Origin of the sequence: Hymenobacter armeniacus (assembly GCF_014699055.1) — a bacterium.
GTDB classification, from domain to species: domain Bacteria; phylum Bacteroidota; class Bacteroidia; order Cytophagales; family Hymenobacteraceae; genus Hymenobacter; species Hymenobacter armeniacus.
In genome coordinates this window covers 1-57,671 of the sequence record NZ_JACXAC010000003.1, presented here as the reverse complement: position 1 = coordinate 57,671, position 57,671 = coordinate 1, and the positions used below count along the sequence as shown (strand labels likewise).

Below are 57,671 nucleotides of genomic sequence, written 5' to 3'. Positions count from 1 at the left end.
TCTTTCCAATTGGGACCCGAGCGAAAGGCAGTACCAGGGCCGTTCAGCCCGGCCCCAGGAACGGGCTGAACGGCGCCAAGCAGCTTGGCAGCCGTGGGTGAGCCGCCTGCAGAAGAAATACGACCCTGATGGAAAAGCTCCGCTTGATGGGGCGCTGGTCATCGCCCGCAAACAGTACAAGCATGCCGACGGAAGCAGCGGTGCCGACGACCCCATTAACAAGCAAGTCGGCCGCATTGAACTCATCAACGGCCTGAATGTACTCGTCCAGTACCTGCTCCCCAGCACCGAAGCAGGCCGCACGGCTACGGAGGACGAAGTAGCCGACTTCCGCCTCCGCACCATCAACGCCTGGGGTGACTTAGCTTGGAAGCCCATGGGCCGTATGCACGGTCTGAAAGACCTTCTTGCAAAAAGCCTGCCTCACGTAGCCGCTGGCGACTTCTGCCCTGTGGTGTTGGGCATGGGCATTATCCGGGTTAACCAGAAACAGCAGAAAGGCAATAACACCAGCTTTATCCCTTATTTGGTCGAAATCGACACGCAGACCGGCGAGTGTTTAGCCGCGACGCTGTTGCAGAAACGGGAGCACTCCCAAACCGAAGAGGTTATCTGGTTGCCACTTTCGCAGGCCGTGCGCCGCATTGCCAGTCATGGTTCCAGCTACCTAGGGAATACAGCTAACTTTTTTGCCCTCATGGAGGGACGCAAAAATCAATCGGGGCAATTTTTCTTCAATCAGCTTCGCGCGCGGGCAGCCCACCATTCCACCCGCGATGTGGTCATCTTAGCTGACATGAGCACACTCGGCGGCGTCTGGCCCTGGCTGGCAGACAAAGCGATAGACGGCAGCAACGCTGCAGCAATTAGCCTGCCGGGCGGAGGAAATGGCTTGTTAAAGGGCCTGCCCCATGTTTCCCTGCTGCGCATCCGACCCGCTCATGCTCCCAAAGTCGTGCTTGCTGCGGACGGACTCTTGGCCACAGGAGGTGAAGAAACGCGTGCGGTGGGAACCTGGGCCGATGCTAAGCTCTATCATCTTAGCGAGGCCACCCCTTTCCTCCCGACCTACTTGTCCTTCGGCTCCAAGCTTATGTCGGAGCCCCGGGCCCAGAGTTGCTACCGCCCTGTTACCAGCTTAAAGGGCAAAGACAGCAAGGTGTTTAATCGGGGTGTTTTCACGGGTACTTGGGCCACGCCCGTGGCGGTGGAAATTACCGTGGTGCCCAATCCTGACCAACCCACACCGCGCTATACCTCGGATGAATTAGCTTGCTTCGTTGAGGATTTACGGGCTTCCTACGACCATTTTGGTGGCTGGACCACGCTGCCCGGGCCGCTTCACTTTGCTTCGGTGCTCAAGCAATATGTACCCGACTATGAACTGGCCGAGTTTGAGGCGGAGGATGAAGGTGGGGAAGAAGTAGATGAAGAAGAGTCAGAGTAGCTTTTGTAGGTGATGGGTGCCGTAATGTGATTGATGCGGCCACACTACGGCACCCGACTTGCGAGCGAACAGCATCTTAATTCAAGTTAAATGGTGTAAAAGTGGCTGGCATGTCATTTCGTAAGGCCAAGTGAGAGCCGTCAAGCCGGGGCACTCGCTAGTTGACATGCTGCCCTTCTCAAGCCCATCAGAGTCCACCAAAGCCGATTTTCAGTTGCGGAGCATACACTCAGAAAAGTCCTGAGAGATGGTTCTTAGACAATTTCGTCGGCTTTAGATTGTGATTTTGGCTCCCGAGTGTCTCCGATGAGCAGTAGCCTTCAGGTTTAAAGCTGCACAATACGTTGGCTTTACTAAGGTCAATCGGCTACGAATAAAGTAAGCAGCGAGGGAACCAACGCAATGATTGCGATGTCGAATTACGGTGTTTGCATTTTCAGGTACTAAACCTTCACTTTTTTGACACGCCAATCTGTAGCATATGCCAGAAATTTTTACTTCTATAGCTAACTTAGCCAGCTTTTTAGATACCAACTGTCACACATGGAATGCTATCCATGACCGTGATCTTACTGCCGAACTAAAAGAGGCTACGGCTCCCAGTGAAATAGCCCCAGCGGTCCAATATGAGCGGATTGCACTGGGTATCTGGTTCAAGGAGTGCACCGCCGAACGGGAGTTTTCAGCCACCACGACCGAAGGCCAAACAGTGGGCTCGCCCCTGCCCAACGACCTTGGCAGCGATGCGTTAAGCTATTATCAGCAACGCTTCGATCAAACCACCAATCCCTTCCTGAAGGCTCGCTACGGCCTTATTCTCTGGAATGCTCCCAAGCCTATTAAAAGCGGCCGCTACGCTATAGCAGCCTTGGATAGCCTGCTCGCTGCTCTCAATCAAGCGGACTGTATCAGTGGGCGCCGGGACTGTCTGGATATCTTGCGGCAAGCTTGCGCCATTTCCACCCGCTTTCGTCACCGCGAGGCTGATACGGCGGCGGCAGCCCTCGACCGCTTTACCGGCGCTGTGCCTTACGAGCAAGAGGGTCGCGCTCATATCTTCACGCTCATCACCGAGCAGGCTCAGCTGTTTCGGGCCCATGACCCCGCGGGCACTATTTTACCCACTGTTGTCAGCCTGTTTGAGGAACGCTTCGCCGCTGCCGACTATCACACCTGCGAGCACCTTTGTAAGCTGGCAGCGCCTTTCGCCCAAGGCAGCCAGCTGCCCCCCCGTGAGTGGCATCAGCGTTTGGGACAGACCTACGAGGCCTTGGCCGCCCAACGTCTCTCCGATGACTCCAGCCTCATGCCCATCGAGTTCCTGACCCGTGCGGCCAATGCCTACCAGCTATCCGGTGACCAGGCAGCTGAAACCCGCTCCCTGGAGCAGGCTCAAGCCCTTAAGGACAAGCTCCGCCTAGGCGTTGTAACCAGCGAGTTTACCCCGGAACAGTCCCAAATGCTGGCCGACGATATTAAACGTCACACCGAAGCCGTTTTAGCCGTTGACGCCGATGAGGTTTGTCGGTACCTAGCCTTTTCGCCGCGCGCCATCCCGGATTTCGCAGATATGAAGCAGAAAGCCGCCCAAGAGCGGCAGCCATCTTTCCTGGATTTAGTCCCCACCGTTTACATCGACGAAAACCGGAATACGTCGCACGAACCCAGCGGCGCCGATGAGGAGGAGCGCAACCTTCGCTATGCCAAACAAATGTATAGCCTCGGGCTGCAGCTCCAGCTCCAGTATACCGGCCGTCTGTTCGTTGAAGGCTACCGGCAAGGCAAATTCACTTTTGAGACCGTCCGTAGTTACTTGGAGCAGCACAGTTGGTTTGCTCAACCGCTCCCCGAAAGTGACTTTAGTGGCAACACCGTTGAGTACGCTTGGGCTCCATTGATATTACCTGGCTTAGAAAATTTCTTCCAGCAGCTTGGTAAAGTAGCTAACGGCAGCGGCCAGCCAGATTTTGTGCTGTGCCTCGATTCGTTGACTCCGAAAATGGAAGGGCTACTCCGGGAGTTGTTACAACGCTCAGGCGCCAGCACCATCACGGCTCGGCAGCGGGACCTACGCGAAGTCGCTTTTGATGGTCTGCTCGACCTAGCCCAGGAGAAAGACTTGCTTGACGAGAACGAGTGCTATTTTATTCGGTACGTCTGCTTGTCCGAGGGTAAAAATGTTCGCAACAACGTTGCGCATGCTTATTACCACCACCTGCACCAGTACTCCATCGAAAAAGCTGTTTTGATGGTACTGGTTTTGTTACGCCTGTCCCATTTCCATTTCGGACCAGTTGCAGCAGAGGCTACACCGGATAGCGCAGGTGATGCAGCCAGCAGTGAACCAGGGTTGTAGCAAAGCAAAACCTTTGTTCAAAATGGTCCACGGTTACAGCACATGATGATGGTGCGGGGCTTAACTCAATACCCTGAACCGGGGGACCCTGTAGGGAACCCGCCGCCCTTCTCAGGCCTATTAGAGCCGACCAAAGCCGATTTTTAGTTGTGGAGCATACCCCCAGAAAGGGCCAAGGAGACGGTTTTAGACGACTTGAATCGGTTTAAGATTATGATTTAGAGGCCCCTACGGACTACACAAAAGGCCCTCCTGCTAGCAGGAGGGCCTTTTTCTTTGTTGTTTGTGACATATGTACTTAATCTGCGCCTCTGGCCGGTCGGCGTTGCGTACCTCCAGCTGTTCTTCCACATTGGCCGTGTCGTCGTCCGACCACGTGATGTACTGACGACTAGGCGTTTGCCGCGTGGCCGAGGCCACCTTACTGATGGTCGGCTCCACTCTCTAGGTACCGAAACTGGGCGCGGCTGACCCACTAAGCATGTTGCCATCGGTGTAGTATTCCGCATCGCACCAGTGCCGGCTGAACTCATTTGTAGGCGTCAACGCCTTTTTTCAACACGCTCCGCAGGCTGCGCTTGATGGATAAGGCATCGAGCTAGGCCACGCTCGGGTTTGGGCGCTGCAACGAAGCCTCGTGCTAACAATTGCAGCCCACCAGGACTTGACTGAGTGCATTACCTCGCAATTGACAGTCAAAAGCCTTTGAAGCGTTATCATTTCGGCACCATTACACGCGGCACATGCAGCGCATTCCTTCATGGGGTGGCAATTCGGTTTTAAATCCGCCGCCGTGGTTATGCCGTTTGTTGGGCGACGCCCCGCTGGTTGTGGTTGGCATAGCAGGAGAACTATGCGGCCCGCTGCTATTCGGCATTTCTAGACTTCCTCATTCTGTAGCTTGCCAAAATTTTCCTCGAATACTTCTCATAAATGCGACGAATACTACCCCTTTTTGCCTTTCTACCCCTATTATCCGTTTCTGCAGCTGCCCAGAAACTTACCGGGCAGGTTCTAGATAATACCTTTTCCCAACCGATACCGAGTGCCACCGTGCAGGTGAAACGCACGCAAGTGGGTACGCTCACCAATGCTGCGGGAACATTCACGCTGACCAATCTCCAGCCCGCTGACACCCTTGTTATTTCGAGCCTGGGCTTCCAATCGCAGAAAATCCCGTACACGGGCCAAGCCAACCTAACGGTTAAACTGGTGGCGGGCCTTGCCCTCAACGAGGTCGTGGTGACGGCCCTGGGGCTGGAGCGCAACGCCCAGAGCCTGGGCTACGCGGTGCAGAAGGTGGAGGGCCGGCAGGTGAGCGAGGTGAAGGCGGCCAACTTCCTCGACAACCTGGCGGGCAAGGTGGCGGGCGTCATGGTCACGGCCGGCTCGACCGGGGTGGGGGCCTCGTCGCGCATCACCATCCGGGGCGAATCGTCCTTTACCAACAACAACCCCTTGTTCGTGGTCGACGGCATTGTGATTAACAACGCCACGGTGGTCAACCGCGTCAACGACGATGCCAACGGGTTTCAGGAAATCGATTTCGGCAACGGGGCCGGGGAAATCAACCCCGACGACGTGGCGTCGGTGTCGGTGCTGAAAGGCCCCAGCGCGGCCGCCCTGTACGGCACTCGGGCCTCCAACGGGGTCGTCCTGATTACCACCAAAGACGGCTCGGCGGCGGGCAAGGGCATTGGCGTGAGCTTCAACAGCACCTTCTACGCCGAGCAGCCGTTTCAGCTGCCCCGCTTCCAGAACACCTACGGGCAGGGCAACAGCGGGGCATTCAAGTACGGCGACGGCCTGGGCGGGGGCGTCAACGACAACATTTCGTACAGCTACGGCCCGAAGCTGGACGCGGGCCTGCTCATTCCGCAGTACGACAGCCCCGTGACACTGCCCAACGGCCAGGTGGTGCGCGGCGCCGATACGAAGCTTTACAGCGGCCTGCCCATCACCCCGACGCCGTTTGTGTCGCACCCCAACAACCTGCGCGATTTTTACCAGACCGGGCACACGGCCATCAACAACCTGGCCGTTTCGGGCGACTACGCCAAAGGCAGCTACCGGCTTTCCTACACGGACCTCAACAGCCAGTCGATTATTCCGGGGGTGGACCTCAAGCGCAAAACCCTGGCCGCCCGGCTGCAGTTTGACCCGACCCGGCGGCTGAAAATCAGCTCCTCGATTAACTACATCAACAGCGGCAGCGCCAACCGCCCCGCCACCAAGTACGGTTCGGAGAATACCAACTACGCCCTGAGTGCCTGGCTGGGCCGCCAAACCGATGTCGACCCCATGAAGCAGTACTGGCAGCCGGGGCTGGAGGGCATCCAGCAATTTTCCTACAACTACACCTTCTTCGACAACCCGTATTTTACGCTCTACGAAAATCGCAATTCCTTTACCCGCGACCGGCTCATCGGCAACCTGGCCCTCACGGGCGAGCTGGCCAACAACCTGACGCTGCTGGTGCGCAGCGGCATGGACTACTCCAACGAGAACCGCCAGTTTCGGCGGGCCTTCAGCAGCAACCGCTTCAAGAGCGGCGCCTACGCCGAAAACGCCGTGTTGTTCCGGGAAATCAACACCGACTTCCTGCTGAATTATGCCCGCAGCTTAGGGGCGTTTTCGCTCGACGTGTCGGCCGGGGGCAACCGCATGGACCAGCTGGCCTCGTTCGACCAATACCAGGCCCTGACGCTGGCGCAGCCGGGCGTGTTCAAGCTCAACAACGCCGCCTCGCCGGTGGAGGTGTACCAGCAGAGCGGCCGCAAGCGCATCAACAGCCTGTATGCCCTGGCCAAGCTGGGGTTTAAGGACGTGTTGTTTGTTGATATTACCGGGCGCAACGATTGGTCGAGCGCCCTGGCGACCCCCACCTCGACGGCCAACACTTCCTTCTTCTACCCGTCGGTATCGGCCAGCTGGGTGCTGTCGAACCAGTTCCGGCTGCCCGCTCTCGTGTCGTTTGCCAAAGTCCGGGCCAGCGCCGCCAACGTCGGCAACGACACCAGTCCGTATCAGACGGCGGGGGTATTCACCTCCCGCAACCCGGTGTTTTCGCAGCCGGCGTTCAGCGACCAGAGCACCATTGCCAACACCAACCTGAAACCGGAATCGATTACCTCGCTGGAAGTGGGGGCCGATGTCCGTTTCCTCAACGACCGGCTGGGGTTCGACCTGACGTATTATGATTCCCGCACCCGCAACCAGATTTTGTCGCTGCCCATTGCCATCCCGACGGGCTACAGCGAACGGGTCATCAACGGCGGGGAGGTACGCTCGCGGGGCATCGAGGCGGTGGTGAGCGCCACGCCCGTGCAGACGAGCCGCTTCCGGTGGAATACAACCCTGAATTTCAGCCAGAACCGGACCACCGTGGTGTCCTTGCCCGCAGAAGCCGGCACCCTGACGCTGGGCTACAACCGCATCTACGACAACGTGAACCAGACCGTGTGGTACCAGGTGCGGCAGGGCGACCGCATGGGCGACATGTGGGGCACGGGCTACCTGCGCAACGCGCAGGGCGACTTCATCGTGGGCAGCAACGGGCAGTACATTGCCGACAATACCCTGAAGAAGCTGGGCAACTACAACCCCGACTTCATGGTGGGGCTGTCGAACCAGTTCAGCGTCGGCAATTTTAACCTCGGCTTTCTGCTCGACTGGCGGCAGGGCGGCATTCTGGTGTCGCGCACGCTGGCCCTGGCCGGCGTGGCGGGCCAGCTGATGGAAACGGCCGACCGGCCCGACGCGGGCATCGTGGCCAAAGGCGTGGTGAATGTCAGCACCCCCGAAAACCCGAACTACCAGCCTAATACGAAGGCCATTCCGGCCGAAACCTACTACCGGATGTATTACGACCGCAACCACGAAGAGAATAACACCTACGATGCCTCGTATGTGAAGCTGCGGGAAGTGACCATCGGCTACTCGGTGCCCGAAACGGCTTGGCTGGCCAAAAAGCTGCGCACGCAGCGGCTGACCGTGGCCCTGGTCGGACGCAACCTGCTGGCCGTTTCGCACATCCCGCACTTCGACCCCGAGCAGACCTCGTTCCAGCAAAACCAGCTGCAGACCGGCGTTGAGGACATGACCTACCCGACCACCCGCAACCTGGGCTTGAAACTAAGCGCGAATTTCTAAGCCCTGCCACCAGACCATGAAACGGAAATTATACAGCCTCCTGCTGCTGACCGCGCTGGCGGGCCTTCTGCCCGGCTGCACGGACAACTTCAAGGAAATCAACACGAACCCCAACGCGCCGGTCGACGTGCAACCGTCGCTGCTGTTTCGCAAAGTCATCTTCGACTACGGCGAGCAGATGTCCTACGAAGCCTTCGTGGCGGGCAACCTGCTGGGGCAGTACTTCACGGCCATCGACTTCAACCTGTTCGACCGGCACAGCCTGAGCGAGCCGCAGTACGGCGGCAACCCCTGGCCGTTTCTGTACAGCAACCTGCGCGACAACGAGATTCTGCTGCAAAAAGCGCGCGCCAATGCAGCGTTTGGGGTGTACGAAGGACCGGCCCTGATACTGAAGGCCTACATGGCCGCCGCGCTGACGGACCTGTACGGCGACGTGCCCTACAGCGAAGCCCTGCAGGGCAAAGCGGGGGTGATTACGCCGGCCTACGACACGCAGGAATCCATCTACACGGCGCCCGGCGGCATCCTCGACAACCTGGACAAGGGCATTGCCTCCATCAACAATTACAACGGGCCGACGGCGCTCGAAGGGGACATCCTCTACGGGGGCAACCGCAGCAAATGGGTGCTATTTGCCAACTCGCTGAAAATAAAAGCGCTGATGCGCATATCGGGCAAGGTCAACGTGCAGGCGGCCCTGCAAAAAATCGTGACCGATGGCAATTACATCCGCACAAATGCCGACAATGCCGCCTTCCGGTTCTCGCTGGCGCAGCCCAACAACTTCCGCATGTCGACGGCCCGCATCGGCGATTTCAACCTGTTCATCATGTCCAAAACCAGCGAGGAGCTGCTGACGGGGCTGGGCGACCCGCGGATAGCGACGTATTTCCGGCCCGCCGCGGCCACCCCGGGCACCTACAAAGGCCTGTTGAACGGACCGGATGCCTCCCGGCTCATTATTTCGGTGGCCGATTACTCGTTGACGGGCAGCATCTTCCGGGAAAGCTCCGACCGGTTATCGGCCAACTACATGACCGCGGCCGAAACCAGTTTCTGGCTGGCCGAAGCCGCCCAGCGGGGGCTGATATCCACCTCGGCCAGGACCTTGTACGAGCAGGGCATCACCCAGTCGTTTGCCTACTGGGGCACGGCGCTGCCCGCCACCTACCTCACCAGCAGCCGGGTGGCATACGGGCAGAACGGCCAGAACCCCATCGAGCAGATACTGACGCAGAAATGGCTGGGCAACATCAACAACGCCTACGAAGGCTGGACCGAGTACCGCCGCACGGGTTTCCCGGCCCTGAAAACGGTTGCGGCCAGCCTCAACAACGGGCTCCTTCCCAAGCGAATGCCCTACCCCGCCACGGAAAGTGCGCTAAACGCGGTGCAGTACAAAAAAGCGGCCGATAACACCCAGAACAACAGCATCAACGTCCCCGTCTGGTGGGCCCGATGATTCCCCGCGTATGAGCACCACCCTGTTGCAGTGGGCGTTGGTCCTGGCCTCCAGCGTCACGCTGTTTTTCGTGTCGCCGCTGTCCCGCACCGCGCCCGAATTTTTCCGAGGAGCCCGCAAAGAGCGCACCCCCAACGCGGTTTTCCTGACGAGTAGCCTGGTCATTTCCTGGCTGTTTGCCAAGTCGATTACCAATGCCGCCAACCTGGGCCAGAGCTTCGGGCTGGTGGGGGGCGTGGCCTACGCGGGGTACTACCTGTCGTTTCTGGTGGCCGGTTTCGTCATCGTCTCCATGCGCAACCGAGGGGGCTACCGCAGCATCCACCATTTTCTGGAGTCGAAATACGGCGCGGGGGCAGTGGTCGTCTTTACCTGCCTGATTATCATTCGGCTGTACAACGAAATCTGGTCCAACACCATCGTCATCGGCTCGTATTTTGGTGCCCAGGGCACGACGGCCTACTACGTTGCCATTGTGGTGTTCACTTTGCTGACGTTGGCCTACACGCTCAAGGGCGGCATGAGCAGCTCCATTATGACCGACGTGATTCAGCTCTCGCTCTTCGTGGTGCTGCTCACGGTGATTCTGGGGTTCATCCTGCCGCAGTACGGGGGCAGCCTGCAGCCCTTTCTGCGCAGCGGGGAATGGACCCTGGGGCAGGGCGTCGACTTGCTGCTGGTGGCGTTGGTGCAGTGTTTCAGCTACCCCTTTCACGACCCCGTGCTCACCGACCGGGGCTTTATTTCCGACACGCGCACCACGCTGCGGTCTTACCTCTGGGCGGCCGTTATCGGGTCTAGCTGCATCATCTTTTTTAGCTTCGTGGGCATCTTCGCCAAGCTCAACGCTCTGACCGGCGAAGCCCCAGTGGCCGTGGCGCGGTACTTCGGGGTGCCAATGCTGCTGCTGCTGAACCTCATCATGGTCACCTCCGCCTCGTCGACCCTCGATTCGGCCATGGCCTCGTTCTCCAAACTCATCAGCATCGACCTGAGCAAAGCGGCCGTGCCCAGCGTATCGAGGGGCCGCTGGGCCATGGTGGTGCTGACGGTGCTGGGCACCATTCCGGTGTTTTTCAACCCCGCCATTCTCTCGGCCACCACCATCAGCGGCACGCTGGTGCTGGGGCTGGCCCCCGTGTTTTTGTTCTGGCACGTGCCCGTGCCGCGCCTGGCCTTTCACCTGGTGGTGGTGGGCGGGCTGGTGCTGGGCGGTTTGCTGACGCTTTTTCCCCTGCCCGAGGCCCTGCAACTGGGCAACGGCAAATACGGGGCGCTGCTGAGCACGAACCTGATTACGTCGGGGTTCTGCTTCGGCGCATACGGGCTCTGTGTTCTTCTTCGAAAAAAAACCTCCCATGCATAGCCCACTCACCCAGGACCTCGGCCCACGCAGCGGCCGGCTGCTCGTTTTCGGCGGGCCCTACTCAAACCTGCAGGCGCTGGCGGCGCTCAAAGCCATTGCCGACCAGCTGCAGATTCCGGCGGGCAACATCATCTGCACCGGCGACATCGTGGGCTACTGCGCCCAGCCCGAAGCCGCGGTGCAGCTGGTGAAAGAATGGGGCGTGCACGCCATTCAGGGCAATGTGGAGCAGAACATCATCCGGGGCGAAGACGACTGCGGCTGCAACTTCGCCGAGGGCAGCCGGTGCGACCTGTTGTCCCGCGCCTGGTTTCCCTACGCGGTGCGGAGCCTGTCGGCGGGCTCGGTGGCCTGGCTGAGCACCCTGCCGCTGCAGCTGGCTTTCCGGTACGCGGGCAAGGCGGTGGCCGTGCTGCACGGGGCGGCCACCGGCATTGCCGATTTTGTGTTTGCCTCGACTCCCTGGCTGGTGAAGGAAGCTAGCTTTGCCGCCACCGGGGCCGAGGTAATCCTGGCCGGTCACGCCGGCCTGCCCTTTGCCGATGAACGGGCCGGGCACCACTGGCTCAACGCGGGCGTGATTGGGATGCCCGCCAACGACGGCACCCCGCGGGTATGGTACCTGCTGCTCGATGACACCGATGGCCGCTTCAGCTACACCTTTCATGCCTTTACCTACGACAACGGCCAGGCGCACCAGTTGATGCGGACCAATGGGCTTCCCGATTCCTATGCTGACACGCTCCTGACGGGCATCTGGGACAACTGCGACATTTTACCAGCGTCTGAGAAGGCGTTGCAGGGCCGGGCCATCACGTTGCATTGTTAAACCAACGAGCAGGGTAGCTTCCCGCTTCTACCGTTTGTATGCCGGGCAGCGCAACGGGCGGCCGAAACAAAAACGGTTGGGCACCGGCAAAGCGGCTCGAACCGTCTACGCGTTTGCAGGGGGTCGCTCATGCAACGCCATCATTGCGCCGTTTGGCTAAACGTCTTGCTGTTCAAGCCTCATCAATCTCAAACCGCCGCAGGAGCACAGCTGGGCATCAAGCACTGGGCGCGGCTTACTCGCTGCCGGGCTTTATTCGGGCGCTGATGACGGTAAACGCTGCGTAGCCGGGTCCGCGCGCCGTGCAGACCACCGCCTCCGCGGGCTGCGGCCGGCGAATGCGCACGTACAGCACCCGTTTTTACGCACCCACTGGGCCGTGTCGAGCCGGTAGGCCAGGTAATTCGGCGCGGGGCGCTCCTGGCGCAGGCCGAGTACAGCGTGGGGCTGGTGCCAACGGGCAGCAGGGGCAGCACCCGGCCGTCTTACAACGGAACCGGCCACCTCTTCCTCTCCTACTGGTTCGGCCCGCAGGGGTAGCGCCGCACGCGGCAACCTGAAGGCGTACGCAGCCAAACTGCTTGGCAACGTTTAGGAAAACGGTAGTGCCGCTAACGAGCGCCATTCACGGAATGGCGCATTGGACAAACAGATAGGGTATCGGGCAACTAGGCGGTCACAGTCTTTGCAGGGCGGTGGCATAAAGCATCTACTTTTGGCCATCTGTTTCGCACCCTTTCCTTTACGCATGCTTCTTTCTCGCTGCTGCGGCTACCTGCTGGCCGGCCTTTTTTCGCTGCCTACCTGGGCCCAAACGGCGGCGCCCGCGGCGGCCCCCCTCGACGTGGCCGCCGTGGATGCGGCGGTGGCTCGCGCCTTGAAAGCCTTTGACGTGCCAGGCATGGCCGTGGCCGTGGTCAAAGACGGGCAAATCGTGCTGAGCAAGGGTTATGGCGTGCGTTCGCTAAAAACGAAGGCGACGGTGGACGCCAACACCCTGTTCGGCATTGGCGCCACCACCAAGGCCTTCACGGCGGCCGCGCTGGGCTTGCTCGTGGACGAAGGCAAACTGCGGTGGGACGACAAGGTGACGAAGTTCCTCCCCGAGTTCCAACTGTACGACCCCTACGCGACGGCCGAATTCACGGTGCGCGACCTGCTCTGCCACCGCAGCGGCATGGGTCTGGGCACGGGCGACCTGATGCTGTTTCCCGACTCCGCCGACTTCACCGTTCACGACGTCCTTCACGCCCTGCGCTACTTCAAGCCCGCCGCTTCCTTTCGCAGCCGGTTCGATTACGACAACAACCTCTACCTGGTGGCGGGCGAAGTGGTGGCGCGCATCGCCAGGCAGCCCTGGGCCGACTCCCTTTTTTGCGGCCGCACAAGGGCTTAGTACTGCTATCGCGTCGCCGCTACGCAATGGTCAGGGACGGCGGGGTTCCGCCGCGGGCTCGCGCCGGTGGCATCAGGCAATACTCGGACACCTTTCCGGCGGCTGAAGCAGGCTGTGCTTGACTGGCCCTGGCCCTTTATAACAAAGCTGCCGGCTGGTCACCGCTGCGGCCCAATCCGCCTGCCTGGCGCTAGGCAGCGAAATGTTGCGCCACGACGCGCTCCATCTGCTGCTGCGTCAAGGGCTTGTCGAGGTAATCAGCAATGGGCAGCTCCTGCGCCCGCTGCCGGTCCCGGGGGCTGACGGAGCTGGTTACTACCACCACCACTACCGCCCGCCGCAGCGCGGCAGGCAGGTGCTCGTACGCCTCCAGAAACTGGATACCGGTCATCACGGGCATGTTGACGTCCAGTAACACCAGTATCGACTGGTCGGCCCGGGGCGACTGGCCAAGCTGCTGCAGTTCGCGCAGGGCTTCCTGCCCGTTGAGGGCCACGCGGATGTCGTTCGTCACGTCGAGGCGCTGCAGCAGCTTCTTATGAAGAAAGTTGGTAGTGGGGTCATCATCCACCAGCAGCACAAGGGGAATTGAAGGCATGGCTGGCGTATACGAGGCGGAGGGCTTTGCGGTCGACCCTACCGCCGAAAGTACACGTGAAACGTGGTGCCCTGCCCCAGCTGACTGCTCACCTCGATGCGGCCGCCGGCGTTTTCCAGCATGCGCTTGACCATGTGCAGGCCGATGCCCGTGCCCTCGACGTGGGTGTGCAGGCGCTGAAACAGGCCAAATAGCCGCTCCTGCCCCTGCGCCAGGTCCAGCCCCAGGCCGTTGTCCTGCACCTCCAGCACCACGTAGCCGTCGGCGAGCCCGCTGCGCAGCTGCACCACGGGCACGCGGTCGGGGTGGTGGTACTTGAAGGCGTTGCTGAGCAGGTTGTACACCACCGAGCGCAGGTTCTTCTCGGCGAACGTTACCGTCAGGTCCTTGGGAATATTTACCGTCAGCTGGCCCCGGGTCTGCGCCAGCAGCGGGATGATGTCGAGGCGCACCGCCTCCACCACCGGGGCCAGGGGCACGGCGGCGCTGGCCGGGTTGTGCTCCTTTTGCAGGCGGCTCAGGTCGGTGAGGTGGACGATGGTGCGCTGAAAGCGCTCAATCGCCTCTTGCATCATCGTCAGCATCAGCGACACGTCGCCCGGGCGGTTGGCGGCCGGCAGTTCGTGCTCCAGGGCCAGCAGCAGGCCCTCAATGTTGGTAATTGGCGCCTTCAGGTCGTGGCTGGCGGTGTAGATGAAATTGTCCAGGTCCACGTTGGTGCGCGTGAGCTGGGTGTTGCTCGCATACAACTCGTCGTTGCTGGCAAGCAGCTCCCGGTTGATGGTGGCCAGCTCTTCGTTGAGGAGCTGCACCTGGTGGCGGCTCTGCTCGGCCTGCTGACGGGCCAGCAGCTGCTCGGTTACTTCCACCACCAGATTGAAAATGCCCGTGATGCGGTGGTGTTCGTCGCGCCGGGCCTGGTACACCAGGGTGAAATACCGATTTTCCAGCTCGCCACTGCCGTTCGCGCGGGCCACGGGAATGCATTGCTCCTGCGCCTGGTACGTGTTGCCCGTGGCGTATACCTGCCGCAGCAGGGTTTCTACTTCGGTGCCCCGCAGCTCCGGGATGGCATCCAGCACCGAGCGGCCCAGCAGTTCGCGGCCGGGCAATATCCGCTGGTAGGCCGGGTTGGCAAAGCTGTAAACCATTTCCGGACCGTCGAGGATGCACACCCCGACCGGGGCCTGCTCGAAGAGGGTGGTTAGCTCGCGGCGCTGGGTTTCGCGCTCCCGCCGGGCCAATACCTGCTCGGTGACTTCCACGGCAAAGGCCAGGATGCCGTGGACCTGGCCCTGGTCGTCGCGCAGGGGCTGGTACACAAAATTGAGGTAGTGCTCAGTGGGCGGGCCCGTGGGCTGCTGGAGGAAGAGCACGGTTTCGTCGCCGGCGTAGGGCTCCCCGGTTTGGTACACCTGGTCAAGCAGGGCCACGAAGCCCTGCTCCGCGGCTTCGGGCAGGGCCTCCGCAACCGACTGGCCCAGCGTTACCCGGTTGCCCACCAGCTGCTGGTAGTGTTCGTTGATGAACGAATAGCGGTGGTCGGGCCCGTGGAGCGTGGCCACGGACGCGGGCACCTGCCCCAGGATGCGGTCCAGCAGCGCCTGCTGCTCGCTGAGCTGGCGGGTGCGCTCCTGCACGCGCACTTCCAGCTCCTGGTTGAGCTGCTCTACCTGCCGGCGGGCCAGCACCTGCTGGGTCACGTCCACCGCCACGTCGATAACGCCGAGAACCTGCCCCTGCGCGTCGAAAAGCGGCTGGTAGATGAAGTTGTAGTAGCTGGTTTGCAGTTGGCCGTCGCGCAGCAGTTGGGCCGGGGTTTCCGTGCCAGAGACCGGCTCGCGGGTGTGTAACACCTGCCGCAGCAGGTCGTCAAAGCCTTGGCCGCGCAGCTCGGGCACGCCTTCGAGCAGGGGCCGGCCCACCACCTGGGTGGGCGTGTATCCCCAGATAGCCGCCATCTCGGTGGTCACGGCCGCTACCCGCATTTGCTCGCCCTGAAACAAGGCAATGGCCACCGGGGCCTGGGTGAGCAAGGCTTGCAGCAGCGCCCGCTCGCGCTCGGTGGCGGCCTGCGCCGCCGCCAGTTCCTGGGTGCGCTGCCGCTCCCGGGCCTGGCTGGCAAGCAGCGCCTGCTCGGCCTGGCTGCGCACTTCGTCCTGCGTGTCGGTAAAAACGGCCAGGAGCCCTTCTCCCTGGCGCTGGGCCGTGACGCGGAAGTAGCTGTCGAAGCCGTCCGCATCGTAATAAAACTGGAACTGCTGGGGCTCCTGGGCAAGCCAGCTCCGGCGGTGAAAATCCCAGGCGCCGTTGTCGTCGGTCGTCGGAAACTGCTGCCGGTAGGTGGTGCCCGGCTGGGCGGGCAGCCGGGTCATGCGCTGGGCGGCCGGGTTGAGGTAAGCCAGCGCCAAGTCCGTCAGCGTGCCCGCGGCATCCACCACGGGGGTGTAGTAGATAACCCCCATCGGCAGCAGATTCAGCAGCGTGGCTAACAGGGTGGGGTCAGCGGGGAGTCCTGCGGGCAAGCGGCTGGAAGAGTCTGGCATAAATGGGGTGGTGTCAGGGCGTGCGGAAACCAGCACGCATCCTCGTCGCGGATACTGAAAATAGTGGGTTTCTGTTGGGGCCGCTCTTGAATCGGGCAGGCGTGCGTTTTGGTACAGTCTGCAGCATTGTTAGGTAAGGCAGGTGTAGCGAGCCGTGTTTGGCTGGTTGTTGGCTGGAAAAGTAAACACGAATCTACGCCCCGCCGAGAGCCCCTGCACCCGACAGTCGTCCTAGCGTGCGTGAAGCATCCGCTGCCATATTTCCGTCTCTTCCCTAGTCATTCTCAGCACACCATGCCCTTCGCCTCATGTCAGGCCTTGCCCTACAAAACTGCTCCCTTTTTCCATCGGGGCGTATAGCACCCCCAAGGCTGGCATAGCCCCGTTTGAGCCCCACGGACTACACAAAAGGCGCCTCCCAAGGGCGCCTTTTTCCATTTCATCCTGCGCCAAGCGCCCAAGCGTTTCGGCGGGCAGCCTGATTAAAATCAGCCGCGGCGCTGATTGTTTTCATAGCCCGAGCCAATCGCTCGGCGGAATTTAGGAACGTGGTGCCGGTCGCGGGTGAGCTGCCGGCACCTACTCCGCCTGAGGCAGCCGCGGTGGCAGGAATTCCTGCTAGCTTGTTTGCCAGGGCGGTTTCGCTCTTTGCCGATGCCCGCCAGGTCAAGGCGTTAACTTTTCGGCCGACGGTCCATTAACATCAATTAAAAACAAACTTAGCTATCTTAATAAGCTCAACAGCAAACCAGAAACTAGTCATTATACATATAATATTTTATATATTTGCTTTGGGTCAGTAGCCTTCCGCGGTGTGCCCGCCATACAAGGAGCTATTGATTAGCAGTAACTTGCTACGTTCCCGAGCATAGCTTCCGGCGCATCCCTGTTGTGCGCTTCACTTCTCAGCACGCATCAGCATGTTCGAAAGCACCACCGACTCTCTTGCCTTGGAAGTCCGCACCGATGCCCGGCCTCCCGACCTGGCGCTTCCGGCGGCGCTCCTCGACCACAACCCGCACCCGGTGCTGTGCTTCGACGCGGGCGGCCGGCTGCGCTACGCCAACCCCGCCGCCCGCCGCATCCGGCAGGCGTTTCGAGGCAGCAGCCCCACGGCCTTGTGGCAGGCACTGAGCGACGCCGCGGAGTGGCTGCGCACCCAGCCCGCCAACCAGCCGGCCGTGCTAGAGGCCAACGGCCAGTGCTGGCAGGTGAGCAGCGCCAGCGCCGCAGACCAGGAGCTAACGTTTTTTTACCTGGTCGACGTGACCGCGTGGCGGGCCACCGAGCAGCAGCTGCGCCACCAGCAGGATTTCCGGCAGCTCATGCTCGACACCAGCTCCACCCTGTTTACCGTGTACGACACGGCCGACCGGCCCGTCTTCTACAACCGGGCCGTGCGCGAGCTGATGCAACACCTGCAGGTGTACAGCGGGCCGGCGCACCACGACCCGGCCACCCCCGCCTACGCCGAACGCCGACGCCGCACCGAAATCAACGAGCAGGTGCGCCAAACCAACGGCGAAGTGCGGGAAGAAATGACGCTGACCCTCGACTCGGGGGAGCGGCGCTGGTACCAGACCGTGCGCTGCCCCCTGCACAACCCCGACGGCACGGTGTTCGTGCTGGGCGTGACCACCGACATCACCGACCTCAAGCGCCACGAGCAGGTGCTGGCCCTGCGCGAAAAGCAGTACCACGACCTGCTGCGCCACACCCAAACCCTGATTTGCACCCACGACCTGACCGGGCGCCTGCTTACGGTGAACCCGGCCCTGGCCGCGCTCCTGCAGCGGCCCGAAGCCGAGCTGGTGGGCCAGCCCCTTGGCCGGTTTCTGCAGCCGGAGCAGCAGGGCGCGCTGAGCCGGTACCTGGCCCGGGTCGGTTCGGCGGGCAGCGCCACTGGCGTGCTGCGAGTGGGCACGGCGCCCGAAAAGGTGCGCTACCTGTTGTTTCACAACACCTTGGTGCAGGAACCCGACCAACCGGCCTACGTCATCGGCCATTCGCACGACATCACGGCGCGCATTGAGGCCGAGCGGGAAGCCCGGCGCAGCCGCCAGCAGGCGGCGGCCAGCGCCCGGGCCCGCGAAGTGTTCCTGGCCAGCATCAGCCACGAAGTGCGCACGCCCATTCACGGCATGTTGGGGCTGGCGGCGCAGCTGGGCAAAACCGCCCTGACCGAGCGGCAGCGGTATTTGCTGAGCAGCATTTGCCAGGCCGGCGCGCACCTCACCGGCCTGCTCAACGACGTGCTCGACCTCAGCCGCCTCAACAGCGGGGCCATTGAGCTCGAAGCCGTGCCGTTTGTGCTGGGCGACTCGGTGGACGCCGTGCTGCGGCCGCTGGCGGCGCAGGCCCGGGAGAAGGGGCTGCGGTTTCAGGGGGCCACGGCGGGGCGGCCGTTTCCGCGGCGCTGGGTGCTGGGCGACCCGCTCCGCCTCAACCAGATTCTGCTCAACCTGGTGAGCAACGCCGTGAAATTCACGGACCGGGGCAGCATTCGCGTTAGCTGCCGGGTGCTGGCCGAAAGCTCCACCGCCCTGCGGGTGCGGTTTCGGGTGGCCGACACCGGCATTGGCATTGCGCCGGAAATGCTGGCGAGCGTGTTCGACGACTTCACCCAGGCCCACGCGGCCACCGGCCGGCACTACGGCGGCGCCGGACTGGGCCTGAGCATCAGCCGGCGCCTGGCCCGGCAAATGGGCGGCACGCTCGGCGTGACCAGCCAGCCGGGCCGGGGCAGCTGCTTCACGCTGGAGCTGGCCCTGCCCAAAGCCCCGGCCGGCGCCCGCCCGGCACCTGCCGCCGAGCAGCCCTCCCTTCCGGCCCGCCTGGCGGGCCTGCGCGTGCTGCTGGCCGACGACAACGAGATGAACCGCGAAGTCACGCGCCTGACGCTGGCCGACTGGGGCATTCGGCCCACCGAGGCCGCCAGCGGGGCCGAAGCGCTGCGCCTGCTGGCGGCGCAGGACTTCGACGTGGCCCTGCTCGACATTCAGATGCCGGACCTCAGCGGGCTGGAGGTGGTGCGCCGCCTGCGCGCCCTGCCCCACCCGGCGCGGGCCCACACCCCGGTCATTGCGTTCACGGCGGCCACGCTGCCGCGCCCCGACGACTACTACCGGCGCCAGGGCATCATCGGCCGGCTGGCCAAGCCCTTCAGCGAAGCCGAATTGTGCCAGCAGCTCCTGGCCGTGCCCCGGCCGGCGCGCCCCTACAGCCTGGCCGGCCTGCAGAGCTTTGCCAAAGGCGACCACGCGCTGGTGGACAAAGTCGTTGCCTCGTTTTTGAACAACGCCCCCGCCGCCCTGGCCAAGCTGAGCGCGGCCGCCGCCGAGGGCGACTGGCGCACGGCGGCCCAGCAGGTACACTACCTGCACTTCAATTTGAAGACGCTGGACGTGGGCGGGCTGGAAAGCTGCACCACCACCCTGCTTGCGCCCATTCACGGGCGGGGCCGCGGCCCGGCGGCGGTGGACCCGGCGGTGTTTCGGGCGGCGGCGCAGGAATTTGTGGCCACCGTGGAAGACGTGGTGCAGGCCCTGCGCCGCGACGCGGACGCCCACGTTACAGGCTCCGAATAGAGCGAAACAGCACCTCCTGGTAGGATTTGGCCAGCGGAACTTCGTAGGGCCCCACCACCAGCATGTTGTCCTCAATGCTGTCGATGAGGCGGGTGTTGACGATGTAGGACCGATGCACGCGCTGGAAGTGCGCAAACGGCAGCCGCTCGGCCAGCTGCTTGAGCGTGGCGTGCACGATGTATTTGTGGTTGGCCATGACCAGCACCGAATACATCGACATGGCCTCGATGTAGAGCACTTCGTCGAAGTTGAGCTTGACCAAGCGGTTGTTGACTTTCACAAACAGCTCCGACCAGTCCTCGAGGGCGTCTTTGCGGGCGGCCACGGGCAAGGCGGCGGCGGCTTCGTGGGCCAGGGCGGCCCGGCGGCGGCGCACGGCCACGTCCACGGCCCGCCGAAACCGGGCGAAATCGACCGGCTTCACCAAGTAGTCGGTCACGTGCAGCTCGAAGGCTTCGATGGCGAAGTCGGCGTGCGTGCTCACGAGGATGATTTCCGGGTGGGGCTCGGGCAGGAGCTGCACGAGGGCAAGGCCGGTCAGCTCCGGCATTTCGATGTCGAGGAACAGGATGTCGACCGGCGGGTGGGTTTGCAGGTAGCTCAGGGCCTGCACGCCGTCGGGCAGGCTGGCCACCAGCTCCAGCGTGTGGGTGAGCCCTACCATGTGGGCCAGCATCAGGCGGCTGGCTTCGTTGTCGTCCACGATAAGGCAACGGAGAAGTGCGGAGTCAGCCATGGGCGCGTACGAAGGATGGGGCAATGGTGGCAGCGCAAATTGTGAAACACTCGGATGCTACCACAATATACCAAATATAGTATATTACCAGAGGAATTGCAACCCCGGAATCGTGCGCCCGCGGCGGCATTTTGCTCAAAAGCGCGCCGTGCCGCGGGCACCGCCGGCCACCGGGAAGGGCCGGAGGCTTTTCGTTTTGGCAATAAGGCCCTTACCGTTGCGGCGCGCAAGTGAGCATCCTCAATTCGGAAATTGATGCTCCTCATTTCGATGGCTGGGGCCGGCAACGAGTTTTGTCAGGCCACTCCAACCGGCGGCGGCCCGGTGCGCCGCAAGTACCCACCGCTGCGCCAGAACCGTCACCCGGCCCGATTTGGGGAACCCACCTGCTCCGACCGCCACTGCTTCCCTTCCCATGCCGTCTCTCCCCTCCTCCTGCTTGCGGTGGCTGCTGCCGGCCCTGACGCTGCTGAGCGGCTGCGTGGCCCAGCGGCAGCTGCCCTACCTGCAAAGCCCGGGCTACTCCGCGTCCTCGGCCGTGGCCGTGGCCAATGCCCGCCCCAGCTACCGCATTCAGCCCAACGACGTGCTGTCGGTGCGGGTGCAGAGCCCGCAGCCCGAATTCAACGAACTGTTCAACGTGGCCGATGCGCGCGCCATGATGAACAGCGACCCCGGCGCCATGTTTCTGAGCGGCTACTCGGTGAGCGAGGACGGGCAGATTGCGCTGCCCACGGTGGGCGCCCTCAAAGTGGCCGGGCTGGATGTTATGGCCGCGCAGGCCCTGGTGCAGCAGCGCGTGAGCGGCTTCGTGCGGGGGGCCAACGTGGTGGTGAAGCTGCTGAGCTTCAAGGTGACGGTGCTGGGCGAGGTGCGCAACCCCGGCCGCTACTTCGTGTACAACGGCCAGGCCAGCGTGCTCGAAGGCCTGGGCCTGGCCGGCGACCTCACCGAGTACGGCAACCGCCAGAACGTGAAGCTCATCCGCCAAACGCCCACGGGCTCGCAGGTGGTGCTGCTCAACCTCACCGACCCCGCCCTGCTGGGCTCGCCCTACTACTACCTGCTGCCCAACGACGCCCTCTACGTGGAGCCGCTGCGGGCGCGCGCCGCCCGCGCCAACGCCAACAACCTCGGCTTGGCCTTTGCCGGCATTTCGGCCGTGGTGCTGCTGCTCAGCTTTCTGAAATCCAACTAACCGCGGGGCAGGCGGGCGGCTGCGGGCCGCCGCCGGGCCCGGCTCGCCGTATGAAAACACCTCCCGAACCGGCCGCCGACGAACTGGACCTGAGCCAGCTGTTTTTTAAGCTGCGGCGGCGCTGGCCGCTGTTTGCGGGCGCCCTGCTGCTGGCCGGGGCGCTGGCCTACGTGTACCTGCAAGTGACGCCGCCGGTGTACGGCCTGCGCGCCACCATGCTGCTCGGCGACCAGGCCACGGGCTCGAAGCGGGCCCAGGAGCTGCTGCAGATTCTGGAAGTGCACGACAAGGCCCTCAAGATGGAAGACGAAATCGGCCTCATCACTTCGGGGGCCACCGTGCGGCAGGCCGTGCGCCGGCTGCCCTTTGCCGTGGCCTACTTCCGCGAGCCCGCCTCCTGGCTGAACCGCCTGCGGCCCGTGCTGCGCCGCGAGCAGCCCGCCGCCGCCATGCCCTTTGAGGTGCTGCCCGACCTGACGGCCCCCCAGCTCGCCGACGTGCGCGTGTACGTGGCGCCCGCCGGGGCCGGGCGCTACCGCCTGCAGGCCACCGCCGCCCGCGCCCGGCTCGCCGACCTGCCCACCGGCAGCGCGGTGCGCGACACCTGGAACGTGCGCCTCGACACCACCCTGGCCGCCGGCGACACCCTGCGCCACCCGCTGCTGCGCCTGGTGCTGCGGCCCGTGCCGGGCGTGCCCTTCGAGGCCGGCACAGGGCGCTACGGCTTTGTGCTGAACGACGTGAACGGGGCCGCCGGCCGCTACGCCGAAGGCCTGGCCGTGCGCCCCATCGACCACGACTCGCGCATTGTGGAGATACGCCTCAAAAACAGCGTGCCGGCCCAGGCACAGGCCTTTCTGGATACGCTGATGGCCGTGTACATCGCCGCCGACCTGCGCGCCAAAAACCAGACCGGCCGCAAAAGCCTGGCGTTTTTGGATGAGGAGATTGCCAAGCTGGCCCGCACCCGCCAGCAGGCCGCGGGGGCGCTGTCGGCGTTCCGGGCCACGCGGGGCGTGGTGGACGTGCAGGCGCAGTCGTCGTCGGAGATTGGCCGGCTGGCCGAGCTGGAAACGGCCCGCGCCCGCGCCGCCACCACCCGCCGCTACTGCCAGAGCCTGCTCGAATACCTGCAGGCCAACCGAGGCGGCGGCCAGATGGCCTCGCCCAGCAGCGCCGGCATCGACGACGGCGTGCTCAACAGCCTCATTTTGCAGCTCAACGAGCTCAACAGCCGCCGCGCCGCCCTGAGCGTGAACGGCAGCGACGCCAACCCCCTGCTGGTGGTGACGGACGAGCGCATCCGCAGCACCAAGGAGGCCCTGATGCAGACCCTCACCAACATGAGCCGCACCGCCGCCATCGGCCTGCGCGACCTCGACGCCCAGCTGGCCCGAGTGCGCGGCCAAATCAGCCGCATGCCCGAAAACGAGCGCCAGCTGGCTTCGCTGAAGGGCGAGAGCGACTTCAACGAAAAGAACTACAACTTCCTGGTGGAGAAGCGCAACGAGGCCGCCCTGGCCCTGGCCACCAACACCACCGACAAGCGCGTGGTGGACCGCGCCCAACGCACCAGCGCCGGCCCCGATTCGCCCAATCCCAAGCTGGTGGGGCTCATTGCGCTGCTGGCCGGGCTGCTGCTGCCCGCCGGCCTGGTGCTGCTGCTCGACAAAGCCAACCAGACCGTGCAGGGCCAGAACGACCTGGCCCGCATGACCAACATTCCGGTGCTGGGCGTGGTGGCCCACGGCACCCCGGCCGACACCAAAGACCTGGCCCACCGCAACAAAGGCCCCATTGCCGAGTCGTTTCGCTCTATTCGGGTGAACCTGCAGTACCTCACGGCCGGGCCCGACAAAAAGGTGCTGGGCGTGACCTCGACGGTGCCCGGCGAGGGCAAAACCTTTTGCGCCGTGAACCTGGCCACCGAGCTGGCCCACTCCGGCCGCCGCGTGGTGCTGGTGGAAACCGACCTGCGCCGCCCCACCGTGGCCGCCTATTTCCCGCTGGCGCCCAGCTCCCTGCACGGCCTCACCAGCTACCTGGCCGACGACTGCTCCCTCGACGAGTGCCGCCGCCCCAGCGGCGTGCCCGGCCTCGACCTGATACCCTGCGGCCCGGTGCCGGCCCGGCCCACGCAGCTGCTCGAAAGCCCGCGCATGGCCACGCTGCTGCAACGCCTGCGCGCCGAGTACGACTACGTGGTACTCGACACGCCGCCCGTGGGCTTTGTGGCCGAATACTTCGTGCTGGTGCAGCACCTCGACGCCACCGTGTACGTGGTGCGCCACAACTACACCGACCGCGACCTGGTGGGCCGCATCAACGAGCTGTACCAGGACGAGAAAATCCGGCAGGTATACCTGCTCATTAACGACGTGCGCTTTGCCGGCAGCTACGAGCACCGCCACCAGCGCAATGCTTACGCCTACTACAAATAAGGCCTCGCCCCCCTCATGGCTTCTGCAAAAAACCTGACTACATCCACGCTGCACAGCATCAGCTGGAGCACGGCCGCCACGGTGGTGATGGCCGTGCTCCAGCTGGGCTACACCGGCGTGATGGCCCGGCTGCTGGCTCCGGCCGCCTTCGGGCTGGTGGCGCTGGCGGGCGTGGTCATCCGCTTTGGCACCTACTTCTCGCAGATTGGGCTGGAGCACGCCCTCGTGCAAAAGCCCGACATGACCGACGAGGATGTGCGCGCGGCCTTCACCTCGGCGGCGCTGCTGGGCGGGGTATGCGCGCTGGCGCTGGCCGTGGGCGCCCCGTTGGCCCGGCTGGTGTTCGACGAGCCGGCCGTGGTGCCGCTGGTGCGCCTCATGGGCCTCGGGCTGTTCTTCAACGGGCTGTCGGCCACGGCCCTGAGCATTCTGCGGCGGCGCATGGCCTTCCGCGCCCTGGCCATCATCGAAACCACGGCCTACGTGCTGGCCTACGGCGGGCTGGGCATCGCCATGGCCTGGGCCGGCTGGGGCGTGTGGAGCCTGGTGGTGGCCAACCTGGCCCAGGGCCTGCTAGTGGCGCTGCTGGCCTACGCCGTCACGCGGCACAGCCTGCGGCTGTACTTCCGCTGGGCGCACTACCGGCCGCTGCTGGCCTATGGCACCCGCATCACCTTCACCAGCTTCATTGAGTTCATCACCAGCTCGCTCGACACGCTGCTGATTGGGCGGCTGCTGGGCGCCGCGCTGCTCGGCGTCTACAACCGGGCTTCGATGCTGATTACGCTGCCGCTGTATTTGCTCACGCGCAGCGTGTCGCGGGTCATTTTCCCGGCCTTCAGCCAGGTGCAGGCCGACCGCGCCAAGCTGGGCGGCGTGTACCTGGGCAGCATCACGCTGGTGGCGGCGGGCATCTTGCCGCTGGGGGCGGGCGTGGCGGTGGCCGCGCCGGTGCTGGTGCGCGCCGTGCTGGGGCCGGGCTGGGAAGCCGCCGTGCCTGTGCTGCGCATTCTCTGCGCCGCCGTGCCGCTGAGTCTCATTACCATGTTTGCCGGCATTGTGTGCGATGCCCGGGCGGCCCTCACGGCCAAAATTAACGCCAACCTGCTGGCCCTTTGCAGCTTGGTGTTGTTCTTCTTTTTTCTGCGCGGCTACGGGCTGGCGGGCTTTGCCGGCGCTCTGGTATTGAATGAGCTGGTGCGCACGGCCCTGTTCCTGCGGCTGATGCACCACGAGCTGGCCCTGCCCTACCCGCGCCTGCTGGCCGCCTACGGACCGGGCCTGTTTCACGCGGTGGCGCTGGGCGCCTTGCTGGGCCTGCTGCATTGGGTTCTGAAGCCCCTGGCCTGGCCCGCCCCCGCCGCCCTCACCCTGCTGATGCTGGCCGGCGCCCTGGTTCTGGGCGGGCTGATGCTGCTGCGCCCCCGCCCGGCCCTGCGCGAGGAGCTGCGCCGTTTCCTGGGGCGGTTGCGGCCCGGCAATGCGGCCAGCCCCGGGGCCCGCTTCCTGGCCGGCTACCTGCGGTTTTTGGAGCGGCAGGCACCGCTTTCGTCGTCGTTCACGCCCGGCTTTGGGCCGCAGCCTTCGCCCCTTCAGCCATGAACATTCTGCTGGTTTCGTTTTTGAAGCCCGACGCGCCTTCCGGGGTGCGGGTGCACTACGTGCGCCTGGCCGAGCAGTTGCGCCAGCGCGGGCACGAGGTAGACGTGGTGACGCCTGCCACCCTCACCGGGCCGCGGCGGCACCTGGTGGCGGGGCTGCGCCACCTGCTACGGCGGCTGGGGCCGGTGCCCCGCGCCCTGGCCACCACCATGGCCTACTACCTGCACATCCGCTGGGGCATCGACCCCAGCCGCCGCTACGACGTGGTGAATGCCCAGGACCTGGGCAGCGGCCTGGCCGCCCGCCACGCCCTGGGCAACCGCGTGCCGGTGGTGGTGACGGGCCACTTCAACGCCCACCCGGCCGCCGACGAGCTGCGCCAGAAGCCGCGCGGCCCCGCCGCGGCGCGGGCCATCGGACGCTGGTACGCGCACCTGCTGGCGCGCACCCAGTACTTCATCGGCGTGTCGCGGTTTGGGCTGGAGGCGGTGCGGGCCGCCCTGCCGCCCCACTGCGAAAGCCGCGTGGTGCCCAACGGCATCGACCTGGCCGCCGGGCGCGCCGCCACGCCCGATGCGGAGCTGCGCCGCCGCGCCGCAGGCCGCCACGTGCTGCTCAACATCGGCCACCTCGAAAGCCGCAAAAACCAGCTGCTGCTGGTGCGGGCCGCCCACGCCCTGCGCCAGTTTCGCCAAGATTTTGTGGTGGGCCTGGTGGGCAAGGGCGAAGACGAGGCGCTGCTCCGCCAGCACATTGCCGAGCTTGGGCTGGAAGACGTGGTGCTCCTGCTGGGCTACCGCGAGCACGAGCAGGTGCCGCCGCTGCTGCGCGCCGCCGAGCTGTACGTGCACGTGGCCACCCACGAAACCTTCGGGCTGGTGCTGGTGGAGGCCATGGCGGCCGGCGTGCCCGCGCTGGCGCTGGCCGTGGGCGGCGTGCCCGAGGTGCTGCGCGCCACCCCCGCGGCCCTGCTGCCGCCCGACATCACCCCGGCCGGCCTGGCCGCCGTGCTGCACAGCTGGCTGAACGCCCCCGCCCTGCGCCGGCAGCTCAGCCGCGAGCAGGCCGCCTACGCCGCCGCCCACTTCGCCGTGGGCCAGATGGTGGACGCCACCCTGAACTTCTACGAACACGCGCGGCGGCACTTCCGGGCCCCGCAGGCCGCGGCCGTGCCCGAACTCGTGCTGACCATGCCGTGAGAGGTGAGAAGTGAGAAGTGAGAAGTGAGAAGTGAGAAGAATGAACCGCCTGAATGTCTTTAAACACGCAACACTATTACTACCTGTGACTTGATTTTAGAAAGTCTGGAAACTTACGCGCGCCATGAAACTCAACCTGCGCTTTCTGTACCTGCTGCCGCTGCTGGCGGTGCTGTTCACCAACCCAGCCTTCAACGCCTTCTTCTTCGGGAAGGCCGACGAGGCCGGGCTGGGGCTGCGCTACGAGTACGCCCTGACGGCCTTATCGCTGGCCGCGGCGGTGCGCTACTACGGGTACTTTCAGCCGGTGGTGCAGGTGTGGCTGGCGGTGCTGCTGGTCAGCATGGCGGGGCTGGCGCTGGAGTCGTACGCGCTGTGGCATTCGTGGGCCAAATACCCGCACGTGTTCAGCAAGCTGACGGCGCTGCTCCCGCTGTTTGGGATGTACGCGGTTTACCGCCGTTTTCCGCCGCCGTCTTACCGGCAATTGGCGGGCCTGATGCTGGCGACGCTGCTGCTCAGTCTGATTGTCGTTTACCCCGAGGCGCTGACGCTGGGCTCGTTTCTGGAAACCGAGCGGGGGTTTAGCGTCACGTCGGCCTACCTGCTGCTGCCGGTGCTGCTGCTCTGCCTCAACTTTTATATCTCCTCCAACAACCTTGTCTATGGGCTGGCTGGCCTGCTGTGCCTGGCGCTGATAGTGTTTTTGCAGCACCGCACGGTGTGGGTGTGCACGGCCCTGGCGCTGGTGCTCAACCTGGGCCTGCTGGCCCTGCGGGTGCCGGCGGCGCGGGCCTGGGGCACGCGGCTGGCGGTGCTGGGGGCGCTGGGCGTGGGGCTGGCGCTGGCCAGCGGCCTAGCCGTGGTGCTCGACAACCCCGACGTGGTGCAGAAGCTGGCCAAAAGCATCAGCGACATTCAGCACCCCACCACGCAGGGCACCGGCACCTTCCGCATGCAGCAGTACGAGGCCTACCTGCCGCTGGTGCGCGAGCGGCCGCTGGCGGGCTGGCGGCTGCAGGGCTTTGAGGTGCCCGTGCAGTTCTACAGCGACGACTCGGGCAAGCAGGTGTGGCCCGACTTCACCGGCCACCACTTCCACAGCTTCTACCTCGACCGGCTGTTCTACTTCGGCTGGCTGGGGATGCTGCTGGTGCTGGGCGTGCCGGCGGTGCAGCTGGGCCGCTGCCTGCTGAGCCTGGCGCCCCTGCAGGAAGGCCCGGCGGCGCTGCTGGCCTTCGTGGCCACGTTTCCGGTGTTCGGGCTTTCCTACGACTGGCCCAACTACGCCTACGGCTTCATCGGCCTGCTGCTGGCCATCATCAGCCGGCCGGCGCCGCCGGAGGCCGCCCGGCCAGCGCCGAGGCGGGCACGGCCAACAGCCAACGCCAGCGCACGCCTGGAACCCGCCGTTTTGCAAAGCACTGACCTGCTGGCGGCGCACCCGCCGCGAGTTGGGGCCACGCCGTAGGCGGCGCGCCGGCCCTGCCCTTTTTCTTCTTTCTAACCCTCCCGGCCATGAAAATCCTGTGGCTTGCGGCCTACCCTTCGCCGCGCATCACCCGCGAACACCCCGTGCCCTGGCTCGTGACGCTGGCCGACCTGCTCAGCCGGCACCCGCGCGTGCAGCTCAGCATTCTGAACTGGAACGCCCGCCAAGAGAACCCCGTGGAAGAGCTCGACCACGAAGGCATCCGCTTCATTTCGCTGCGCGTGCCGGCGTTTCGGCAAGACTTGTTCACGCTCTACCAGCAGCGCATCGGCATCACGGCGCGCTACCTGCGCCAGCACGCGCACCGCTACGACCTGCTGCACCTGCACGGCTCGGAGCTGCAGTTTCCGGCGGCGGCGGCCGGGCTCGACATGCCGCTGCTGCTCTCGATGCAGGGGCTGGTGTCGGAGTGCGTGAAGTGCGTGCCGGGGCTGCTCTCGTGGCGCAAGGTGCTCTGGACGCTGGCCGGCTACTACGAGCGCAAGTACCTCCCGCTGATGCCCAACTTCTCGTGCCGCACCCATTGGGACGCCGCCCACGCGGCCCGCTTCAACCCCAAAGCCCGCATCTACCACAACTGGGAGGCCCTGCGCGAGCCGTTTTTCCGGGCCGCGCACGAGGCCCGCGCCGCGCCCGCCGGCGGCCGGCCGGTGCTGCTGTTCATGGGGGGCTCGCAGGTGATGAAGGGCTACCAGGAAACCCTGGCCGCCTTCGACATCCTCCGCCAAACCACCGACTTCAAGCTGGTGATAGCCGGCGGCCACTACCCCAACGAGGTGGCCGACGCCTACCGCCGTTACCCGCTGCGCCACCTGCGCCCCGATGACGTGGAATACCGCGGCTACCAGAACGGCGAGCAGCTGGCCCAACTCTGCCGCGAGGCCGAGTGCCTCATTCACCCGTCCTACCTCGACAACAGCCCCAACAGCGTGTGCGAAGCCCAGGTGGCCGGCCTGCCCGTGGTGGCCACCAACGTGGGCGGCGTGAGCTCCCTCATCGAAGATGGCGAAACCGGCCTCTTTGCCGAGCTCACGCCCGACAGCCTGGCCGCCCAGGTGCTGCGCCTGCACCACGACGCCGCGCTACGCGCCCGCCTGGCCCGCCAGGCCCAGGCCGTGGCCCTGGCCCGCCACGACCCCGCCACGGTGCTGGGCCGTACGTTTGAAATTTATCAGGCCGTGCGCTACGGATTGGAAATCAGCCCGCTGGCCACCGCTTCTTTTAGTCATTCCGCAAGCCTTATCCCCCATGATACCCTCGCCCCCACTTCCGCCGGCTGACAAGCCCCCCGTACGGCCCCGTTGCGAAACGGCGGTCCTGTTCCTGGTTTTCAACCGCCCCGACGCCACGGCCCAGGTGCTCAACCGGCTGATGGTGGCCGGGGTGCATCGGCTGTACGTGGCCGCCGACGGCGCCCGCCCCGGCCACCCCACCGACGAGGCCCTCTGCGCCCAGGTGCGGGCCGTGGTGATGCAGATTACGGCCCGCTGGAACTGCGAAGTGCACACGCTGTTCCGCGTCAACAACCTGGGCTGCAGCGTGGCCGTGTCGGAGTCCATCAACTGGTTTTTTGCCCACGAAACCGAAGGCATCATCGTGGAAGACGACTGCCTGCCCGCGCCCGATTTTATCCCGTTCTGCACCGAGCTGCTGGCCCGCTACCGCCACGACACCCGCGTGATGCACATCGGGGGCAACCATTTTGGCCCCGACGCCGGCAGCGCGCTGGGCCCCAAAACCGACTCCTATTATTTCTCCCAACAAGTGCACACCTGGGGCTGGGCCACCTGGCGCCGCGCCTGGCAGCACTACGACCTGCACCTGCACGCCCTGCCCACTTTGGCCGCCCACGGCCGCCTGCGCGGCAGCTTCAGCAGCCAGCTCGAAAGCCAGTATTTCCTGCGCAAGTTCTGGGACCTGTACCACGGCCCGCGCCCCTTCACCACCTGGGACTACCAGTGGCATTTTGCCCGGGCGGCCCACGCCGGCCTCACCATCATGCCCAGCGTGAACCTGGTCACCAACATCGGCTTCGGCCACGAAGAAGCCACCCACACCCAGGACGCCACCGACCCCCACGCCGCCCTGCCCACGGGCCAGCTGCACTGGCCGCTGCGCCACCCCAGCCGGGTGCTCAACGACCGGCCGCGCGACCGGCAGCAGTTCCGCGCGTTTCTGGGCGGGCGGCTGCGGGCCAAGCTGCGGGGCCTGCTACGGCCGGCCCGCCCGACGGCCCCGGCTGGCGCCGCCCCCTCCTCTCCCGTTATTGTCGAACCCGCTTCGCGATGAAAATTTTGCTTTCGGCGTATGCCTGCGACCCTACCCACGGCGGCGAAGGCGGCAATGGCTTCAACTGGGCCTGGGAAATGGCCAACCTCGGCCACGAGGTGTGGTGCCTCACCACGCCCTGGGGCAAGGCCGCCATTGAGGCCGAAATGCACGTCCGGGCGGCCAATCCGGCTGCTCAGCGCCTGCACTTTATGTTTGTGGCCGTGCCAGGGTGGGTAGAATTTCTGTACCGCTGGCAGTTTGGCGTGTACCTGCACTACATGGTGTGGCAATACCGCGCCTGGCGGCTGGCCCGGCCCCTCGACCAGCGCGTGTGCTTCGACCTGGTGCACCACGTCACTTTTGGCAGCCTGCAGTTTGCTTCCTGGCTGTGGCGGCTGGGCCGGCCGCTCATTTTTGGGCCGGTGGGCGGGGGGCAGCAGGCCCCCAAGCTGCTGCGCCGCTACCTGCCCGACTGGTTCAAGACCGAAACCCTGCGCAACCTGGTGAGCTGGCTGCTGGTCACCTTCGACCCCAACGTGCGCCAAACGCTGCGCCACGCCGCCCTGGTGTTTGCGGCCAACCGCGAAACGGCCCAACTGGCTTGGGAGCTGGGCGCCCGCCACGTGGAGCTGGCCATGAGCACGGCCCTGCCCCTAAGCTTCTTCCCGCCCGAGTACCCGGTGCGCGCGCCCCTGGCCGGGCGCGAGCTGCGCATTCTGTGGCTGGCCCGGCTGTTTCCGCGCAAGGGCCTGCACCTGGTGCTGGAAGCCCTGGGGCAGGTGCACCCGCGGGTGCAGTTTCACCTCAACATCTACGGCGACGGGCCGGTGGCGCCGCTGCTGCCCGGCTGGATAGAGGCCGCCGGCCTGCAAGACCGGGTGACCTGGCACGGCAATGCGCCCTACGCCACGGTGCGCTCGGCCTTTCTGGCCCACGACCTGTTCATGCTCTGCAGCTTGCGCGACAGCTACGCCGCCCAATACCTGGAGTCGATGGCCATGGGCTTGCCCATTCTGACGCTGGACCACCACGGCGCCACCGACTTCATTCCCAACGACGCGGGGCTGAAAGTGCCGGTGCAGTCGCCCGAGGCCACGGCCGCCGCCCTGGCCCGCGCCGTGGAGCACCTCTACGACCACCCCGACGAGCTCGAACGGCGGGGCCGGGCCAGTTTCGCCTTCGCCCGGGAGCAGAGCTGGCCGGCGCTGGTGGCCCGCTTGCTGCTGCGCGCCGCCGACGCCGCCCACGTCCTGTCGGACCTGGTGCCGGGGCCGGTGCCGGCCGAAGTGGCGTAGCCACGGCGGGCCAACGCCTCATTCGTCAAGCTTTCTCATCTTTTCATCACGGCCGTGCTCTACGTCATCATTCCCGTTTTCAACCGCTGGCATTTCACGCGGGCCTGCCTACAGTCGCTGCAAGAACAGAAGGAGCAAAATTTTCGCGTGGTCGTCGTCGACGATGGCTCCACCGATGGCACCGCTGCGCACCTGGCCCGCGAGTTTCCGGCGGTGGAAGTGCTGCCCGGCACCGGCCAGCTCTACTGGACGGCCGCCGTGAACCTGGGCATCCGCCACGCCCTGGCCCGCGGCGCCGACCGCATCATGACGCTCAACAACGACGTGGTGGCCCCGCCCGATTTCATCGAAAGTGCCCTGCGCTGGGCCCGGCGCCAGCCCAGCGCCCTGCTCGGCCCCGTGGAGCTGGACGCCACCACCGGCCAGCCCGTGTTTGGCGGCGAAACCTTCAGCTTTCTCACCCACCAGCGCCACAACCTGCTGGCCACGCTGCCACCCGAAGACCGGTGCGGGCTGCACCCCGTAACGTACCTGCCCGGCCGCGGCCTGCTGATTCCGGCCTCCGTGTTCGTCACGCAGGGCTTGTTCGACGAGCGCCACCTGCCCCACTACCTGGCCGACTACGACTTCACCAGCCAGGCCCGGCGGGCCGGGTTCCCGGTGTACGTCAACTACGACACCCACCTGCTCACCTACCCCGACGACAGCGGCCAGGTGCAGACCCGGCAGCGGCGCAGCCTGCGCGGCTACTACCAGCACCTGTTCGGCATCCGGGGCGGCGGCAACCTGCGCAATTTCACCTACTTCGCCCTCAAAAACGCGCCGGTATTCTTTTTGCCCTTCTTCCTGCTCAACGGCTACCTGCGCCGGCTGCTGGGGTATTTTCTGCATTAAAACCGGGGGAGAGACGCAATATGTTGCGTCTCGTCAGCCGCGCCGTTTGCATAGCGTTTTAGCGTCACCGTTCGGGCGTCTTCGCTCAACGACGAGACGCAACATAGTGCGTCTCTACCCCTACCATCTCATGGTCATTCTGGTAAAACGCTTCGGCCAGCTGGGCAACCGGCTGTTTCTCTTTGCCCACCTCGTGGCCAACGCCGCCGAGCACGGCTACGCCGTGGCCAACCCGAGCTTTGCGGCCTACGCCCGTTTTTTTGAGGCGCCGGCGGCCGATGATTTCGGTGCGCTGCCGGTGCGGCTGGCGCTGCTGCCCCACCAGTGGCTGGCCCGCGCCCTGGAGCGCCTGCTGGGCCTGGTGCAGCGGCCACAGGTGTTTCGGGGGCTGGCCGCCGTGCGCCGCTGGCTGCCGGCCTGGACGGGGCTGCCGCAGCTGCTCTACCTCGACGACAGCGCCGGCACCTTCGACCTGAGCGCGGCGCCCTACCTCGCCGCCGTGCGCCAGCGCGTGGTGCTGCTGCACGGCTGGTGCTTCCGCGACCGGCCCAGCTTTGCCCGGCACGCCGCCCTCATCCGCCGGCTGTTTGCGCTGGTGCCGCCGCACCGGCAGGCCGTGGCGGCCGTGCTGGCCCGCTGCCGCAGCACCGCCGAGGTGCTGGTGGGCGTGCACATCCGGCGCGGCGACTACGCCACCTTTGCCAACGGGCAGTATTTCTTCGGCAATGACGTGTACGCCCGCCACATGCGGGCCCTGCGGGCCCAGTTTGCGCCCGGCCGGCGCGTCGAGTTCCTGCTGTGCTCCGACGAAGACCTGAACCTGGCCGATTTTGCCGGCCTGCCCGTGCACCGCGGCAGCGGCCATTTTGTGGAAGACCTCTACGCCCTGGCCGGCTGCGACTACCTGCTGGGGCCGCCCAGCTCTTACTCCATGTGGGCCTCGTTCTACGGCGAAGTGCCGCTGTGCCACCTGCACCAAGCCGACCAGCCGGTGCAGCTAACCGATTTTGCGGTGTTTCTCGACCAGTAAGCCCGCAGCGGCCGCCCGCACCGGGGCGGCTTGCCTGGCCATCACAGCCGCGAAGGGCGGCTTCAATTCACTGATAGCGTGAGTTGAAGCCGCCCTTTTCAACTTTTTTTTGCTCCCGACCACTCACAAACGCTTCTGTGCTAAGTGCCGATAAATGAGGAGGTAACGCAAAAATATTCAATTTCGATTTTCTAGTGTTTGCATACTTTGGCAATAGTATAAGTTCCCCGGGATGAACCAAATTCCCCTTCGGTTTGTAGATTTGCCACGAAGAGCAGGTCTTGGTGTATCACTTTTACAAGATGAACATTAAGAAGGCTCGTCGGGTTACGGGGTAAGTCTTTCCCAAAGAAGGAATTTTCTGCGGAAGCTGACGAACCAAACAATGGCGGCCAGGGGGCCGTCGGCCGAGGGTGTTGGAGTTGTGTTGTTGAAGTAAAAGCCTGAATCACTTGTCAGAGTCAATTTAATAGAGGGAGTACCCGCGTTTTTCGTGGCGAAAACCGTTGCCGTGATGGCCGCTGGCCACAGTCCGGAATGAGGCTGGCGAACACATGGCGATGAATTGGCTCGGGCAGTGCAGGCTGCGGCAATAATTGAACAAAAACAACCTGGGTGATTTCTTTCATTGATGGCGTTTCGCAACCCGCGAGGGTTGAGTTCGGCGCTGTTGCTTAAACCAGAACCACCAGTTTGAAAGTCCATTCTAAGAAAAATCGCATTTCGTCATTGCTGCGTGCCGCTTGGCTGAGTCTGGCCCTGGCGCCGGCACTGGCCCAGGCCCAAAACGTCCCGAACGTGACGTACCAGGGCCCCATCACCATCACTCAGGGCGGCACCTACACGGGCAACTACCGGAGCACCGACTCCAATACGCCGGCCGTGACCATCGCCACGTCTTCGCCCGTGACGCTGCAGGGCTGCATTCTGGTGGGCCCCGGCGACCTGATTCAGGCCAACGGCACGCCCGGCGACATCACCGTGCTCAACAGCCAGGCCTACGGCACCACGCCCACCCAGGACGACCGGTACCGCGGCCGCTTCATTGCCGCCACCAACGCCCGGAACATCCGGGCCGAGAACAACTACCTGGAGCACACCACGGGCTTTACCATCTACCAGTTCAGCGGCGATGGCTCGGCTAGCCAGACGGTGCGCATTCTGCGCAACAAGGTGCTCGACATCGACGGCCGCACCCGCAACGGCGGGCGCAACCTGGCCAACTTCATCGGCCTGAACACGGTGCGCAACATTGCCAACATCGAAATTGCCTGGAACCAGGTGATTAACGAGCCCAACCTGTCGTCGGTGGAAGACAACATCAACTTCTACAACTCGGGCGGCACGGCCCAGAGCCCGGCCCGCGTGCACGACAACTACGTGCAGGGCGCCTACCCGTTCCCGGCCACCAGCTCGACCTACTCGGGCACGGGCATGACCACCGACGGCGACGGCACCACCGTGAGCACGGTACCGGCCTTCCTGGAAGCGTATGACAACCAGTTTGTTTCGACCTGCAACGCGGGCATGAACATTGCCGCCGGTCACGACATTAAGTACTACAACAACCGCATTGTGACCAGCGCCTACCTGCCCGATGGCACGCCGCTGAACGCCGTATATGCGGGCACGGCCGTGTTCAACGGCCACCAGGTGTCGAGCAGCGTGTTCTACAACAACACCATCCAGAACAACACCATCGGCTACCGCAACCCGGGCTACACCATTCCTTTCCAGGACCGGCACGACCTCTCGAACGGTGCCTGCGCCACCTGCACCGGCACCAACCACTTGCCCAACCCCATCACGCTGGGCGTGGAGCAGAACGAACTGACCCTCTGGCAGCAAAAGCTGGCCCAGAACAACGTGACGCTGGGCCCCGGTGGCTCGGGTGGCGGCGGCACCACCGCCCCGGCCAACACGCCGCCGACGGTGAGCCTGAGCGCGCCCGCGACGGGCACGGTGGGCACGGCCCTGACCTTGTCGGCCACCGCGGCCGACGCCAACGGCACGGTGAGCAAGGTCGAGTTCTTCAGCGGGGCCACCAAGCTCGGCGAAGACCTGACCGCGCCTTATTCGCTCGGCTATACCCCCACGGCCGCCGGCACGCTCAGCCTGACGGCCCGCGCCACCGACAACGCCGGCGCCAGCACGACGTCGAACACGGCCAGTGTCACGGTGGGCACCAGCACCACCACGACGCCGCCCGTAACGTCCACGGGCGACCCCGCAAATTCGACCTTCTACCGCGCCTTCAACCTGGGCGGCGCGGCCGCGACCATTGACGGGCGCAGCTGGGAAGCCAGCAGCGGGGCGGCCAACTTCAGCACCAACGCCTCGGGCTGGTCCAGCCCCGGCGCTTCGCTCAACCCGGCCACCGACGCGGCCCGCGCGGGCATGATTACCTCGGCCCTGTTCGGCACCGGCCCCACCTTGGCCGTGGGCGGCGTGGCCAGCGGCACGTACTCGGTGTACCTCTACATCTGGGAGGATAACTCGCCCGAGACCCTGAACATCCAGCTCGAAGGCCAGACCGTGCGCTCGGGCTACAGCACCGGCTCGGCCGGCCACTGGGAGCGCGTGGGCCCCTTCACGGCCAACGTGACCGACGGCACCATCAACGTGGGCACCACCGGCGGCAACGCCAACCTCTCCGGCCTTGAAATCTTCAAGCAGAACAGCACCACCGCCCCGGCCAACACGCCGCCGACGGTGAGCCTGAGCGCGCCCGCGACGGGCACGGTGGGCACGGCCCTGACCTTGTCGGCCACGGCCGCCGACGCCAACGGCACGGTGAGCAAAGTGGAGTTCTTCAACGGCGCCACCAAGCTCGGCGAGGACCTGACTTCGCCTTATTCGCTCAGCTATACCCCCACGGCCGCCGGTACGCTCAGCCTCACGGCCCGCGCCACCGACAACGCCGGCGCCAGCACGACGTCGAACACGGCCAGTGTCAGTGTGACGGCAGTGCCAGCCAACCCGCTGGCTACTGGCCCGGCCAACGCCACGTTCTTCCGCGCCTTCAACCTGGGCGGCGCGGCCGCCACGATTGACGGGCGCAGCTGGGAAGCCAGCAGCGGCGCCGCCAACTTCAGCACCAACGCCTCGGGCTGGTCCAGCCCCTCGTCCACGCTGAACCCGGCCACCGACGCGGCCCGCGGGGGCATGATTCGCTCGGCCCTGTTCGGCACCGGCCCCACGCTGGCTGTGAGCGGCGTGGCCAGCGGCACGTACTCGGTGTACTTGTACATCTGGGAAGACAACAACCCGGAAACGCTTAACATCCAGCTCGAGGGCCAGACCGTGCGCTCGGGCTACAGCACCGGCTCGGCCGGCCACTGGGAGCGCGTGGGCCCCTTCACGGCCAACGTGACCGACGGCACCATCAACGTGGGCACCACCGGTGGCAACGCTAACCTCTCCGGCCTTGAAATCTGGAAGCACAACTCCACGGCCATGCGCGGCATAGCGCCTAGCCCCAACGGCTTCGGTCTGTTCCCGGCCGCCAGCCGCCCCGACGCGCAAGCGCAGGTGGCTTCGGCCGCCACTGCTCAGGCCGGCCTGCGCCCCGCCAGTGCCCAGGCTGCCCCTGTGCAGGGCTTCCGTTTCATGCTTGAAACCGCTACCCCTGGCCTGGCCGTGCGGACCGACGACCGGTTGACCGCCGCCCACCGCCAGCATTCCCTAAGCCGCCTGCAGCCCGGCCACGAGCCGGCCCTGCGCACCGCATAAGCGGCTCCCGCAAGCACTTACTTCTTACCACTACTGCTGAAAAGCCTGGCCAGATTGGCCAGGCTTTTTTGTTGTTCCGGGTGGAAAAGAACGATGAAACGGGCGGCGCACAGCCAAAAAACGACAGCGGGCACTGCCCCCGGCGGGCGGTGCCGGCAGCGGAAAACCCGCCGGGCCCGCTGGCTACTTCCTGATAAAAGCAAAAATACCCCTGGGGTAGTACCATAAAAATAAGTTGGGTTTTTTCCAGTCGAACGGCGGCTGTTGAGCCTCAAGAAGCTTTAGACATAGTGTTTTTTCTATTCATGCACTTTGCCCTATAAACGGAGGTCAATTAAATCATTGATTAGTGGAAATAGCTTCTTTTCCTTCACTACACCATTACAACATTCCCTGCCCGGTAGCTCCATTCACATGCTTCACCCTTACTCCTCAAGCTTATGGAACGATACGCGCACTACACCGATTCGACTCGGTTTATCCTGCCGCTGCTGGATGTTGCCATCATCTTTGGGGCGTTCCACCTGGCCGGTTTCCTGGTGTGGCACAGCTGGGATTTTACCGGCTACGCGCCGTTCCTGTTCATCATCTTCGCCCTGCTCTGGTGGACGCTCTCGCGGCAGTACGCCAACATCTTTCGCCTCGACCGGCTGATTACCTACGCCGAGAAGCTGGGCTACCTGCTGCGCACCTTTCTGATGCACGCGCTGCTGCTGCTGGGCACGGCGCTGCTGCTCGACGTGCAGCAGCTGCCCCTGAAGGAGTTGCTGCTGGTGTACGGGCTGGCCGTTCCGGGCGTGGTGCTGGGGCGCTTCGTGCTGGCGTTCTGCTACCGGGCGTACCAGCGCCACTTTGCCGAGCCCCACAGCCGCTACGTGATAGTGGGGGCCAGCGAAAGCGGGCAGCGCCTCTACCATTTTCTGGCCGCCCACGACCCAGCCGGCACGCAGTTCAAGGGCTTTTTTGCCGACGAGCCGGTGGCGCCGGCCCTGCGCCCGCTGGTGCGCGGCTCGGTGGCCGAAGTGAAGGACTACTGCCTGCGCACGCCGGTCGACGAAATCTACTTCGCGCTGCCCTTCGACCACCACCAGCTCATCCGGGAGCTGTCGGACTTCGCCATCAACAACTTCCTCTCGTTTCGCATCGTGCCCGACTACCCCGGCACCATTCGCCAAGACGTGAGCGTGTACCACTACGACCACCTGCCCATCCTCACGGTGCGGCGCGAGCCGCTGGCCATCTGGACCAACCGCCTGCTCAAGCGCAGCTTCGACGTGGCGTTTTCGGGGCTGGTCATCGGGCTGCTGTTTCCGCTGCTGATGCCGGTGCTGGCGCTGGCCATCAAGCTCGACTCGCGGGGGCCGGTGTTTTTCAAGCAGTTGCGGCCGGGGCGGCGCAACCGGCTGTTTCCGTGCTACAAGCTGCGCACCATGCACACGGGCCACGGCCAGACCGAGCTGCAGGCCCGCAAAGGCGACCCCCGGGTGACGCGCGTGGGCTACTACCTGCGCAAGTACAACCTCGACGAGCTGCCCCAATTCTTCAACGTGCTGCTGGGGCACATGTCGGTGGTGGGGCCGCGGCCCAACATGCTCTCGCAGCTCGAAGAGTATTCCAAGCGCATCAACACCTACCAGTGGCGCCACGCCGTGACGCCCGGCATCACGGGCTACGCCCAGGTGAACGGCTGCCGCGGCGAAACCCGTGCCCCCAACGCCATGGAAAAGCGCGTGGAGTACGACCTCAAGTACCTGGAAAACTGGTCGTTCGTCCTGGATTTGAAAATCATCGGCCAAACCGTGGTCAACATGGTGCGGGGCGAAGAAAACGCCTACTGAGCCGGGCCTGGTCTCACCAATCACCTCCCTCCCTTCCCGCCATCACCTTTCCCTGCTTATGTCAACCCTGCTACTGAAACGCCCCGTGCTGGACGCCCGCATCTCGACCGGGGCCGTGCCCGAGTTCATCGACGCCATTCTGCGGCTGGGGGCGGCCCGCGCCTCGGCCTACGTGTGCTGCGCCAACGCCCACATGCTGGTAGAAGCCCACCAGGACCCGCAGTTCCGGCGCGTGCTGGACCAGGCCAGCGTGGTGACGCCCGACGGCAGCCCCGTGGCCGCCGCCCTGGGCTGGCTGCACGGCCGCCCGCAGCCCCGCGTGGCCGGCATGGACCTGCTGCCCGCGCTGCTAGCCGAGGCCGCCGCCCGCGGGCAGTCGGTGTACTTCTACGGCACCACCGAGGCGGTGCTGACGGCCATGGTGGCCCGGGCCCGGCGCGAGCTGCCCGCGCTGCGGGTGGCCGGCTGGCAGGCCCCGCCCTTCCGCCCGCTCACGCCAGAAGAAGACGCCGCCGCCGTGGCCGCCATCAACGCCGCCGACCCCGACCTGGTGTTTGTGGCGCTGGGCTGCCCCCGGCAGGAGCGCTGGATGGCCGAGCACCGCGGCCGGGTGCGGGCCTGCATGCTGGGCGTGGGCCAGGCCTTCATGGTGTATGCGGGGCTGGAGCGGCGCCTGCCGGAGTGGGCCCGCGGGCTGTGGCTGGAGTGGGCCTACCGCCTCTGGCTGGAGCCCCGCCGCCTGGCCCGCCGCTACCTCGTCACCAACACCTGGTTTGTGTGGCTGCTGGTCCGGCAGCTGCTGGCGCGCGGGCAGCAACAGACGCCCCGGGCCCAGCCGGGCCGGCGGCGCGGCCTGCGCATGCACCCCAGTGTCTTAACGTCCTGGCGCGCCGGCGCCCTTACCACCGTTCATTCCTAGCCTTTTGTGTATGAAAGCAGTGATTTTGGCGGGCGGCTACGGCACCCGCATCAGCGAGGAAAGCGGGCTGCGGCCCAAGCCCATGGTCGAGATTGGCGGCCAGCCCATTCTGTGGCACATCCTGAAAATCTACGCCCACCACGGCATCACCGATTTTGTGATTTGCTGCGGCTACAAGGGCCACCTCATCAAGCAGTACTTCGCCAACTACTTCCTGCACAACTCGGACGTGACGTTCCGCATGGACCGCAACGAGATGCAGGTGCGCTACCACCGCGCCGAGCCCTGGACGGTGACGCTGGTGGACACCGGCCAGGAAACCATGACCGGCGGCCGCCTGCGCCGCGTGCGCCACTACCTGGACGAGGGCGAAACCTTTTGCCTGACCTACGGCGACGGCGTGGGCGACGTCGACATTGCGGCCAGCATTGCTTTTCACCGGCAGCAGGGGCTGCTGGCCACGCTCACGGCGGTGCGCCAGCCGGGCCGCTTCGGGGTGTTCAACCTGGGCGAGGAAGACGCCCGCATCAACAGCTTCAGCGAGAAGCCCGACGGCGGCCTGATGCCTTGGGTGAACGGCGGCTTCTTTGTGCTGGAGCCGGCCGTGCTCGACTACATCGCCGGCGACGCCACGGTGTGGGAGCGCGACCCGCTCGAACGCCTGGCGGCCGAGGGCCAGCTGGCCGCCTACCGCCACCCCGGCTTCTGGCAGCCCATGGACACGCTGCGCGACCGCAACCTACTGGAAGACCTCTGGCAGCGCGGCCAGGCCGCCTGGAAAGTGTGGGAACCCGCCCCCGAAGCCATTCCGACGCCGGCCGCGGCCGCCCCCGCGCCGGCCGCGGCCCGGCGGCGCCTGCCCTCGCCCCTGGCGGGCGCCCGGCGCCTGCCCAGCTACCTCGTGGCCACCGGCCAAATCCCCATTGACTGACCCCCACCAACCGCTTCGCATTACTCACCGGTGCCCCCGCGGCGCCCCTCTCGCTACGCTTCATGGATTCTCCTCGCATTCTGATAACCGGCAACCTGGGCTACGTGGGCCCCGGCGTGGTGCGCCAGCTCCGGCAGGCCTTTCCCGACGCCGAGCTGATTGGGTTCGACCTCGGCCTGTTTGCCCACTGCCTCACCGGCCCGGCCCCGCTGCCCGAAGTCTGCCTCGACCGCCAGGTGTTCGGCGACGTGCGCCACCTGCCCTCCGGCCTGCTCACGGGCGTGAACGTGGTGGTGCACCTGGCCGCCATTTCCAACGACCCCATGGGCACGGCCTTCGAAGACGTGACCATGGCCGTGAACCACGACGCCAGCGTGCACCTGGCGCGCGTGGCCAAGGCCCACGGCGCCCGCGCGTTTGTGTTTGCCAGCTCGTGCAGCGTGTATGGCCTGGGCGGCGACGAATGGAAGTCGGAAGACGCGGCCCTGAACCCGCTCACGGCCTACGCCCGCTCCAAGGTGGCCACCGAGCGCGACCTGGCCGCCCTGGCCGACGACAAGTTCCGGGTGACCTGCCTGCGCTTTGCCACGGCCTGCGGCTGGAGCGAGCGGCTGCGCCTCGACCTGGTGCTCAACGACTTTGTGGCCAGCGCCGTGGCCACCGGCGAAATCACCATCCTGAGCGACGGCACGCCCTGGCGGCCCCTCATCCACGTGCGCGACATGGCCCGCGCGGTGCTCTGGGCCACCCACCGCCCGCTGGGCGGGCCGTTTCTGGCCCTGAACGTGGGCAGCAATGCCTGGAATTACCGCGTGCGCGAGCTGGCCGAGGCCGTGGCCCGCAACCGGCCCGACACCAAGGTGCGCCTGAGCCCGACCGGCGCCCCCGACCGGCGGTCGTACCGCGTCGACTTCGACCTGTTTCGGCAGCTGGCCCCCGAGCACCAGCCCCTGATGACCCTCGACGCCACCATCACCGAGCTCACCAGCAAGCTGCTGGAGATGTGGTTTATCGACCCCGATTTCCGCACTTCGCGGCTGATGCGCCTGCGGGTGCTGAAGGCCCTGGTGGAGCAGGGCGACCTGACCCCCGACCTGACCTGGGCGCCGCTGCCCCGCCCGGCCCCGGCCACCCTGCGCCCCGCCGCGCCGGTGCCGGCCTGAGGCCGCCTGGCCGTTTCGTTTCCCTCACCCTGCAGCCCACCGGGCTGCGCCAGCTTTCGCGTTTGCCATGCAGCTCTCCGCCACCAAATTGCCGGGTGTTTTCCTCGTCGACGTGGACCGCCTGGAAGACGAACGGGGCTTTTTTGCCCGCACCTGGTGCACCCGCGAACTGGCCGAGCACGGCATCGCGATGACGGTGGCGCAGGCCAACGTGTCGGTGAACCCGCGGCCGGGCACGCTGCGCGGGCTGCACTACCAGGCCGCGCCGCACGAAGAAACCAAGCTGGTGCGCTGCACCCGGGGCGCCATTTATGACGTGGTGGTGGACCTGCGGCCCGACTCGCCCACCTGCGGGCAATGGCTGGGCGTGGAGCTGTGGGCCGCCGGCTACCAGCAGCTGCTGGTGCCGGGCGGCTGCGCCCACGGCTTCCTCACGCTGGCGCCCCACACCGACGTGAGCTACCTGATGTCGGCCTGCTACGAGCCCAGCGCCGCCCGCGGCCTGCGCTGGAACGACCCCGCCCTGGGCATTCGCTGGCCGGTGCGCCCCCAGCTCATCTCGGCCAAAGACCTCAACTACCCCGACTGGCAGCCGCCCACCGCCGCCCGTCGGGCGGCGCCCCCCACCGGGCAGCTGCTGAGCGCCAGCTTTCACTAGGCCGCCAGCGCCCGGGGGCCGCGCCCATTCTTCATTGTCAGACTTTAACACAGACTTCCTATGAAATCGTTGTTGTGCTGCTGCATGGGATTGATTGGACTGGCCACGACGGCCTGCGTGTCGGCGGGGCCGGCGCTGTGGCAGGTGCCCCCGGCGGCTAATGCCCACCGCCTGCCGCCCCTGGAGGCCGTGGCCGAGCTGGGCGCGCTGGCCCGCACCGACGCCACCACGCCCGCCGAGCTGCTGCAGCTGTGGCGAAGCGAGCTGCACGCCAACCTGGCCGAAAGCCCCGCGCCACACGCCTTCGGCTACGCCCGCCTGCAGGTGATGCGGGCCAACGTGCGGCGCACCGGCCGCGCGCTCCAAACGCTGCAGGTGGTCACGCTGCTCACGCCGAGCCTGCTGGGCGTGCCCCTCGAAACCTACCGCACCACCCTCACGGCGCAGCTGCAGGTGCTGGACGCCGAGGGCAACGTGCTGGGCGAGTACGAAGGCACCGGCACCTCGGCCGTGAAGGTGGCCATGTACCACGGCTACTCGCAGGCCGAAGCCCCGCCCCTGTCCGACGCCGAGGCCCTGCGCATGGCCCTGGCCCAGATTCGGGCGCAGGTCGACACGGCGGCCGACCGCCTGCGGCCGCGGCTGCTGGCCAGCGGGCCGCTGCCCCTGCCCGAGCCGGTGGCTTCGCCCTCGGTGGCCCAAAAACACTAGGCCGGCCGGCTGGGCAATTCCGCTTTTTCACTCTTTCTCACCTTTCTCTTTCTCGATGGAAACCTCCTTGACTGCCTCTGCTCTGCCTTTGCCCGCCGCGGCGGCCGGTGCGCCGGCCACGGCCGTGGCGCCCAGCCCGGCCGGCTACTGCCGCTTTTGCGGCACGCCGCTGCGCCACACGTTCGTTGATTTGGGCACCTCGCCGCTGTGCCAGGACCACGTGACCCCCGAGCGGTTTGCCCACGCCGAAGCCTTCTACCCGCTGCACGCCTACGTGTGCGAAGAGTGCTTTCTGGTGCAGGTGGGCGAGTTTGTGGAGCCCGACGAGGTGTTCCGCCAAGACTACGCCTACTTCTCGTCGTACTCGTCGTCGTGGCTGCAGCACGCCCGGCAGTACTGCGCCATGGCCACCGAACGGTTTGGCCTGAACGCCAGCAGCCTGGTGGTGGAAGTGGCCAGCAACGACGGCTACCTGCTACAGTATTTTCTGGAAAAGGACATTCCGGTGCTGGGCGTGGAGCCGGCCGGCAACGTGGCCCGCGCGGCCGAGCAAAAGGGCGTGCCCACGCTGCGCCGCTTTTTTGGCAGCGCCACGGCCCGCGAGCTCATCGACGGCTGCGGCCCGGCCGACCTGCTCATCGGCAACAACGTGCTGGCCCACGTGCCCAACCTCAACAACTTCGTGGACGGCCTGCGCCTAGCCCTCAAGCCGGAAGGCGTCATCACGATGGAGTTTCCGCACCTGCTGCGGCTCATCGAAGGGCGGCAGTTCGACACCATCTACCACGAGCATTTCAGCTACTTCTCGTTCTTCACCGTGGAGCGCGTGTTTGCCGCCCACGGCCTCACCCTGTTCGATGTGGAGGAGCTGCCCACCCACGGCGGCTCGCTGCGCATCTACGCCCGGCACGCGGCGGCCACCGCCCCGCACCTGGCCGTGACCCCGGCCGTGGCCGACCTGCGCCGCCGCGAAGTGGAGGCCGGCGTGTGCGACCTGGGCTTCTACGCCGACTTTGCCGAGCAGGTGCGCGAAACCAAGCGCAAGCTGCTCGAATTCCTCATCGAGGCCAAGCGCGCCGGCAAGACGGTGGCCGGCTACGGGGCCCCCGGCAAGGGCAACACCCTGCTCAACTACTGCGGCATCCGGACTGATTTCGTGGACTACACCGTGGATTTGAACCCGCACAAGCAGGGCAATTTCCTGCCCGGCACCCGCATCCCCATCCTCGACCCCAGCCACGTCCTGGAAACGCGCCCCGACTACCTCCTGATTCTGCCCTGGAACCTGCGCGAGGAAATCATGGCCCAGATGGCCGTCATCCGCGAGTGGGGCGGGCAGTTCGTGGTGCCCATTCCAGAGCCCCGGGTTTTTGCTTAAACCCGGATAGTTACCCCGCTGCTTTTCTCGCCTTTTTTCTGCTTGTCATGAGTCTGCTTGCCGATGTTCTTGCACCCGCGCCCGCCGCGGCGCCGCCCGCCGCCCGCGGCGAGGACCTGCACGCGTTGGTGCGCCGGCTCTACCCCATTTGCCGGAGCATCACGGGCGACGGCGTGCGCCAGACGCTGGCCATTCTGCAGGAATACCTCCCCGACCTGCAGGTGCACGAGGTGCCCACCGGCACGCCGGTGCTCGACTGGGAGGTGCCCCGCGAGTGGAACATCCGCGACGCCTGGATTAAGAACGGGCGCGGCGAGCGGGTGGTGGATTTCCGGCAACACAACCTGCACGTGCTGAGCTACAGCCTGCCGGTGCGCGGCACGTACGCGCTGGAAGAGCTGAAACAGCATTTGTACTCGCTGCCCGAGCAGCCGCAGCTCATTCCCTATCGCACGGCCTACTACGCCGAAACCTGGGGTTTCTGCTTGGCGCACGAGCAGTTGGAAGCCCTGGCCGAGCCCACCTACGAGGTGTGCATCGACAGCACGCTGGCCCCCGGCGCGCTCACCTACGGCGAGCTGCTGCTGCCCGGCGACACCGAGGAAGAGGTGCTGGTTTCGAGCCACGTGTGCCACCCCTCGCTGGCCAACGACAACCTCTCGGGCATTGCGGTGGCCACGTTTCTGGCCCAGCACCTGCGGGAGCAGCCGCGCCGCTACAGCTACCGCTTCGTGTTTGCGCCCGGCACCATCGGGGCCATCACCTGGCTGAGTGCCAACGCCGAGGCCGTGGCCCGCATCCGGCACGGGCTGGTGCTGAGCCTGCTGGGCGAAGCGGGCGGCTTCACCTACAAAAAATCGCGCCGCGGCACCGCTGCGGTAGACCGCGCCGTGGCGCTGGCCCTGCGCGAGGCGGCGGTGCCGCACCGCGTGGCGGAGTTCGAACCCTACGGCTACGACGAGCGGCAGTACTGCTCGCCGGGCTTCGACCTGCCGGTGGGCTGCCTGTCGCGCACGCCCTACGGCCAGTTTCCGGAGTACCACACCTCGGCCGACGACCTGGATTTTGTGCGGCCCGAGGCGTTGCTCGACTCCCTGCACCTGGTGCAAAGCGTGGCGGGCGTGCTGGAAGCCAACCGCCGCTACCAGAACCTAAGCCCCTACGGCGAGCCCGCGCTGGGCCGCCGCGGCCTCTACGCCGCCGTGAGCGGCAGCCCCGACGCGGCCCGCGCCCAGCGGGCGCTGCTGTGGGTGCTCAACTTCTCCGACGGGCAGCACAGCCTGCTCGACATCGCCGACCGCTCGGGCCTGCCTTTTGCCCAGCTGCAGCACGCCGCCGACCTGCTGCTGGCCCACGACCTGCTCACGCCCGTTCCCGACCCTGCGCCATGACCGCTGCTTCCCCTCCCCCGCTCCACGCCTTGCCCGTGGACAACCCGCAACTCCTGACGCCCAACGATTTTCGGGGCTCGCGCCTGCTGCAGGAGCGGCTGCACGCGGCCATTCCCGGCGGCAGCCACACCTACGCCAAGGGCGACGACCAGTTCCCCGAGTTCATGGCCCCGTACCTGGTGCGCGGGCGCGGCTGCCGGGTGTGGGACGTGAATGACAATGAGTTCATTGAGTACGGCATGGGGCTGCGCGCCGTGACGCTGGGCCACGCCTACGGCCCCGTGGTGCAGGCCGCCCACCGCGCCATGACGCGCGGCACCAACCTGGGCCGGCCCACCACCCTGGAGCTAAGCGCGGCCGAGGAGTTCCTGGCCTTCACGCAGGCCGGCGACATGGTGAAGTTTGCCAAAAACGGCTCCGACGTGACCACGGCGGCCATCAAGCTGGCCCGTGCCTACACCGGCCGCGACCTGGTGGCCTGCTGCGCCGACCACCCGTTTTTCTCCACCGACGACTGGTTTATGGGCACCACGCCGGTGGCGGCGGGCGTGCCGGCTGCTGTGCGGGCCCTCACGCTGCGCTTTCGCTACAACGACCTGGCCGGCGTGGAGCAGCTGTTTGCCGAGCACCCGCGTCAGCTGGCCGCCCTCATTCTGGAAGTGGAGCGCGACGTGCCGCCGGCGCCCGGCTTCCTGGCCGGCCTGCGCCGGCTGTGCGACCAGGAAGGCACGGTGCTGGTTTTTGATGAAATCATCACCGGGTTTCGCTGGCACCACGGCGGCGCCCAGGCCGTGCACGGCGTGCGGCCCGATTTGAGCACCTTCGCCAAGGCGCTGGGCAACGGCTTTGCCATCGCGGCGCTCACCGGCCGACGCGAGCTGATGGAGCTGGGCGGCCTGCAGCACCAGCGCGAGCGGGTATTCCTGCTCTCGACCACTTACGGGGCCGAAACCCACGCCCTGGCCGTGGCCCGCACCGTGATGCGCACCTACACCCTGGAGCCCGTGGTGGCCCACCTGCACGAGCAGGGCCGGCGCCTGCGCGAGGGCCTCGAAGCCGCCGCCCGCGACCAGGACGTGGCCCCTTATTTCCAGGTGCTGGGGCCGCCCTGCTGCCTGGCCTACGGCACCCGCGACGCCGACGGGCAGCCTTCGCAGGGCTTCCGGACGCTGTTTTTGCAGGAAACCCTGCGCCGGGGGCTGCTGCTGCCCTCCTTCGTCATCAGCTACGCCCACACGGCCAGCATCGTGGACCAAACGGTGGCCCGCGTGCACGAGGCCCTAGGCGTGTACCGCCGCGCCCTCAACGAGGGCCTCGACCGCTACTTGTTGGGCCGCCCCGTGCAGCCCGTGTACCGCCCTTACAACTAACCATTTGGCGCCCCATGAACCCTCTTTTACGCAAGTCCTCCTGGCTTTCTGTGCCCTCCTTCGTCATGCACCGCTACATCGAGCGAATTATTCGCGTCAGCCGCCGGCTGCTGGACAACTACGCGGGCATCCGCGAGCCGGAAGACAAAATCATTGCCGACTCGCAGGCCTTCTGGAACAACCTTTCGAACCAGGGACGCGACGGCGGCCCGGCCCACTTCCGCGGCCAAAGTATTTTCGCCGACGACAACCGCTGGGTGGGCCTGGGCGAGAACAGCTTGCGCATTTTTTACCGGTTAGCGGGCCAGGACTGGCTGACCAAGAAGCCCCGCCGCATTCTGGACTGGGGCTGCGGCGGCGGCTCCTGCGCGGTGCATTTCGCGCCCGCCGCGGCCAGCTACTACGGCGTCGACATCACCGAGGCCAGCCTGGCCGAGTGCAAGCGGCAGGTGGAGGCCCTGGGCCTGCACAACTTCGAGCCGGTGCTCTTCCAGGCGCCCGAGCCCGAGCGGGTGGCGCGCCTCATCGACAAGCCCTGCGACCTGGTGCTCTCCACCTACGTGTTTGAGTTGCTGCCGTCAAAGGAATACGGGCGGCGGGTGTTGCGCACCATTCACGAGCTGCTGGCCGATGAAGGCCTGGCGTTCATTCAGATAAAGTACAGCACGCACAAGCTCAACAGCATGTCGTACCGCTGGGGCTACTCCAAAAACCTGGGCAACATGACCACCTACTTCATCGAGGAGTTCTGGACCATGGCCCGCGAGTGCGGCTTCGAGCCCCAATTGCTTTACCTGGAGCCCGTGCAGCCCCTCAACAACGACCACCACTTCGCCTACTTCCTGATGGAAAAGGCCAAGGGCAGCTGAACACAGCCGAAGCCTCGCTGCCGCTCCGTGTTGGCTCCCCTCTCCACCGGAGAGGGGTCGGGGGTGAGGCGCCACGCCAGCCCGCCAACGAAGCGGTAGCCCGGCTTCGACTGCGCTCAGCATGACGGTTCACTTCGCGAACAACTCACCCCAAAATTCCCACAATTACACCCATGGAAAAGCTCATCGTACTGGTGCTGGAGGGCGAATACCGGCTGACGGCCGCCGTGCTGTTTTGCCTGAGCCGGGACGAGCGGATGGTCGTCCACATGGTGTCGCGCGATGCCACGAGCCCGTTTCGCTACTCGCGCTACGTGCGCTCGCACCACCGCCAGCCGCAGGGCGCGTTCGACGCTGATTTTGTGCCTTTTGTGCAGCAGGTGGCCGCGCGCACGGCCGCCCAGGTGCTGCTGCCCATCGACGTGGAAGGCATGCGCTTCTGCATTGCCCACCACCCGGCCCTGGAAACGGCGCTGCGCGTGCTGCCCCTGCCCAGCGCCCACGCCTACGAAATAGCGGCCGACAAAAGCTGGCTGGCCGGCTTCATGCGCCGCCACGACATTCCCGGCCCGGTCACCATCACCAACATCGGCCAGCACCTGCCCGAGCAGCTGGCCACCCTGCGTTTCCCGGTGCTGCTGAAGCCCACGGGCGGCGAGGGCGGCCTGGGCATCGAGCTGTTCCGGGAAGCCGCGCCGCTGCTCGAGCGCATCGCCCAACTGCCGCCGGGCGCCAAATACATCGTCCAGACCTACCTGGAAGGCTACGACATCGACTGCAACGTGCTTTACAAGGACGGGCAGCTGCTGGCCTATTCGGTGCAGCGCGGGCTGCTGCCGGCGGCCAATGCTTACGCCCCCACCCAGGCCATTGAGTTTGTGAAAAACGACGCCGTGCTGGCCGTGGTCGACCGCCTGATGACGGCGCTGCACTGGAACGGCGTGGCCCACCTCGACCTGCGCTACGACGCCGACAGTGGGGCCATCAACGTCATCGAAATCAACCCGCGCTTCTGGCTCACGGTGGTGGGCTCGGCCGTCACGGCCAAGGTCAATTTCCCGGTGCTGGCCTGCCTGGCGGCCCTCAACCGGCCGGTGGCCCGGCCCGCCTTCGCGCTGGGCCGCTACATTCCGTTCAATAACTTCCTGAAATACAAATACCTCTCGCGGCTGCGCGACAAGGTGCGCTTCACCTTCGGCAACACCAGCCTCATGAGCTTCCTGGGCGACCCGCTGCCCAAGCTGTTCTGCCTGTTCAATCGGCACAGCGTGCGCATTGAGTAGGCAGGCATCTTGTGAGGGGTCGTTCTGGCGGGGCGCCTCCCCCCCCGGCCCCCTCTCCCAAGGGAGAGGGGGAGTCAGGAGGCAGTTAAAAAATCTCTTTAGGGCTGGCTTGTCTCCCGACTACCTAAAGACCCCGCGCCGCCGTGGCTCCCCCTCTCCCTGAGGAGAGGGGGCCGGCCCCGGAGGGGTCCCGTGAGGCGCCCGCCAGAACGACCCCTCACAAGATGCCACGCGCCGCAAGACGGCCAACCAGCCCCATCCTTCTTCCTTTCCGCAACAGCCATGAAAACGCCTATCCTCCTTCTCTTGCTGCTTCTATTCAGTAGTCCATTGCTGGCCCAAACGCCGCCGGCGGGATTTGTTTCCACCACCGTATCGGCGGGCTGGGACGAGGCGGTGGGGCTGACGTTTAATAGCACGGGCAGCCGCATGTTTGTGTGGGAGCGGCCCGGCCGGGTGTGGACGGTGGCCAACGGCCAGCGCCAGCTGCTCATCGACATCCGGGAGGAAGTGGGTGCCTGGGAAGACCACGGCCTGCTGGGCTTCGCCCTCGACCCCAATTTCGACAGCAACGGCTACTTCTACCTGCTGTACGTGGTAGACCGGCACTATCTGATGAACTTCGGTACGGCCAGCTACAGCGCCACCGCCAACGACTACTACAGCGCCACCATCGGCCGGCTCACGCGCTACACGGCCGTGCCCAGCGGCGCCGGTTACACCGTGAACCCGGCCAGCCGCCTGGTGCTGCTGGGCGCCACCAAAACCACCGGCATCCCCTCCACTTTCAACGGCCACGTGACGGCCGCGCTGGCTTTCGGCACCGACGGCACGCTGCTCATTGCCACCGGCGACGGCGCCCATCCCTACCAGGACATGGGCAATTACAATCTGACTTACGCCGCTCAAGCCCAGGCCGATGGCATCATCCGGCCCAAGGAAAACGTGGGCTCGCTGCGCGCCCAGCTGGTAGACTGCCTCAATGGCAAGATTTTACGCATCAACCCGGCCACCGGCGCCGGCGTGCCCAGCAACCCGTTCTACGACGCGGCCAACCCCAACGCGCCGCGCTCGAAGGTGTGGGCGCTGGGCTTCCGCAATCCCTTCCGGATGACGCTTAAGCCCGGCACCGGCAGCCCCGACCCCACGGCCGCCAACCCCGGCACCATCTACCTCGGCGATGTGGGGGCCGCCACCTGGGAGGAAGTGCACGTGGTGGACCGGCCCCGTGTGAACGCCGGCTGGCCGCTGTTTGAGGGGCTGACGCCGTTCACCGTATTCCAAAACGCCAGCGTGGCCAACCTCGACGCGCCCAACCCGCTGTTCGGCACGGGCGGCTGCACGCAGCAGTATTTCACGTTTCAAAACCTGATTAAGCAGGAAACGCCCACGGGCACGGCCACCTTCCCCAACCCCTGCAACACGGCCCAGACGGTGCCGGCCGCGGTGCCCACCTTCGTGCACACCCGGCCGCTCATCGACTGGAATCACAACACCAGCGGGCCGTCGCGCACGGGCATTTTCAGCGGCGGGGTGGCGGCCACGGCCAACATCGGGGCGGCGGGCTCGCCGGTGAGCGGGGCGCAGTTTGGGGGCAGCGCGGCCACGGGCGGCGTGTTTTACCCCTACGCCGACTGGCCGGCGCAGTACCGCAACACCTACTTTTTTGGCGACTACGTGGGCGGCTGGGTGCGCAGCCTCACGGTGAGCGGCACCAACCAGCCCAGCGCCGTGAACGACTTCGTGCCCAGCGGCGCGGTGCCGGTGGCTTTCGCCACCAGCCCCGGCGAAACCGGCCTGTTCTACGTCAACTTCTATCCTTCGGAGATTCGCAAAATCAGCTACGGCACCACCGGCACGCCGCCCGTGGCCGTGGCTTCGGTAAACAAAAACTTTGGCCCCAGCCCGCTGGCGGTGCAGTTTACGGGCAGCAACTCGACCGACCCGGCCGGCAGCGCGCTCACGTATTTGTGGAATTTTGGCGACGGCACCACCAGCACCGCGGCCAACCCGGCGCACACCTTCACCACCGCCACCAATGCCCCCACGGCCTACCGCGTGACGCTCACCGTGACCAACGGCCAGGGCCTGAGCAACCAGGCCACGGTGCTGGTGTCGGCCAATAACACGCCGCCGCAGGTCACCATCACCAGCCCGGCGGTGGGCACGCTGTACCCGCTCACCAGCAACACCGTGTACCAGTTGCGCGCCGCCGTGACGGATGCCGAGCACAGCGGCCGCCTGCTGAGCTACCAGTGGCAAACCTTCCTGCACCACGCCACCCACGAGCACCCCGACCCCATCGACACCACCCGCCAGACCAGCACCACCATCGTGCCCTACGGCTGCGGCGCCGAAACCTTCTACTACCGCATCGTGCTGACGGTGACCGACGCCGCCGGCCTGAGCGCCACCCAGGAAGTCCGCCTCAACCCCGACTGCAACGCCACCAGCTTCACGCTGGTGAATGCCGACGACGACACCGACATTCAGACGCTGGTGAATGGCGCGGTGCTCGACCTGGCCACCCTGCCCACGCGCAACCTGAACATCCGGGCCAATGCCAACCCGGCCACCACGGCCAGCGTGGTGTTCAGCCTGAGCGGCGCGGCCACCCAGAATGCCACCGAAAACGTGCTGCCGTACGCGCTGTTTTCGGACGATGGCGGCAATTATTTCCCCTGGACGCCGCCCGTGGGCAATTACGTCCTCACGGCCACGCCCTACTCGGCCGCGGGCGGCACCGGCACGCCCGGCCAGGCCCTGGCCATCAACTTTTCGGTGACGAACGGCGCGGCCACCGGGCCGTTCACGCTCAGCACCAGCACCGTGGGCAGCGGCACCGTGGCCGTGAGCCCCAGCCAGGCCACCTACCCCAACGGCACCAACGTGACGCTCACGGCCACGCCCGCCACGGGCTACGCCTTCAGCGGCTGGAGCGGCGATGCCACCGGCACGACGAACCCGCTCATCATTACGATGAACGCCAACAAGGCCATCACGGCCACGTTCACGGCCGTTGCGCCCGGGCAGAGCGTGGTGAGCTACACGCTGGTAAACGCAACGACCGGGGCCGACATTCAGACCCTGACGGCCGGGGCGGTGCTCAACCTGGCCACCCTGCCGAGCCGCAACCTGAACATCCGGGCCAACACCAACCCCGCCACCGTGGGCAGCGTGGTTTTCGCCCTAAGCGGCACGGCCACCCGCAGCCAGACCGAGTCGGTGGTGCCCTACGCGCTGTTTTCCGACGATGCGGCCGGCACCTACTACGCCTGGACGCCGCCCGTGGGCAGCTACTCGCTCACGGCCACGCCCTACACCGCGGGCAGCGGCACCGGCACAGCGGGCACGCCGCTCACCCTTGCTTTCAGCGTGATAGACCAGGCGGCGGGGCCGTTCACGCTCACCACCAGCGTGGTAGGCAGTGGTACGGTTACTAAAAATCCGAACCAGACGAGTTACGCCAGCGGCACGAACGTGACCCTTACGGCCTCGCCGGCCACGGGCTACACTTTCAGCGGCTGGAGCGGCGATGCCACTGGCACCACCAACCCGTTGACTGTCAGCATGACGGCCAACAAAACCATCACGGCCACCTTCACCGCGCAGCCAGCTCAGTATACTCTCACCACCAGCGTGGTGGGCAGTGGCACGGTAACCAAAAACCCGAACCAGACGAGCTATGCCAGTGGCACGAGCGTGACGCTCACGGCTACGCCGGCTGCCGGCTTTGCCTTTAGCGGGTGGAGCGGCGGCGCCACCGGCACCACCAACCCGCTCACCGTCTCGATGACGGCTAACAGGGCCATTACGGCCACCTTCGTGGCGCAGTACACCCTGACGGTGAGCACCGTGGGCAGCGGCACCGTGACCAAGAGCCCCAACCAGACCGCCTACGCCAGCGGCACGGCCGTCACGCTCACGGCCACCCCGGCCTCGGGCTACACCTTTAGCGGCTGGAGCGGGGCGGCCACGGGCACTGCTAATCCGCTCACCGTGACGATGAACGCCAACAAGGCCATCACGGCCACGTTCACGGCCACCACCACGCGCTACACGCTCACCACCACCGTGGTGGGCAGCGGCACGGTGACGAAAAACCCGAACACAACGAATTACCTCAGCGGCAGCAGCGTGACGCTCACGGCTACGCCGGCGGCGGGCTTCCGGTTTAGCGGCTGGAGCGGTGATGCCACCGGCACCACCAATCCACTCACGGTGCTGATGACGGCCAACAAAACCATCACGGCCACCTTCACCGCGCAGCAGGTCACGAGCTTCACGCTGGTGAACGCCGACACCGACCTCGACCTGCAGCCCCTGGCCAGCGGCGCCACCCTCAACCTGGCCACGCTGCCCACCCGCAACCTCGGCATCCGGGCCAACACCAACCCGGCCACCGTGGGCAGCGTGACCGTCACCCTGACCGGGGCGCAGGCCATGTCGCACACCGAAAACCTCGTGCCCTACTCGTTGGTGGCCGATTCGGGCGGCGACTACCCGGCCTGGACGCCGCCCGTGGGCAATTATACCCTGCGGGCCACCCCCTACTCGGGCGCCAACGCCACGGGCACGGTGGGCACGGCGCTCAGCATCAGCTTCAGCGTGACCGACGTGGCCGCCCCGCCGGCCGCCCGCCCGGCCCTGGCGGCCGCCAGCTCCGCGGCGGCGCCCACCCAGGCGCTGGCCTACCCCAACCCTTCGCCCGACGGCCGCTACTGGCTGGTGCTGCCCGCCGAGTGGCAGGGGCCGGTGCGCTACCGGGTGCTGTCGGCGCTGGGAGCCACGGTGGCCACCGGCGAGCTGGCCGCCCAAGGCGGCCGGGCCCCGCTGCCGCTGGCACCCGCGGGCATCAGCACCGGACTGTACATGCTTTGGCTCGACTACCAGGCCCCCGGACAGCCGCGGGCCACGGCCCAGTTGCGGCTGCTGCGCGAGTAGCGCGGCGGCCCGGGCTTACGATTTGCTCCTGTTTCCTTGCGTATGCGTCATTCATGTTGTTCCTGGCGCGCCGCCACCCGGCGCGCCCTTTTGCGGGGTGGCCTGGTGGCGGCCCTGGCAGGTGGTTTCATTGGGTCTGCCCGCGGGCAGGTGCGGGTGTTGTTTGTGGGCAATAGCTTCACGCACGGCGCCTACGACCCGGTGCAGACCTACAACCGCGCGGCCATCATCGACGAAAACGCGGGCCTGCCGCCCGGCCACCCGCGCTACGAAGACCCCACCGGCAGCGTGCCCGGCCCGTGGAGCGGCGTGGCGGGCATCTTCAAAAAATTCACCACCCAGGCCGGCCTCAACTACGCGGTGCACCTCGAAGCCATCAGCGAGGTTACCCTGCAGTACCACTACAACAACGCGCTGCCCATCATCGCCCAGAGCAAATGGGACGGCGTGGTGCTGCAGGAACAGAGCACATTGCCGCTGCCCGTGGCGCGGGGCGGCCAGCCGGCCGTGTTTGTTGATTTCGCCACTCGGCTCGAACAGGCCGTGCACGCCGCCAACCCGGCCGCCAATGTGTATCTGTTCCAAACCTGGGCCCGCGCCGATTTGGTGGAATTTCCCAACCAGCCCTATTCGGGCTCTACCGTGGACGTGATGACCCAGGACCTGCACGCCGCCTATTACCAGCTGGCGGCCGCCAACGGGCGCTTTGCGGGCGTGGCCCCGGTGGGCGATGCCTGGCTGCGGGCCATGCAGGCCGGAGTGGCCCTGCGCGACCCGTTTAGCCCGCCCGCGGGCCGGGTCAACCTGTGGGCCGCCGACAACTTCCACGCCAGCAAGTGGGGCTCGTATCTGAGCGCCTGCGTGCTGTTTGGCCGCCTCACCGGCCGCGACCCGCGCACGCTGGGCGCGGCCGAGCAGGCCGCCGTCGACCTCGACATCGCCCCGCCCGCGGCCACGGCCTTACAGAACATTGCCTATCAGGAGGTTTTCGGCGGCACGCCCCTGCCCGTTACGCTCACGGCCTTCACAGCGCAGCGCCTGGCGGCGGGGGTGCAGCTGCGCTGGGCCACCGCCAGCGAACACAACAATGCCCGCTTTGAGGTGCAGCGCAGCACCGACGGCACCCGGTTCGCAACCGTGGCCGCCGTGCCCGGCCGGGGCACCACCGCGCAGCCGGCCACCTACTCCACCCTCGACCCCACCGCCCCGGCCACACCGCTCTACTACCGCCTGCAGCAGGTAGACGACAGCGGCGCCGCCAGCTTTTCGCCGGTGGTGGCCGTGGCCGAATCCAACCCCGCGCCGGGCTTGTTTCCGAATCCTGCCCACGAGGGGGTGGTGCTGTCGGCGCCAACGGCCACGGCCTACCGCGTGCGCAGCGCCCGGGGCCAGCTGGTGGCGCAGGGCAGCCTTGCGAGCGGTGCGGCTACGGTGGGGCTCACCGGGCTGGCGCCGGGCATCTACCTGGTTGAATTTCAGGTGGAAAAACGATGGGTGGCGCGTCGGCTTAGCAAGCTATGATGCCGCTACGGCACCACAAACCGGCCCGAGTACGCCCCCTGCGCGCTGCCCAGCCGCAGCCAATATACCCCCGAGGCCAGGCCCGCCGTGGGCACCGTGCCGGCGCCCCCGGCCGCTACCGGAAACTGCCCCAGTCCCTGGCCCAGCACGTTGTAGAGCCGCAGGTACTCGTCTCCGGCCAGGGGCCCCGAGAAGCTGTAGCGCACGGCATCGGCGGGCAGCAGCGGCGAGTAGAGCTGCAGCTCGGCCACGGCGCCGCGCACGGCCACCACCTGCACCGGCGAAAACGCGGACGTGCCGTCGGTATCAACCTGGCGCAAACGATAGTAGAGCGTGGAAGCTTGCGCGGGCAGCTCGCGGTCGGCGTAGGCATAGGCTTGGGCCACGTTGGTGGTGCCGTGCCCGGCGGCCCGGCCCACGGTTGCAAACTGCCGCCCGTCGGGGCTGCGCTGCACCTCAAATTCGCGGCAGTTGCGCTCGGAGGCCGTTTGCCAGCGCAGCTGCACTTCGTTTGCCGCCGTCGCCTTGGCCACAAACGACGTCAGCTGCACCGGTAGCGGGTTGGCGACCACGCTGAACGTGAGCGTGAGCGGGGTGCCGGCGGCGCCGGTGCCGTTGCCGCTGGCGTGGGGCGTGGCCGTGAGCGTGTAGCTGCCCGGCGTGGGAAACCAGGCAAAGTAGTCGCCCGCCACGTCGCTGAACAGCGCGTAGGGCGGCACGTTTTCGGTGGCCGTCCAGGCCTGCGCGCCACTCAGGCTAAACACCACGCTGCCGGCAGCCGGCAGCGTGGCATTGGCCCGAATGTTCAGGCCATTGGCCGGTAGCTCGTTCAGGTTCAGGGCCATGCCACTGGTCAGGGGCATGAGGTCGAGGTCGGTGTCGGCGTTCACCAGCGTGAAGCTGGTCAGGGCCACGCCCGAATCCACCACCGAGAAGCTCAGGGTGAGCGGGGTGCCGGCGGCGCCGGTGCCGTTGCCCCCGGCGTAGGGCGTGGCCGTGAGCGTGTAGCTGCCCGGCGTGGGAAACCAGGCAAAGTAGTCGCCCGCCACGTCGCTGAACAGCG

At 65.8% G+C, this 57,671-nt stretch carries 37 protein-coding genes (1 of these 37 running past the window's edge); 32 read left to right on the top strand and 5 right to left on the bottom strand.

Annotated features, from left to right (window positions below; genetic code table 11):
• The 7 genes from IC234_RS08675 to IC234_RS08645 all read left to right on the top strand — a co-directional run.
• Positions 1 to 1,447, top strand: partial view of an RNaseH domain-containing protein gene (locus tag IC234_RS08675; RefSeq protein ID WP_190923488.1) — the 3' portion only. 1,448 nt of this gene lie to the left of the window's left edge; 1,447 of the gene's 2,895 nt are visible here — the last part of the coding sequence; its start codon lies off the left edge, out of view; it ends in the stop codon at positions 1,445 to 1,447.
• Between the two features lie 481 nt (positions 1,448 to 1,928).
• Positions 1,929 to 3,803, top strand: a complete 1,875-nt coding sequence (locus IC234_RS08670; RefSeq protein WP_190923486.1) for a hypothetical protein — start codon at positions 1,929 to 1,931, stop codon at positions 3,801 to 3,803.
• Positions 3,804 to 4,736: 933 nt separating this feature from the next.
• On the top strand, positions 4,737 to 7,955 hold the full coding sequence (locus IC234_RS08665; RefSeq protein WP_190923484.1) for a SusC/RagA family TonB-linked outer membrane protein: 3,219 nt from the start codon (positions 4,737 to 4,739) through the stop codon (positions 7,953 to 7,955).
• A 16-nt stretch (positions 7,956 to 7,971) separates the two neighbouring features.
• The gene (locus tag IC234_RS08660; protein ID WP_190923483.1) at positions 7,972 to 9,420 is read left to right on the top strand and encodes a SusD/RagB family nutrient-binding outer membrane lipoprotein; all 1,449 of its coding nucleotides are present in this window, start codon (positions 7,972 to 7,974) and stop codon (positions 9,418 to 9,420) included.
• 10 nt (positions 9,421 to 9,430) lie between these two features.
• Positions 9,431 to 10,786, top strand: coding sequence for a sodium:solute symporter family transporter (locus tag IC234_RS08655; protein ID WP_190923482.1), 1,356 nt, complete (start codon positions 9,431 to 9,433; stop codon positions 10,784 to 10,786).
• Positions 10,779 to 11,615 (top strand): metallophosphoesterase family protein, encoded by an 837-nt coding sequence (locus IC234_RS08650; protein ID WP_190923481.1) that lies wholly within the window; start codon positions 10,779 to 10,781, stop codon positions 11,613 to 11,615. The genes IC234_RS08655 and IC234_RS08650 overlap by 8 nt, the downstream gene beginning before the upstream one ends.
• Before the next feature lie 748 nt (positions 11,616 to 12,363).
• Complete coding sequence (locus IC234_RS08645) at positions 12,364 to 13,011, top strand: serine hydrolase domain-containing protein (protein WP_190923480.1); 648 nt, start codon at positions 12,364 to 12,366, stop codon at positions 13,009 to 13,011.
• Positions 13,012 to 13,201: 190 nt separating this feature from the next.
• Here the strand turns inward: IC234_RS08645 and IC234_RS08640 are convergent, their stop codons facing one another.
• Positions 13,202 to 13,609 carry a response regulator gene (locus IC234_RS08640; protein WP_190923479.1) on the bottom strand — a complete coding sequence of 136 codons (408 nt, stop codon included), beginning with the start codon at positions 13,607 to 13,609 and terminating at the stop codon, positions 13,202 to 13,204.
• A gap of 38 nt (positions 13,610 to 13,647) precedes the next feature.
• The gene (locus IC234_RS08635; protein WP_190923478.1) at positions 13,648 to 16,155 is read right to left on the bottom strand and encodes a PAS domain-containing sensor histidine kinase; all 2,508 of its coding nucleotides are present in this window, start codon (positions 16,153 to 16,155) and stop codon (positions 13,648 to 13,650) included.
• Between the two features lie 920 nt (positions 16,156 to 17,075).
• Here IC234_RS08635 and IC234_RS08630 point away from each other — a divergent pair.
• On the top strand, positions 17,076 to 19,742 hold the full coding sequence (locus IC234_RS08630) for a PAS domain-containing hybrid sensor histidine kinase/response regulator (RefSeq protein ID WP_190923477.1): 2,667 nt from the start codon (positions 17,076 to 17,078) through the stop codon (positions 19,740 to 19,742).
• Here the strand turns inward: IC234_RS08630 and IC234_RS08625 are convergent.
• On the bottom strand, positions 19,726 to 20,478 hold the full coding sequence (locus tag IC234_RS08625) for a LytR/AlgR family response regulator transcription factor (RefSeq protein WP_190923476.1): 753 nt from the start codon (positions 20,476 to 20,478) through the stop codon (positions 19,726 to 19,728). The two genes, IC234_RS08630 and IC234_RS08625, sit on opposite strands and share 17 nt — an antisense overlap.
• Positions 20,479 to 20,893: 415 nt before the next feature.
• On the opposite strand from IC234_RS08625, the gene IC234_RS08620 reads away from it, so the two are divergent.
• The 10 genes from IC234_RS08620 (at position 20,894) to IC234_RS08575 (ending at position 33,900) form a co-directional block, all read left to right on the top strand.
• The gene (locus IC234_RS08620; protein WP_190923475.1) at positions 20,894 to 21,676 is read left to right on the top strand and encodes a polysaccharide biosynthesis/export family protein; all 783 of its coding nucleotides are present in this window, start codon (positions 20,894 to 20,896) and stop codon (positions 21,674 to 21,676) included.
• 50 nt (positions 21,677 to 21,726) lie between these two features.
• On the top strand, positions 21,727 to 24,117 hold the full coding sequence (locus IC234_RS08615) for a polysaccharide biosynthesis tyrosine autokinase (RefSeq protein WP_190923474.1): 2,391 nt from the start codon (positions 21,727 to 21,729) through the stop codon (positions 24,115 to 24,117).
• A gap of 15 nt (positions 24,118 to 24,132) precedes the next feature.
• Positions 24,133 to 25,719, top strand: coding sequence for a lipopolysaccharide biosynthesis protein (locus IC234_RS08610; RefSeq protein ID WP_190923473.1), 1,587 nt, complete (start codon positions 24,133 to 24,135; stop codon positions 25,717 to 25,719).
• Positions 25,716 to 26,918 carry a glycosyltransferase family 4 protein gene (locus tag IC234_RS08605; protein ID WP_190923472.1) on the top strand — a complete coding sequence of 401 codons (1,203 nt, stop codon included), beginning with the start codon at positions 25,716 to 25,718 and terminating at the stop codon, positions 26,916 to 26,918. The genes IC234_RS08610 and IC234_RS08605 overlap by 4 nt, the downstream gene beginning before the upstream one ends.
• A gap of 124 nt (positions 26,919 to 27,042) precedes the next feature.
• Complete coding sequence (locus IC234_RS08600) at positions 27,043 to 28,389, top strand: O-antigen ligase family protein (protein WP_190923471.1); 1,347 nt, start codon at positions 27,043 to 27,045, stop codon at positions 28,387 to 28,389.
• Positions 28,390 to 28,436: 47 nt separating this feature from the next.
• A complete protein-coding gene (locus IC234_RS08595) occupies positions 28,437 to 29,690 on the top strand; it encodes a glycosyltransferase family 4 protein (RefSeq protein ID WP_190923470.1) in 1,254 nt (417 codons plus the stop codon).
• Complete coding sequence (locus IC234_RS08590; RefSeq protein ID WP_190923469.1) at positions 29,659 to 30,699, top strand: nucleotide-diphospho-sugar transferase; 1,041 nt, start codon at positions 29,659 to 29,661, stop codon at positions 30,697 to 30,699. The genes IC234_RS08595 and IC234_RS08590 overlap by 32 nt, the downstream gene beginning before the upstream one ends.
• Positions 30,696 to 31,976, top strand: coding sequence for a glycosyltransferase family 4 protein (locus IC234_RS08585; protein ID WP_190923468.1), 1,281 nt, complete (start codon positions 30,696 to 30,698; stop codon positions 31,974 to 31,976). The genes IC234_RS08590 and IC234_RS08585 overlap by 4 nt, the downstream gene beginning before the upstream one ends.
• 54 nt (positions 31,977 to 32,030) lie before the next feature.
• Positions 32,031 to 32,870 (top strand): glycosyltransferase family 2 protein, encoded by an 840-nt coding sequence (locus tag IC234_RS08580; RefSeq protein ID WP_190923467.1) that lies wholly within the window; start codon positions 32,031 to 32,033, stop codon positions 32,868 to 32,870.
• 130 nt (positions 32,871 to 33,000) lie between these two features.
• Positions 33,001 to 33,900: an O-fucosyltransferase family protein gene (locus tag IC234_RS08575; protein WP_190923466.1), complete on the top strand. Its 900-nt coding sequence runs from the start codon at positions 33,001 to 33,003 to the stop codon at positions 33,898 to 33,900.
• A gap of 327 nt (positions 33,901 to 34,227) precedes the next feature.
• On the opposite strand, the gene IC234_RS08570 is transcribed toward IC234_RS08575, so the two are convergent.
• On the bottom strand, positions 34,228 to 34,605 hold the full coding sequence (locus IC234_RS08570) for a hypothetical protein (RefSeq protein WP_190923465.1): 378 nt from the start codon (positions 34,603 to 34,605) through the stop codon (positions 34,228 to 34,230).
• Between IC234_RS08570 and IC234_RS21760 the strand changes: the two genes are divergently transcribed.
• The 14 genes from IC234_RS21760 (at position 34,594) to IC234_RS08495 (ending at position 56,608) form a co-directional block, all read left to right on the top strand.
• On the top strand, positions 34,594 to 37,632 hold the full coding sequence (locus IC234_RS21760; RefSeq protein WP_223827575.1) for an Ig-like domain-containing protein: 3,039 nt from the start codon (positions 34,594 to 34,596) through the stop codon (positions 37,630 to 37,632). The genes IC234_RS08570 and IC234_RS21760 overlap by 12 nt on opposite strands.
• A gap of 440 nt (positions 37,633 to 38,072) precedes the next feature.
• The gene (locus IC234_RS08555; RefSeq protein ID WP_190923464.1) at positions 38,073 to 39,470 is read left to right on the top strand and encodes an exopolysaccharide biosynthesis polyprenyl glycosylphosphotransferase; all 1,398 of its coding nucleotides are present in this window, start codon (positions 38,073 to 38,075) and stop codon (positions 39,468 to 39,470) included.
• A 58-nt stretch (positions 39,471 to 39,528) separates the two neighbouring features.
• Positions 39,529 to 40,389, top strand: coding sequence for a WecB/TagA/CpsF family glycosyltransferase (locus IC234_RS08550; protein WP_223827574.1), 861 nt, complete (start codon positions 39,529 to 39,531; stop codon positions 40,387 to 40,389).
• A gap of 10 nt (positions 40,390 to 40,399) precedes the next feature.
• On the top strand, positions 40,400 to 41,320 hold the full coding sequence (gene rfbF / locus IC234_RS08545) for a glucose-1-phosphate cytidylyltransferase (RefSeq protein ID WP_190923463.1): 921 nt from the start codon (positions 40,400 to 40,402) through the stop codon (positions 41,318 to 41,320).
• Positions 41,321 to 41,382: 62 nt separating this feature from the next.
• Positions 41,383 to 42,483 carry an NAD-dependent epimerase/dehydratase family protein gene (locus IC234_RS08540; RefSeq protein ID WP_190923462.1) on the top strand — a complete coding sequence of 367 codons (1,101 nt, stop codon included), beginning with the start codon at positions 41,383 to 41,385 and terminating at the stop codon, positions 42,481 to 42,483.
• A 67-nt stretch (positions 42,484 to 42,550) separates the two neighbouring features.
• Complete coding sequence (gene rfbC, locus IC234_RS08535) at positions 42,551 to 43,141, top strand: dTDP-4-dehydrorhamnose 3,5-epimerase (protein ID WP_190923461.1); 591 nt, start codon at positions 42,551 to 42,553, stop codon at positions 43,139 to 43,141.
• A 60-nt stretch (positions 43,142 to 43,201) separates the two neighbouring features.
• The gene (locus IC234_RS08530; RefSeq protein ID WP_190923460.1) at positions 43,202 to 43,852 is read left to right on the top strand and encodes a hypothetical protein; all 651 of its coding nucleotides are present in this window, start codon (positions 43,202 to 43,204) and stop codon (positions 43,850 to 43,852) included.
• A 55-nt stretch (positions 43,853 to 43,907) separates the two neighbouring features.
• Positions 43,908 to 45,230 carry a class I SAM-dependent methyltransferase gene (locus tag IC234_RS08525; RefSeq protein ID WP_190923459.1) on the top strand — a complete coding sequence of 441 codons (1,323 nt, stop codon included), beginning with the start codon at positions 43,908 to 43,910 and terminating at the stop codon, positions 45,228 to 45,230.
• Between the two features lie 47 nt (positions 45,231 to 45,277).
• A complete protein-coding gene (locus tag IC234_RS08520; RefSeq protein ID WP_190923458.1) occupies positions 45,278 to 46,621 on the top strand; it encodes a DUF4910 domain-containing protein in 1,344 nt (447 codons plus the stop codon).
• Positions 46,618 to 47,991, top strand: a complete 1,374-nt coding sequence (locus IC234_RS08515) for a glutamate-1-semialdehyde 2,1-aminomutase (RefSeq protein ID WP_190923457.1) — start codon at positions 46,618 to 46,620, stop codon at positions 47,989 to 47,991. The genes IC234_RS08520 and IC234_RS08515 overlap by 4 nt, the downstream gene beginning before the upstream one ends.
• A 14-nt stretch (positions 47,992 to 48,005) precedes the next feature.
• Complete coding sequence (locus IC234_RS08510) at positions 48,006 to 48,860, top strand: class I SAM-dependent methyltransferase (RefSeq protein ID WP_190923456.1); 855 nt, start codon at positions 48,006 to 48,008, stop codon at positions 48,858 to 48,860.
• A 173-nt stretch (positions 48,861 to 49,033) separates the two neighbouring features.
• Positions 49,034 to 50,143 (top strand): ATP-grasp domain-containing protein, encoded by a 1,110-nt coding sequence (locus tag IC234_RS08505; RefSeq protein WP_190923455.1) that lies wholly within the window; start codon positions 49,034 to 49,036, stop codon positions 50,141 to 50,143.
• 282 nt (positions 50,144 to 50,425) lie between these two features.
• Positions 50,426 to 55,087, top strand: coding sequence for an InlB B-repeat-containing protein (locus IC234_RS08500; protein ID WP_190923454.1), 4,662 nt, complete (start codon positions 50,426 to 50,428; stop codon positions 55,085 to 55,087).
• Positions 55,088 to 55,129: 42 nt separating this feature from the next.
• The gene (locus IC234_RS08495; protein WP_190923453.1) at positions 55,130 to 56,608 is read left to right on the top strand and encodes a DUF4886 domain-containing protein; all 1,479 of its coding nucleotides are present in this window, start codon (positions 55,130 to 55,132) and stop codon (positions 56,606 to 56,608) included.
• A 5-nt stretch (positions 56,609 to 56,613) separates the two neighbouring features.
• On the opposite strand, the gene IC234_RS08490 is transcribed toward IC234_RS08495, so the two are convergent.
• On the bottom strand, positions 56,614 to 57,671 hold a 1,058-nt coding region (locus IC234_RS08490; protein ID WP_190923452.1), incomplete at its 5' end, for a T9SS type A sorting domain-containing protein.

Bases quoted from the DNA above. Each gene is read 5' to 3' on its own strand.
- IC234_RS08670 (WP_190923486.1), top strand. From the start codon at position 1,929: ATGCCAGAAATTTTTACTTCTATAGCTAACTTAGCCAGCTTTTTAGAT.
- IC234_RS08665 (WP_190923484.1), top strand. From the start codon at position 4,737: ATGCGACGAATACTACCCCTTTTTGCCTTTCTACCCCTATTATCCGTT.
- IC234_RS08660 (WP_190923483.1), top strand. From the start codon at position 7,972: ATGAAACGGAAATTATACAGCCTCCTGCTGCTGACCGCGCTGGCGGGC.
- IC234_RS08655 (WP_190923482.1), top strand. From the start codon at position 9,431: ATGAGCACCACCCTGTTGCAGTGGGCGTTGGTCCTGGCCTCCAGCGTC.
- IC234_RS08650 (WP_190923481.1), top strand. From the start codon at position 10,779: ATGCATAGCCCACTCACCCAGGACCTCGGCCCACGCAGCGGCCGGCTG.
- IC234_RS08645 (WP_190923480.1), top strand. From the start codon at position 12,364: ATGCTTCTTTCTCGCTGCTGCGGCTACCTGCTGGCCGGCCTTTTTTCG.
- IC234_RS08640 (WP_190923479.1), bottom strand. From the start codon at position 13,609: ATGCCTTCAATTCCCCTTGTGCTGCTGGTGGATGATGACCCCACTACC.
- IC234_RS08635 (WP_190923478.1), bottom strand. From the start codon at position 16,155: ATGCCAGACTCTTCCAGCCGCTTGCCCGCAGGACTCCCCGCTGACCCC.
- IC234_RS08630 (WP_190923477.1), top strand. From the start codon at position 17,076: ATGTTCGAAAGCACCACCGACTCTCTTGCCTTGGAAGTCCGCACCGAT.
- IC234_RS08625 (WP_190923476.1), bottom strand. From the start codon at position 20,478: ATGGCTGACTCCGCACTTCTCCGTTGCCTTATCGTGGACGACAACGAA.
- IC234_RS08620 (WP_190923475.1), top strand. From the start codon at position 20,894: ATGCCGTCTCTCCCCTCCTCCTGCTTGCGGTGGCTGCTGCCGGCCCTG.
- IC234_RS08615 (WP_190923474.1), top strand. From the start codon at position 21,727: ATGAAAACACCTCCCGAACCGGCCGCCGACGAACTGGACCTGAGCCAG.
- IC234_RS08610 (WP_190923473.1), top strand. From the start codon at position 24,133: ATGGCTTCTGCAAAAAACCTGACTACATCCACGCTGCACAGCATCAGC.
- IC234_RS08605 (WP_190923472.1), top strand. From the start codon at position 25,716: ATGAACATTCTGCTGGTTTCGTTTTTGAAGCCCGACGCGCCTTCCGGG.
- IC234_RS08600 (WP_190923471.1), top strand. From the start codon at position 27,043: ATGAAACTCAACCTGCGCTTTCTGTACCTGCTGCCGCTGCTGGCGGTG.
- IC234_RS08595 (WP_190923470.1), top strand. From the start codon at position 28,437: ATGAAAATCCTGTGGCTTGCGGCCTACCCTTCGCCGCGCATCACCCGC.
- IC234_RS08590 (WP_190923469.1), top strand. From the start codon at position 29,659: ATGATACCCTCGCCCCCACTTCCGCCGGCTGACAAGCCCCCCGTACGG.
- IC234_RS08585 (WP_190923468.1), top strand. From the start codon at position 30,696: ATGAAAATTTTGCTTTCGGCGTATGCCTGCGACCCTACCCACGGCGGC.
- IC234_RS08575 (WP_190923466.1), top strand. From the start codon at position 33,001: ATGGTCATTCTGGTAAAACGCTTCGGCCAGCTGGGCAACCGGCTGTTT.
- IC234_RS08570 (WP_190923465.1), bottom strand. From the start codon at position 34,605: ATGGACTTTCAAACTGGTGGTTCTGGTTTAAGCAACAGCGCCGAACTC.
- IC234_RS08555 (WP_190923464.1), top strand. From the start codon at position 38,073: ATGGAACGATACGCGCACTACACCGATTCGACTCGGTTTATCCTGCCG.
- IC234_RS08550 (WP_223827574.1), top strand. From the start codon at position 39,529: ATGTCAACCCTGCTACTGAAACGCCCCGTGCTGGACGCCCGCATCTCG.
- rfbF (WP_190923463.1), top strand. From the start codon at position 40,400: ATGAAAGCAGTGATTTTGGCGGGCGGCTACGGCACCCGCATCAGCGAG.
- IC234_RS08540 (WP_190923462.1), top strand. From the start codon at position 41,383: ATGGATTCTCCTCGCATTCTGATAACCGGCAACCTGGGCTACGTGGGC.
- rfbC (WP_190923461.1), top strand. From the start codon at position 42,551: ATGCAGCTCTCCGCCACCAAATTGCCGGGTGTTTTCCTCGTCGACGTG.
- IC234_RS08530 (WP_190923460.1), top strand. From the start codon at position 43,202: ATGAAATCGTTGTTGTGCTGCTGCATGGGATTGATTGGACTGGCCACG.
- IC234_RS08525 (WP_190923459.1), top strand. From the start codon at position 43,908: ATGGAAACCTCCTTGACTGCCTCTGCTCTGCCTTTGCCCGCCGCGGCG.
- IC234_RS08520 (WP_190923458.1), top strand. From the start codon at position 45,278: ATGAGTCTGCTTGCCGATGTTCTTGCACCCGCGCCCGCCGCGGCGCCG.
- IC234_RS08515 (WP_190923457.1), top strand. From the start codon at position 46,618: ATGACCGCTGCTTCCCCTCCCCCGCTCCACGCCTTGCCCGTGGACAAC.
- IC234_RS08510 (WP_190923456.1), top strand. From the start codon at position 48,006: ATGAACCCTCTTTTACGCAAGTCCTCCTGGCTTTCTGTGCCCTCCTTC.
- IC234_RS08505 (WP_190923455.1), top strand. From the start codon at position 49,034: ATGGAAAAGCTCATCGTACTGGTGCTGGAGGGCGAATACCGGCTGACG.
- IC234_RS08500 (WP_190923454.1), top strand. From the start codon at position 50,426: ATGAAAACGCCTATCCTCCTTCTCTTGCTGCTTCTATTCAGTAGTCCA.
- IC234_RS08495 (WP_190923453.1), top strand. From the start codon at position 55,130: ATGCGTCATTCATGTTGTTCCTGGCGCGCCGCCACCCGGCGCGCCCTT.